Here is a 56367-nt window from a genome sequence, read left to right as displayed (position 1 = left end):
AACGCGGCGTGGGCACCGAAGGCCAGGGCAATCACGGCGGTGGTGCCGGCCTTCAAGACAGTGCGGCGGAAGTTCATGGGAGTGTCCTTTCTAGGGGGAATCAGGGGGCTAAACATCATTCGGCCAGCAGGCGCGAAATGCGCGCCGCCGCGGCCAGGGTCGCTTGCACCAGCGAGGCCTCCTGGTGCAGCACGCGCTGGTGCGGTGCCATCAGGGTGATCGCGGCCACGGCGCGGCGCGCGTTGCCGAACAACGGGGCGCTGCAGCCCCAGACGCCGGCATCCACTTCGCCGACGGTGGTGGCGTAGCCGCGCTCGCGCAGCTGCAGCAGCTCGGCCGCCGCCTGCGCCCGCGCGGGCGTGCCGGCGCCGTAGTGCCGGTCCAGCAAAGGGTCACGCTGCGCCGCCGGCAGGTAGGCGAGCACGCACTTGGCCGATGCGCCCACCGACAGCGGCACGCTGCTGCCCTTGGCGAACGAGCAGCGCAGCGACAGCGGGCTTTCCACCATGTCCAGGCACACGGCCTGGCCGTTGGCGGCCACCAGCAGGCCGACGCTTTCGCGGGTCTGGTCGGTCAGCTGCACCAGGATGGGACGGGCGACCTGCACCAGGTGCGAGCCATCGTCGAAGCCGCGCGCCAGCTGCAGGCCCAGCGGGCCGGGCGCATACAGCGCGCCGCTTTCCATCACGAAGCCAAAGCGCTTGAGCCGCGCCAGCTGCCGGTACAGGCTGCTGCGCGGCAGGCCGGTGCCCTGCATCAGCTCGCCCGCCGTCAGCGCCCGGCCCGCGCTGGCCAGGACGGCCAGCACCTGCAGCACGCGGTCGGCCGCCGAGACTTCGGCAGGGGCGCTATCGGCGGTAAAGGGATCTGGCGCGTTCATTTCATATTCCCATTTAATGGGACTAAAAATCGAATCCAAAGAGGAATCTCAACGCCACGATTCTCATTTTCCGCTCTCTGCCATTGGCTAGCGAAAACCCTAGGTGATGGCCAAATAGCAAAGCACATTCCCATCCATTGGGAATTTTCAAGGCGCAATGCCCCACGCGCCGCGCAAGCGCGGCATGGCGCCAAAGCCGGAGAAGCGGGTTTACTGGAGGGTCAAGGCGGCCAGCGCCGCCAGCGGTGCCGTCTCGGCGCGCAGCACGCGCGGGCCCAGCGTGACCGGCGCAAAGCCGCTGGCGCGAGCCAGCGCCTCCTCGGCCGGCGAGAGGCCGCCCTCGGGGCCGGAGAGAAAGACCACGGCAGGCGCCTCGCCTGCCAGCGGCCCCAGCGCCTGCGGCAGCGGCCGGGCGCCATCGGCCAGCGACAGCACCAGGCGCAGCGCGCCGGCCGGCTCGCCAGCCTGCACCCACTGGCGCAGGTCGACCGGCGCATGGATGACCGGCACGCGGTTGCGGCCGCACTGCTCGCAGGCGCTGGCGGCGATGGCCTGCCAGCGCTCCTGGCGCTTGGTGGCGCGCTCGCCCTTGAGGCGCATCACCGAGCGCTCGGCCTCGATGGGCGTGATGCTGGCCACGCCCAGCTCAGTGGCCTTTTCCACCAGCCACTCCATGCGCTCGCCAGCGGTGATGCCTGCCAGCAGGTGCACGGCCACGGCGGCCTCGCGCTCGACGGCGTCGTGGCTGTCGACGCGCACAGCCACCTGGCTGCGCCCCATGCGCGCGATGGTGGCGCCGTATTCGCCGCCCTCGCCGTTGAACAGCGTGATGGCATCGCCGGGCTGCAGCCGGAACACCTGGGCATGGCGCGCGGCCTCGGGCGGCAGGTCCAGTTCGGCGCCAATGGCCAGACTCACGGGGCAGTAGAAACGCGGCATGCGGTGCAGATACTCATGAATTGATAGCTGTCAGCGCTTGCTACATGAGCGCTGGAGGCCAATTTGACTTAAACCCGACCAAAGGCCCAGCCGGACGGGGTCTCGATGCCCTCGATCTCGTCCACCAGGCGCAGCAGGGGCTTGAGCTCGCGGTAGCGCGACGCGGTGGCGCGGATGTATTGGATGAAGCGCGGCGTGTCGGCCAGGTACTTGGGCTTGCCGTCGCGCAGCGTGAGCCGCGCGAAGATGCCCGCGACCTTCAGGTGCCGCTGCAGGCCCATCCACTCGACGGCGCGGTAGAACTCGCCGAAGTCGTCCTGCACCGGCAGGCCGGCCTTGCGGGCCTTCTCCCAGTAGCGCACGGTGATGTCGATGACGAAATCCTCGTCCCAGCTGATGAAGGCATCGCGCAGCAGGCTGGCGATGTCGTAGGTGATGGGGCCGTAGAGCGCGTCCTGGAAGTCGAGCACGCCCAAGGGCGCATGCTCCTGGGCTGGCACCATCAGGTTGCGCATCATGAAGTCGCGGTGCACGAACACCGGCGCCGCCGTCAGGTTCTGCGCCACGATGGCGTCGAAGGCCTGCGCCAGCACCGCCTGCTGCTTGTCGTTCAGCACCACGCCGCGGTGCCTGGCGATGTACCAGTCGGGAAAGAGCTGCAGCTCGCGCCGCAGCACGGCTTCGTCATAGGGCGGCAGCACCTCGGGGCGCGAGGCCTGCTGCCATTCGACCAGGATGTCCGTGGCCTGCAGGTACCAGGTCCGGGCCTGGTCCGCGCCGGCCTGCTCGGACAGCAGCTTCTCGAGCACCGTCTGCGCGCCCAGGTCGCTCAGCAGCATGAAGCCATGCGCCTCGTCCCACTCCAGGATCTGCGGCACGTTCAGCCCGGCCTCGCGCAGCAGGGCCTGCACGCGCACGAAGAGCGGGCAGTCCTCCTTGTCGGGCGGCGCGTCCATGACGATGCGGGTGGCGCCATCGCGGTCGTCGATCCGCAGGTAGCGGCGAAAACCCGCGTCGGCCGACGCGGCGCGCAGCGTCTCGGGCAGCAGCCGCTGCGGGCCGGCAATCTGCGCCAGCCACTGCGCAAACAGCGCCTGGCGCTGGGCATCGGCCCAGGCCACCGCCGTAACAGTGGGTAAAGCTTGCGCTGCGGAATTGGCGGCGGAAAGGTCGGTCATGGGGGGATTCGGATGGCTCATGGATAATGGCAGGTCACGTCCTAGATTCTACAAACCCGACCCCGCCGCTGGCGGGAACTGACGCGGGGCCGGCCCGCTTCTCCCAACGCAATGCCGCCGCCGCAGCCAGCCCTGTCCATGGATATCGATTCTTCAACCGACGCGCATCGCCCCCGCATGACCGCCATCGCCAGCCTGTGCATGGCGATGCTGTGGCTGCCCTGGAGCCCAGCGGCAGCCCAGACTGCCGACGACGGCCTGCAGCTGCAGGCCAGCCCGCGCCTGCGCGAACAGCTCACGTCCGAGGAACGCGCGCAGATGCCCGTGTTCCTCGAGGGCGACGACCTCACCGGCCAGTCAGCCGGCACCACGGTGGTCACCGGCAACGCGCAGCTGCGCCGCGCCGACACCATGATCCGCGCCGACCGGCTCGAATACCGCGAGCCCAGCGACACCGCCTTCGCCCAGGGCAACGTACACATCAACCGCGCGGGCAGCATATTCGACGGCCAGGAGCTGCAGATGCAGCTCGACTCGCACGAGGGCTATTTCAAGGACGGCAACTACCGCCTGCTGATGAACAACGCCTACGGCGTGGCCTCGCAGGTGGACTTCATCGACCGCAACCGCTCGCTGGTGCACGAAGGCACCTACACCACCTGCCAGCGCACCGACGAGGCCAGCTGGCAGCCCGACTGGATCATCCGCGCCGACAAGATCCACCTCGACACCATCGAGGACGTGGGCGTGGCCGAAAACGCCGTGCTCGAATTCAAGGGCGTGCCCATCCTGCCGGTGCCCCGCATCAGCTTCCCGCTGTCGGACAAGCGCAAGTCCGGGCTGCTGCCACCCACCTTCACGCTGGACAGCAATAGCGGCTTCAGCTACGCGCAGCCCTACTACTGGAACATCGCCCCCAACCGCGACGCCACCATCACCCCGAGCCTGATGACCAAGCGCGGCGCGGCGCTGGCCGGCGAGTTCCGCTACCTGGAGCCCAGCTACAGCGGCCTGTTCGCTGCGCTGTACATGCCCAATGACAAGCTGCGCGAGCGCGACCGCTGGTCCTACGTGCTGCAGCACAACCAGAGCCTGCAGTCGCCCATCGGCGGGCTGGGCCTGAACCTGAACCTCCGGCGCGTGAGCGACGACCAGTACTGGCGCGACTTCATGCGCAACAACTACCACCTGAACGAGCGCCTGCTGAGCAGCGAAGGTTCGGTGAGCTGGGCACGCAACGACCACAGCGTGCTGCTGCGCGCCCAGTCGTGGCAGACGCTGCAGGACCCGCTGTCGCCCATCGTGCCGCCCTACGACCGCATGCCGCAGCTGCAGTACCGCTACACGCCGCGCGACCTGGGCTATGGCCTGGAAGCCAAGCTCGAGGCCGATGTCACGCGCTTTCGCGCCGACCCGCTGCTGACCAACCAGTCGAACGCCGACCGCGCCTATGTGCAGGGCGAGATCAGCCGGCCCTTCATCGCGCCGCAGGGCTACATCACGCCCAAGCTGATGTTCAACTCGCGCCACTACCGCTTCGACGACCCGTCGATGACCGGCATCTCCGGCAAGAGCGTGACGCTGCCCACGTTCAGCCTCGACAGCGGCCTGATGTTCGAGCGCAATACGCAGCTCTTCGGCCGCAACCTGATCCAGACCCTGGAACCGCGCGCGTTCTATACCTATACGCCCTACCGCGACCAGAGCATGATCCCGGTGTACGACACGGCGCCGTACGACTTCAGCTTTGCCACGATCTACAGCGAAAACGCCTTCAGCGGCTACGACCGCATCTCCGACGCCAACATGCTGACCGTGGGCGCCACCACGCGCTTCCTCGATGCCGACAGCGGCGCCGAGGCGGCGCGCTTCAGCGTGGCGCAGCGCCTGCGCTTCAAGGACCAGCTCGTCACCATGCCGGGCGTGGCGCCCGACACCACCAACGGGCGCTGGTCCGACATCATGCTGGGCGCCGGCATCAACTGGACGCCGCGCTGGGGCTTCGACACCACGGTGCAGTACAGCCCCGAAATCAACCGCTCGGTGCGCTCCACCATGGCCGTGCGCTACAAGCCCGGGCAGTACAAGACGCTGAGCATGGCCTACCGCTACCAGCGCGACAACAGCGAGCAGGTCGACTTCGGCTGGCAATGGCCGGTCGAGTCGCTGCTGGGCGGCGGCGCCCGCAAGCCCGGCGACGGGCGTTGGTACACTGTGGGCCGCCTCAACTACAGCATGCGTGACAGCAAGTTCGTCGACTCCCTGGTCGGCCTCGAATACAGCAGCTGCTGCTGGTCCACCCGCGTGGTGCTGGAGCGGCTGCAGACCAGCCTGATCCAGGCCAACACCCGGCTGCTGTTCCAGGTCGAATTCCAGGGCCTGTCCAGGCTGGCGCTCGGTGCCGACCCATTGGTCTCACTGCGCGACAATGTGCCCGGCTACCAGCCGGTGATACGCGAGACCCCCGCGGCCAGCCGCTTCAGCAGCTACGATTGATTCCCTTCACTATGACCTATCGCTTTCTCCTCGGCAGCCTGTGCCTGGCCACAGCCGTCGCCGCCAGCGCCCAAGGCTTCAAGAATCCTCAGCAGGCGCCCTCGTCGGGCTCGGGACTGCGCGGCGCGGCCGGCATCTCCGCCCCGGTGCCGCTGGAAGGCCGCAGCAACAGCGCCTCGTCCAGTGCCTCGCCGCGTTCCGCCGACTACATCGTGGCCGTCGTGAACTCCGAGCCGGTGACGAACTTCGAGGTCCAGCAGCGCACGGACCGGGCCCTCGCCCAGCTGCAGAGCCAGGGCGGCGAGATTCCGCCGCGCGAAGCGGTGCGGCGCGAGATGCTGGAGCGGATCATCGCCGAGAAGATCCAGCTGCAGATGGCCACCGAAGCCGGCATCAAGGTCGACAATTTCGCGCTCCAGCAGGCCGAGCAATCCGTGGCCCGGCAGAACAACCTCAGCGTCGAGGAGATGGCCAGCCGCCTGTCCCGCGACGGCATCTCCCGCGACCAGTTCCGCGCCGACCTGCGCCGCCAGCTGGTCATCCAGAAGCTGCGCGAGGCCGAGGTGGACTCCAAGGTGCGCGTGAACGACCTGGACGTGGACCAGTTCATCCGCGAGCAGAAGACCAAGTCCGGCACGCCCACGGCGGCCGCGCAGATCAACCTCGGCCACATACTCATCGCCGTGCCGGAAAACGCCGGCGAGCAGCAGGTCAAGGAGTTGCAGGCCAAGGCGCAGGCGGCGGCCGACAAGGCCAAGGCCGGCGAGGACTTCCTCAGCGTGGTGCGCGAATACTCGGACGCCCCCGACGGCCGCGGCGGCGGCGCCATGGGCCTGCGCCCGGCCGACCGCTATCCGGAGCTGTTCGTGAATGCCACCAAGAGCGCGCCCGTGGGCGGCGTGGTCGGCCCCGTGCGCTCGCCCGCGGGCTTCCACGTGCTCAAGCTGATCGAGAAGTCCAGCGGCGACGTGCCGGTGATCGCCGTGCAGAGCCATGCGCGCCACATCCTGCTGCGCCCCAGCGCCAAGCTGAGCGAGGCCCAGGCCGTGGAGCGCCTGGAGGACTACCGCCGCCGCATCACCGCCAACCAGGCTGACTTCGCCGACCTGGCGCGCCGCTACTCCGAGGACGGCAGCGCCAAGGGCGGCGGCGACCTGGGCTGGGCCGGCCCGCACAAATTCGTGCCCGAATTCCAGGCCGCGCTCGACCACCTGCAGCCCGGCGAGGTCAGCGAACCCGTGGCCAGCCGCTTCGGCATCCACCTGATCCAGCTGCTGGAGCGCCGCGAGGCCAAGCTCAGCCAGCGCGAACAGCGCGACATGGTGCGCGACCAGGTGCGCGAACAGAAGCTCGAGAAAGCCTTCGGCACCTGGGCCCAGGAAGCCCGTGCCCGCGCCTACGTGGAATACCGCGAACCTCCACAATGAAGCACATCCCCCGCAAGCGCTTCGGCCAGAACTTCCTGACCGATGGCGGCATCATCGACGCCATCGTGCAGGCCATCGCACCCCAGGCCGGCGAGCCCATGGTAGAGATCGGCCCCGGCCTGATGGCCATGACCCAGCCGCTGGTGGAGCGCCTGGGTCGCCTCACGGTCATCGAGCTGGACCGCGACCTGGCCGCACGGCTGCGCCTGCACGCGCAGCTGCAGGTGGTCGAATCCGATGTGCTCAAGGTCGATTTCACGGCGCTGGCCGACCAGCTCGGCGCGCCGCGCCTGCGGGTCGTGGGCAACCTGCCCTACAACATCTCGTCGCCCATCCTGTTCCACCTGCTCCAGCACGTCGACCGCATCCAGGACCAGCATTTCATGCTGCAGAAGGAAGTGATCGACCGCATGGTGGCCGAACCCGCCACCAGCGACTACGGCCGGCTGACGGTGATGCTGCAATGGCGCTACGCGATGGAAGACGTGCTGTTCGTGCCGCCCGAGAGCTTCGACCCGCCGCCCAGGGTGAACAGCGCCGTGGTGCGCATGGTGCCCCGCGAGACGCCAGCGGCGCTGGATGCGGCCGTGCTGGAGGAGTTGGTGCAGGTCGCCTTCAGCCAGCGCCGCAAGATCCTGCGCAATACGCTGGGCCGCTGGCTCGAGGACAAGGGCTTTGCCGGCGACTTCGACCTGCAGCGCCGCGCCGAGGAGGTCCCAGTGGCCGAGTACGAGGCACTGGCCGCCGCATTTTCTCAAAAATAATAGCAGCCAGCGCAGACCCCATCTGCGTTAACTGCCATTTTTGTATATAAAATTTACAGGAAAGAGTAGAAGCAGCGGAACGGGATCTTGCGCTCTGCCCAGTATTCGGCAGCGTCGCGGAAGACGTCCAGCAGCTGCTCGCGCGCTTCCTTGTCGAATTTCATCGCGGTGGGGATCTGGTCCAGCACCACGACGAAACCCGGCTGCTTGCCGCTCTTGTGCAAGGGATCGGTCAGGCAGTCGAACAGCGCATCGAAGTTCTTGCCGTAGTGCGGCGGAAAATGGAACTGCGTGCCGATCAGCTCCAGCACATCCGCCTTGGACAGGGCATGGGCCAGATTGGCATACAGAAAATGCTGCTCCAGCGCCACGGCCGCGTCGCGCAGATCCTGCAGACGGTAGGCCCGGATCGACTGCACGATGTTGGGCCGCACGAAACGCAGCTGCGTATCCTGTTCCTGACGAAGCGGAGTTTCCATCTCCGTTGCTCTTTCCATTAGCATGTGTGACAACTCGAGTTCCACGATTCCCGGATGGGCTCCGTTGATTGTTGATCCGCTGCAGTGCAATGCGCAAGCAGTTTCTTGTGCAAATATGACAACAACGTGCGTCGGATCAGCGCTTATTTCACGATCACGCGGAAGCTGGCATAGTGATCGTTCGTGTAATAGCACGCATCGGGCTGCGTCGGCACCTGGCCGCCGCAGATGATCCGCCGGGCACCGCGATTGCGCGCCCGGGGCGTCTTCACCGTGTATTCGCGGTAATAGCCGCGCTTGTGCGGCGGCAATATGCGCTCGCGGTTGCCGAAGACCGAGCCGTCCTTGTCGTAGGGGAAGGGTCCACCCTCCAGGATCAGTGCGTAGGTGGTGCGCCCCTGCTCGGGCAGATCGGCCAGTCCCACCGCATCCGGCACCGCCGGGGTGGCGGTTTCATAGCGAGAGTCGCGCGCCTCGCCAGGTAGCGAAGCACCCAGCAATACCATCCCCAGCACACCTGCAACAACCGAACGATATCCGTGGGAGGCCAGCGCCTTCAGCATGCGTACCTTTCAAGATTACGGGTTATCCCGCAATTCAAGGGCGAAAGTGTGACGGATGCAGGCACAAAAAGCAAGAGGACTGCTCAAAATTTGAGCAGTCCTCAAGGGTACCCACCCGAAAGCAAGTATGTTTCAATTTTCGCTAAAAACCAACATCAGCGTGCAAAATTCGCATCTGCCACCGTGACGGCCGTCATGTTGACGATGCGGCGCACCGTGGTGCTGGGCGTCAGCACATGTACCGGCTGGGCGGCGCCCAGCAGGATCGGGCCGATGGCGATATTGCCGCCCGCCGCGGTCTTGAGCAGGTTGTAGCTGATGTTGGCGGCATCCAGGTTGGGCAGCACCAGCAGGTTGGCGCTGCCGGTGAGCTGGCTGTTGGGCATGATGCCGTTGCGGGCCTTCTCGTCCAGCGCGACGTCGCCATGCATCTCGCCGTCCACCTCCAGCCAGGGCGCCTGCACGCGCAGCAGCTCCAGCGTGGCGCGCATCTTGATGGCGCTGGGCTGGTTGCTGGAGCCGAAGCTGCTGTGCGACAGCAGCGCCGCCTTGGGCTTGATGCCGAAGCGCATCATTTCCTCGGCCGCCATGATGGTGATCTCGGCCAGTTGCTCGGCCGTGGGATCGTAGTTGACGTGCGTGTCCACCAGGAACACCTGGCGCTCGGGCAGCAGCAGGCCGTTCATGCAGGCGAAGGTGGCCACGCCGGCGCGCTTGCCGATCACCTGGTCGATGTACTGCAGGTGGTGGGTCGAGTGCCCCCAGGTGCCGACGATCAGCCCATCGACCTCGCCCTTGTGCAGCAGCATGGCCCCGATCAGCGAGAGGCGGCGACGCATCTCGATCTTGGCGATCGGCGCGGTGATGCCCTTGCGCTCGGTCATGCGGTGGTAGGTCTGCCAGAAATCGCGATAGCGGTCGTCATGCTCGACGTTGACCACGTCGTAGTCCACGCCTTCCTTCAGGCGCAGGCCGAACTTCTCGATGCGCTGCGCGATGACGGCCGGGCGGCCGATCAGCGTCGGGCGGGCGATGCGCTCGTCCACCACGATCTGCACGGCACGCAGGATGCGCTCTTCCTCGCCCTCGGCGTAGGCCACGCGCTTCTTGGTCGCCTTCTTGGCCGCGGTGAAGATGGGCTTCATCGCCGTGCCCGACGCGTAGACGAAGGTCTTCAGGTGCTCGCGGTAGGCGTCCAGGTCGGCGATGGGGCGCTGGGCCACGCCGCTCTCGGCTGCCGCCTGGGCCACGGCCGAGGCGATCATCATCATCAGCCGCGGGTCGAAGGGCTTGGGAATCAGGTACTCGGGGCCGAAGCTCAGCTCCTGGCCCACGTAGGCGGCCGCCACCTGCTCGCTCTGCTCGGCCTGGGCCAGCTCGGCGATGGCGTGTACGCAGGCGATCTCCATCTCGGTGGTGATGGTGGTTGCCCCGCAGTCCAGCGCGCCCCGGAAGATGTAGGGGAAGCACAGGACGTTGTTGACCTGGTTCGGGTAGTCGGAGCGGCCGGTGGCCATGATCACGTCATCGCGCACCGATTTGGCGTCTTCCGGCGTGATCTCGGGGTTGGGGTTGGCCAACGCAAAGATCACCGGACGGGCCGCCATGCGCGCCACCATGTCGGGCTTGAGCACGCCGCCCGCCGACAGGCCCAGGAACACGTCGGCGCCGTCGATCACCTGCGACAGGGTGCGCTTGTCCGTCTCGCGGGCAAACTCGGCCTTGTCGGGGTCCATCAGCTCGGTGCGACCCTGGTAGACCACGCCGGCCAGGTCGGTCACGAACACGTTCTCGCGCTTGAGGCCCAGCTTGAGCAGCAGGTTCAGGCAGGCCAGCGCTGCGGCGCCGGCGCCCGAGGCCACCAGTTGCACTTCGCCGATGTTCTTGCCGGCGACCTTCAGCGCGTTGATCATGGCCGCAGCCACCGTGATGGCCGTGCCGTGCTGGTCGTCGTGGAAGACCGGGATGTTCAGGCGCTTGCGCAGCTCGCGCTCCACATAGAAGCACTCGGGCGCCTTGATGTCCTCAAGGTTGATCGCGCCGAAGGTGGGCTCCAGCGCGGCGATCACCTCCACCAGCTTCTGCGGGTCCTTCTCGTTGATCTCGATGTCGAACACATCGACGCCGGCGAACTTCTTGAACAGCACGCCCTTGCCCTCCATCACCGGCTTGGAGGCCAGCGCGCCGATGTCGCCCAGGCCCAGCACTGCCGTGCCGTTGGAGATCACGGCCACGAGGTTGCCGCGGCTGGTGTACTTGAAGGCGGCGGAGGGGTCCTTGACGATCTCCTCGCAGGGTGCGGCCACGCCGGGCGAATAGGCCAGCGCCAGGTCGTGCTGGTTGGCCATGGGCTTGGTGGCCGCGATCGCCACCTTGCCGGGGCGCGGGAACTCGTGGTACTCCAGCGCTGCCTGGCGCAGCAGAGCACGTTTGTCGCTGGGGGAATTCGTGGAAGAAAGATCAGGCATGGCGGTCTCCGGCACTCGATGTCGCTGCCGCCCCGAGGGCCTGTTGAAAAAAACAGGCCTGGCCCGAAATCCCGGGCCGGCGGCACTGGACGGGCCATTGTAGGCCGACGCCGACGTATTCCGGCCCGCCGCCGAGCGGGGAGGTCGGAGAAAACACTTATGACCTTTTTGCACCTAGTCCGCTCAAATGCGAGCCAGTTCCATGCTTCAAAGTTCATGGTGCACTGCAATAACCGCAGCAGGCGACCCAGCGGGATACGGAAGAGGCCCCTAGAATCACCACTGTTTCAGCCCGACAACCCGCGTTGCATATGGACTTATTGCTATTCGTCGTCCTGGTCCTCGCCGCCAGCTTCCTGCTGCGCGCCAAGGCCCAGAAGCAGCGCATCCAGTTGCTGTCGCACTACCTGCGCAACTACGACATCGAAAAACTGCTGGAGCGCCTGGTGGGCGGCTACATGCGGGCGCTGGGCGAATCCGATCCGGCCCGGCAGGCGCAGATCTGGGAGCTGCAGCTGCCGGTGGAGAAAAGCCTGTGCAGCCAGTTCAGCAGCTTCGCCGACACGCTGGCCCAGGCGCCCGAGCCCGACAGCGGGACCGGCTTTCGCATGAGCAACCAGGCACTGGGCCTGCCGTTCTCGCGGCTGATCGCCAAGCTGCAGGGCAAGCCCGGCGGCTTCGACCTGCGCACCGCCATCCGCCTGCATGCCGACGGCATCAACCGCGTGGCGCAGAACGCCGAGGGCCTGCCCCCCAAGGACAAGGCCTACACCCTGCTGGCCGAGCTGTACCTGATGCAGCACACCTGCCACTGGTTCTGCAAGTCCAAAACCGTGGCCTCGGCCCGCATGCAATTGCGCAACCAGACCCGCTATGAGCAGGTGGTGCAGAGCGTGTCGCCCGAAACCCGGCAGGCGTATCTGGCGCTGATCGGCGGGCGTTGATTTATATTTTTTGATAGCTGCTTGCGCTCACTGCAAGCCGATTTCATGAATTTATCTATTTGAAATCAAATACAGATAATCGCAAACAGCTATCAAATTTAAAGCGCGTCCAGCGGAAACACGGGCCGCTGCACCCGGCTGAACGGAAAGCGCGCGTAGTCCGAGGTGGTCACGCCGGGGCTGTCGCACTCCACCAGGCCCGCGGACAGCGGCACGAACACCGGCCGGCAGTACATGCGCGACTTCAGCAGCAGGTAGCGGAAGCGCGTGGGATCGATGCCCACGCAATGGAACACGCCCAGGTCCCAGGGTTCGTGCGTCTGCTCGGTCACCACGATCTGCGCGGCGCCGGTGTCGAGCAGCGCCGTGCGGCCCATGTGGCATTCCATGCCGTTGTAGATCGGGCCTGAGACGATGTACCGCCCTTCGCTCAGCCTGCGTACCGTGCCATGCAACTGCAGCGGCTGCTTGTGCAGGCCCAGGTGCGCCAGCGAGCGCTTGTTGCCCAGCGCGATGTCGATGGCGGCGCCCTCGCCCGCGGCGAACATCTGCGCCACCACCTGCGGATCGCACAGCGGGCCGACGGCGATGCCGTCCATGCCCAGCGCGAGCGCGGTCTGCAGCACGTCCATGGTGTCGCAGGTGCCGCCCGACATGCAGTTGTCGCCGTGGTCGAGCAGCAGCACGGGCTTGCCCTGCGCCCGGCCTGCGGTGGACGCGATCTGCCGGGCCTGCTGCAGCGAGGCCTCCAGCGGCTCACTGCGATAAATGAACTCGGCGCGGCGCTGCCAGATGCTGTCTGCAAATGCGTCGATGACCGCCTGCTGCGTGCCGGCCGTGCCCTTGTCCACCGTGGCCACCACGCTCACGCACGGCGCGGGAATGTCGGCCAGCGAGAAGCCGCCGAACACCGAGACCGCGGGCAGGCCCTGCCGCACCTCCATCTCCCGGGCCTGCTCGCAGGCGTCCTTCATCGGGCCGCCCAGCGTGGTGCTGCGCAGCGTGTGGCTCATCAGCGCCAGCGGCTTCCAGATCACCTCGTACTGCGCCTGGCCGCGCCACATCGCGATCAGCAGGCGGCCGGCGTGCTCGCCGGTCTCGTACATGTCGATGTGCGGGTAGGTCTTGAAGCCCACGATCACGTCGGCATGGCGAACGATCTTTTCGGTGATGTTGCCGTGCAGATCGAGCGCCACGCCCAGCGGCACCCCGGGTGCCGCGGCACGCACGCGAGCAAGCAGGTCGCCCTCGCCATCGCTGCTGCTCTCGGCCACCATCGCGCCATGCAGGTCGAGCAGGATGGCGTCGCAGCCGGGCACGGCCTCGACGATACGGCGGGTGAGTTCATCGTAGGCGTCGGCATGCACCGGGCCGCTGGGGTTGGCCATCGCCGAGACGGGCGTGACCAGCTCCGCCCCCTCGGCTTCGGCCAGCTCGATGAACGCGGCCATGGCCGTGCGCATGCCCTTGTTGGCACGGTAGGCCTCGGCGCCATAGGTCGGGGTGAAGGCCGCCAGCGGCGTGGGAACGGGCGAGAAGGTATTCGTCTCGTGGTTCAGGCGCGCGATGAGGAATCTCGGCTTGCGGGCTGCCGTCATGCTGCGACCCCGGCGCTGTCCAGCATGGCGCGCAGCAGCACGTTGCAGCCGGCCTCCAGGTGCTCGGGCTCGGCATCCTCGATCTCGTTGTGGCTGATGCCGTCGGCGCAGGGCACGAAGATCATCGCCGCCGGCGCCAGGCGCGCCACGTAGACCGCGTCGTGGCCGGCGCCGCTCACGCAGTCCATGGCGCTGTAGCCCAGGTCGGCGGCGTTCGCGCGCACAGCCTCGACCAGCGCCGGCGTGAACGGCTGCGGCGGAAAATACACCACCTGCTCGATGCCGATCTGCAGGCCGCGCGCCTGCGCCACGCGGGCGCAGGCGGCGCGGATCGCGGCGTCCATGTCCATGAGCTGGGCATCGTCGGGCGCGCGCAGGTCCACGCTGAACTTCACCCGGCCCGGGATCACGTTGCGCGAATTGGGGAACACCTCCAGCGAGCCCACCGTGCCGCGCGCATGGGGCTGGCGCTCCAGCGCGATGCGGTTCACTTCGTGGATGAGATCGCTGGCGGCGAGCAATGCATCCTTGCGCAGCTCCATGGGCGTGGGGCCCGCATGCGCCTCCATGCCCTGTACCGTCACGTCGTACCAGCGCTGGCCCAGCGCGGCCTGCACCACGCCGATCACCTTGCCGTGGTTCTCCAGCACCGGCCCCTGCTCGATGTGGGCCTCGAAGTACGCGCCGATGGCATGCGGCGCCGCGCCCTCGCCCGCATAGCCGATGGCCTGCAGCGCCTCGCGCACGCTGGTGCCCGCGTGGTCGCGGGCGCTGAGCGCATGCTCCAGCGTGAACGCGCCGGCGAACACGCCCGAGCCCATCATCACCGGCACGAAGCGCGAGCCCTCCTCGTTGGTCCACACCGCCACCTCGAGCGGCGCGCGGGTGCGCACGCCCACATCGTTCAAGGTGCGCAGCACCTCGATGCCGGCCAGCACGCCGTAGTTGCCGTCGAACTTGCCGCCCGTGGGCTGGGTGTCGATGTGGCTGCCGGTGGTCACCGGCGGCAGGCTGTCATCGGTGCCGGCGCGGCGCGCGAAGATGTTGCCGATGGCGTCGACGCGGATCGTGCAGCCCGCCTCGCGCGCCCATTGCGAGAAAAGATCGCGGCCCTGGCGGTCCAGCTCGGTGAGGGCCAGGCGGCAGACGCCGCCCTTGTCGGTGCCGCCGATCTGCGCCAGCGCCATGAGAGATTGCCACAGGCGCGCGCCGTTCACGCGCAGCGCCTTGAGATCCTGGGATGCCGCGGGGGCAAGGGTGTTCGTGTCCATGGGAAAACTCCAGTGCTATGCCTTCTGCGCGTCAGGCCATGCCGACACCCAGGTACCGGTCCTTCACGTCCTCGTCGGCGAGGAAGTCGCTGTTCGAGCCCTGGTACACGATGGTGCCCTGCTCGATGATGTAATGCCGGTCCGCCAGCTGCGTGCAGACCTCGAGGTTCTGCTCCACCAGCAGGATGGACACGCCCGCCGCCTTGATGACTTTCAGCTGCGCGACGATCTCCTCGACGATCACCGGCGCCAGTCCTTCCACGGGCTCGTCCAGCATCAGCAGGCGCGGCGCATTCATCAGCGCCCGGCCGATCGAGAGCATCTGCTGCTCGCCGCCCGAGAGCTGGCCGCCGCCGTTGCTGCGGCGCTCCTTCAGGCGCGGAAAGATGCGGTAGATGTCGTCCAGCTGCCAGGGCGAGCGCTTGCGCAGGCCGAGCAGCAGGTTCTCCTCCACCGTCAGCAGCTTGAAGACGCCGCGGTGCTCGGGCACCAGGCAGATGCCGCGCCGCGCCACCTGGTGCGTGGCCAGCCGGCTCACCACCTCGCCGCCGAAGCGCACCTGGCCCTGCGTGGGCGGCATCGCGCCGGCGATGGCCTTGAGCGTGGTGGTCTTGCCCGCGCCGTTGCGCCCGAGCAGCGTGACCAGCTCGCCGTCGCGCACCTCGAGCGACACGCCCTGCAGCACATGGCTCTTGCCGTAGTGCGCATGGATCTGTTCTGCCTGCAGCAACGTCCCTGCCGTCATGCCTTGCCTCCGGTGATCATGTTGCCGAGGTACGCCTTGCGCACGCGCTCGTCGTTGCGGATGTCGCCCGGCAGCCCCTCGGCCAGCACCCGCCCCTGTTGCATCACGGTGATGGTGTCGGAGATGTCCATGACGATGTTCATGTTGTGCTCGATCAGCACCACGGTGTGCTCGCGCTTGAGGCCCTGGATCAGGTGCTTCATCTCCTCCAGGTCGTCGATGCCCATGCCCGAGGTCGGCTCGTCGAGGAAGATCGCCTTGGGCCGCGCCGCCAGCGCCATGCCAACCTCGAGGCGGCGCTGCTGGCCGTGCGAGAGATTGCCGGCCGGCGTGTCCGCAAAGCGCTCCAGGCCCAGCGTGGCCAGCACCTTGGCCACCATGTCGGCGCACGACAGCGCCCCCACCGGCTGGGTCCAGCAGTTCAGCGCCTTGGCCGGTGCCGTGCCCTGCGCGGCCAGGCGCAGGTTCTCGCGCACCGGCAGCGTGAGGAACAGGCTGGTGACCTGGAACGAGCGCGCCATGCCGCGGCGCACGCGCAGGTAGTCGGGCTCGCGCGTCACGTCGTGGCCGTCGAACACGATCCGCCCGCCGCTCACGCCCTTGGTGCCGGTGAGCATGTGGAACAGCGTGGTCTTGCCCGCGCCGTTCGGCCCGATCACCGAATGCACGGTGTTGGCGCGCACCTGCAGGTTCACGCCGCCCAGCGCGACGAACTTGTCATAGCGCTTCTCGACGCCGACGGCTTCGAGCAGTACCGGGGTTGGTGCCGCGGTGCTCATGCGTGGCCCTCCTTCGCGGGCGCCAGCGCCTTGCCGTCCGCCTTGTCATTGGCCTTGCCGCCGCGCGCCAGCTGCCACAGCTTCTGGCACAGGCCCCACAGGCCGCCCTGCATGCCAAGGCTCACCACCATCAGCACCACGCCGAGGATCAGCAGCCAGCGCGGCCACAGCGTGGACAGCCAGTCACCCAGCAGCACGTAGAAGGCCGCGCCCAGCAGCGAGGCCAGCAGGTTGCCGCTGCCGCCGATCACGGTCATCACCAGGATCATCTCGCTGGTGTGGTACTCGGCGTTGGACAGCGGCGCGATGCCCGTCATCAGCGCGTGCAGCGCGCCGGCCAGGCCGGTCACCGCGCCCGAGATCACGAAGGCCTGCAGCTTCAGCAGGCGCAGGTTGTAGCCCACGGCGGCGGCGCGCTCCTCGTTGTCGCGCACGGCCAGCAGCGTGCGGCCGAAGATCGAGTCGCAGACGCGGCGCAGCAGCCAGAAGACGAGCAGGAACAGCACCGCCACGAAGCCGTAGTACTGCCACGGCGAGGCCAGCGGCAGCACGGTCTGCCCCGCCACGGCGATGGAGTGGCGCGGGATGTCCATCAGCCCGTTGTCGCCGCCGGTCAGGCCCGGCAGGCTGTAGGCGATGAAGTAGAACATCTGCGCGAAGGCCAGCGTCAGCATCACGAAGTAGGTGCCGCGCTGGCGGATCGCCACCCAGCCGACGAGGGCCGCGCCCGCGGCGCCCATCAGCACCGCGCTGGCCAGCGCCACCGGCATGGGCAGCGGCAGCCGCGTGAGCAGGATGCCCAGCGTGTAGCTGCCCAGGCCGAAGAAGATGCCCTGGCCGAAGGACAGCAGCCCCGTGTAGCCCAGCAGCAGGTTGCAGCCCATGGCGGCCAGGCCGTAGATCAGCACCTCGCTGGCGAGCGAGCCCGACTGCATGAACAGCGGCATGGCGACCACGATGGCCACTGCTATCAGGAATTGAACGTGCTTGGCTTGCATGACGCCCCTCCTATACCGCGCGGCCCAGCAGGCCGTTGGGGCGCAGCAGCAGCACGGCAGCCATCGCCACGTAGATCATCAGACTCGCGCCCTCAGGCCAGACCGTGCTCATCAGGCTCTGCACGATGCCGATCAAGAGGCCGCCGACCAGCGCGCCGCTGAAGCTGCCCAGCCCGCCCACGACCACCACGACGAAGGCCACGCCCAGCGCCTCGACGCCCATGAACGGGCTCACGCCGCGGATGGGCGCGGCCAGCACGCCGGCCAGCGCCGCCAGGCCCACGCCCAGGCCGAACACCAGGCTGAAGACGCCGAACACGTTCGTGCCCAGCAGCGACACCATCTCGGTCGACTCGCTGCCTGCGCGCACCACGCTGCCCAGGCGCGTGCCTTCCAGCACCCACCAGATGACCACCGCCAGCACCGCGGTGAAGCCGATCACGAACAGCCGGTACTTGGGGTAGACGAAGCCGCCCCACATCACCACGCCGTTCAGCAGCTCGGGCACGGCCACGCTGTCGCCCAGCGGGCCCCACAGCAGGATCACCACCTCCTGCACGACGAGCGCGAAGCCCACGGTGACGAGGATGTGGAACTCGTGCGGCTTGGCGTACACGTGGCGCAGCACCAGCTTCTCGGTGAGCCAGCCGATGGCGCCGACGGCCAGCGGCACCGCCACCAGCGACAGCCAGAAGCTCACGCCCCACTGCGCCATCTGGTAGCAGAAGTACGCGCCCAGCAGGTAGAAGGTGCCGTGCGCGAAGTTCACGAAACGCAGCAGGCCGAACACGATCGACAAGCCCACGGCCAGCAGGAAATACAGCATGCCGATGCCGATCCCGTTGATGGTCTGAAGCAGATAGATGCTCATGGCGGTGGCGGCTTGCCGGGGTTCAGGCCAGCTTGCAGCCGGTCTGGTCGACCGGCAGGAAGGACTTGCCGGAGCTGACGATGTCGGCGTAGTCGTCCTTGTTCTTCATCTTCGCCTTGGCCTTTCCCTTGAGCAGGTAGTAGTTCTTGAGCACCTGGTGGTCGGCCTTGCGCACCTCCTCCTCGCCGGTCAGGCCCTGGTATTTCAGGCCTTCCAGCGCGGCCACCACGGCCTTCTGGTCCACGCTGCCGGCCTTGACGATGGCGTCGATCAGCAGCTTGGTGCAGATGTACGAACCCGCCAGGCTGTAATTGGGGTTGGCCTTGAACTTGTCGTTCGTGCGCTTGACCAGGTCGAGGTTCAGCGGCGTGTCCACCGTATGCCAGTACTGCGCGCCGAAGTACACGCCATCGCACAGGTCGGCGCCCAGCGACTCGAACTGCTCCAGGCCCGAGGCCCAGGCGATCAGGATGGTCATGCTCTTGTTCATGCCGAAGCTCACCGCCTGGCGCAGCGTGTCGGACGACTGCTGGCCGAAGTTCAGGATCAGCAGCACGTCGGGCTTGGCCGCGATGGCGTTGGTCAGGTAGCCGCTGAACTCCTTCTCGGTCAGCGAGTGGTAGCTATTGCCCACATGCTCGATGCCGCGTTCCTTGAAGATGTTCTTGGCTGCGGTGAGCAGGCCGTCGCCGAACACGTACTGCGGCGTGATGGTGTACACGCGCTTGGCCTTGGGGAGTGCGTCCAGCAGCGGGCGCACCGTCTGCTCAATGGCGCCGAAGGTGGGCACGGACCAGCGGAAGGTCGCGCTGTTGCAGTCCTTGCCGGTGATCTCGTCGGCGCCGGCGGTGGTGATGAAGATGCCGCCGGCCTTCTCGGCCTCCTTGCCCATGGCCAGCGCCTCGGACGACAGGATGCCGCCGGCGAAGAACTTCGCGCCCTGCTGCGAGGCGTCCTGCACCTTGCGGATCGCGGTCGCGGGCTTGCCCTCGGTGTCGAGCAGCGTGTAGGCCAGCGGGCGGTCCAGCGCCTTGCCGTACTGCTCGATCGCCAGCTTCATGCCCAGGTCGGCGAACTTGCCGTTGGCCGCGAAGGCGCCCGACATGGGCACCGGGCAGCCGAACTGGATGGGACCCTTGGCCTGCGCGAAGGCAGGGTGGACCAGGCCCAGCGAGGCCGGCAGCGCGCCGAGCGCGGACAGTTGCAGGAAGTTGCGACGATGCATGGTGTGGTGACTCCTTGGTGGATCGAGGCCGTGGGTGGCCTTCTTTTCAGAGCACGATGCATGCCAGGTTGCAACCGGGTGGTTTCTGCGCGCACAGGCTCCTTATTCATATTTATAGTGATAAATAGAACAAATATGACGCGGACAAACCCTAGACGCGCGGGCGACTGCACGATCGCGGTGCATACTGCACAAAAAGCGCGAAGGGCTCGCACGGACCTGGGCTCTCGCCGCACACACTACCGACATGGCAACCAAGAAGTCTTCCCCCCTGGCGATCAAGCAGCTCAAGCGCTCGGACCTGGTCGCGCAGGAGATCAAGCGCATGGTCACCGAGCGCAACCTCAGCCCCGGCGATCGCCTGCCGCGCGAGAGCGAGCTGCAGGAGCAGTTCCAGGTCAGCAAGGGCACGGTGCGCGAGGCGCTCAAGTCGCTGGAGGTGCAGGGGCTGATCACGATCTCGACCGGCCCCTCGGGCGGCGGCACCATCGTCGAGGTGCCGCTGGACCGCACGCTGCAGTTCATGCAGAACTACCTGTTCTTCAAGGAAGTGACCATCGACGACATCTACGCGGTGCGCCTGACGCTGGAGCCCGAGCTGGCGGCCGGCGCGGTGCCGCACCTGACCGAGGCGGACTTCGAGGCGCTGGAGCACAGCATCACTTGCTGCGATCCGTCGTCGAGCGACAGCGACCTGCTGGTGCAGCGCCGCGAGGACGTGAACTTCCACGACATCCTCGCCGCGGCCAACCCCAATCCCTTCCTGCGCTTCACCTGCGAGCTGATCAACGAAATGATCCGCCAGCTCATCGTCTTCGGCAACCGCACGCCCAAGACCGAACACCGCCGCTTCGGCGAGGAGAACGCCAACTACCACCGCGAGATCGTGCAGGCCGCGCGCGAGCGCGACGCCGAGCGCGTGCGCGCGCTGATGCTCAGGCACATGCAGGACGCCACGCACGCCGTCAAGCGCATGAAGGGCCGCATCCAGGGCCGGCTGATCCTCGACGCCGAGACGCTGCGCAGCCCGCGGCCCGCCGTGGCGCGCAAGGCACGGGATTGAAGCTCCTTCATTTTTGATAGCTGCTTGCGTTCACCATCAGCCAAGCTCAGGTATTTTTCTATCTGAATACCAATAAGGACAAGCGCCAGCAGCTATCAAAAATAAAAAAAGCCCAGGCGGATGCCTGGGCAAGTTGGGTATGCAGGGAACCGGCCTCGCGGCCGGTGCCGGCGCTCAGCGGCTGCTCGGGAAGCTGAACACCGCGCCTTCGCGCACGCCGGCCGAGGGCCAGCGCTGGGTGATGGTCTTGCGCTTGGTGTAGAAGCGCACGGCATCGGGGCCGTAGGCGTGCAGGTCGCCGAACAGCGAACGCTTCCAACCACCGAAGGAGTGGTAAGCCACCGGCACCGGCAGCGGCACGTTCACGCCCACCATGCCGACCTGGATGTGGTCGCTGAAGTAGCGCGCGGCCTCGCCGTCGCGGGTGAAGATGCAGGTGCCGTTGCCGTATTCGTGGTCGTCGATGAGCTTCATCGCTTCCTGCAGCGTCTTCACGCGCACGATGCCGAGCACGGGGCCGAAGATCTCTTCCTGGTAGATCTGCATGCCGGGCTTGACCTTGTCGAACAGGCAGGGGCCGAGGAAGTAGCCTTCCTCGTGGCCGGCCACCTTCAGGCCGCGGCCGTCGACCAGCAGCTCGGCGCCTTCGGCCACGCCGCTGTCCACGAAGGCCTTCACCTTCTCGAAGTGCGGCTTGGTGACCAGCGGGCCCATGTCGTTGGCGTTGTCGGTGCCGGGGCCGACCTTCATCTTGGCGATCTCGGCCTTCAGGCCGGCGATCATCGCGTCGGCGGTGTCGTCGCCCACGGCCACGATCAGCGGCACGGCCATGCAGCGCTCGCCGCAGGAGCCGAAGGCCGCGCCCATCATGGCGTTGACGGCGTTGCCGATGTCGGCGTCGGGCATGACCACGGCGTGGTTCTTGGCGCCGCCCAGGGCCTGCACGCGCTTGCCGTGCTTGCAGCCTTCGGCGTAGATGTATTCGGCGATGGGCGTGGAGCCCACGAAGCTCACGGCCTTGACGCGCGGATCGGTCAGCAGCGTGTCCACGGCTTCCTTGTCGCCGTTGACCACGTTCAGCACGCCGGGCGGCAGGCCGGCTTCCAGCGCCAGCTGGGCCACGAACAGCGCGCTGGTCGGGTCGCGCTCGGAGGGCTTCAGGATGAAGCAGTTGCCGCAGGCCACGGCCATGGGCCACATCCACAGCGGCACCATGGCCGGGAAGTTGAACGGCGTGATGCCGGTCACCACGCCCAGCGCCTGGAACTCGCTCCAGCTGTCGATGCTGGGGCCGACGTTGCGGCTGATCTCGCCCTTGAGCAGCTCGGTCACGTAGCTGGCGTATTCCACGTTCTCGATGCCGCGCTGCAGCTCGCCGTGCGCATCGGCCAGCACCTTGCCGTGCTCGGCGGTGATCATCGCGGCGATCTGGTCGGCGTGCTCTTCGAGCAGCACCTTGAGCTTGCTCATCACACGGGCACGCTTGAGCGGCGGCGTGTTGCGCCACGCGGGGAAGGCCTTCTCGGCCGAGGCGATGGCCGCCTCGACGGTGGCCTTGCTGGCCAGCTCGACGCTGGTGGACGACTGGCCGGTGGCGGGGTTGAACACCGGCTGCGAGCGGCCGTTGTCGTAGACGATCTGGCCGTCGATCAGGTGGCCAACGGTGGCGGTGACGTTCTTGTCGTGATTCATGGAAGTCTCGGATTTATACAAAAATCAGCCGCAGCGCCCGTTCATCAAGCGCCAGCAGCTATTAAAAATATAGTTTATGCAGTCTCGGCCAGTGCATCGCCCAGCGCGCTGACCAGGCGGTCGATCTCGGCCTTTTCGCTGATGAAGGGCGGTGCGAGCTGGATGGTGTCGCCGCCGTAGCGCACGTAGAAGCCCTTTTCCCAGCACTTCATCGCGATCTCGTAGGGGCGCTTGGCCGGCTCGCCCGCCAACGGGGCGATGGTGAAGCCGGCGGCCAGGCCGTAGTTGCGGATGTCCAGCACGTGCTTGGTGCCCTTGAGGCTGTGCACCGCCTGCTCGAAGTAGGGGGCCAGTGCCTTCACACGGCCGGGCATGTCTTCCTTCTCGAGGATGTCCAGCACCGCCAGGCCGGCCGCGCAGGCCACCGGGTGGGCCGAGTAGGTGTAGCCGTGCGGAAACTCCAGCATGTAGTCCGGGCCGCCCTGCGCCATGAAGGTGCCGTAGATCTCCTTCGTGGCGATCACGCCGCCCAGCGGCTGCGCGCCGTTGGTCACCTGCTTGGCGAAGTTCATGATGTCGGGCACCACGCCGAAGGCGTCGGAGCCGGTCCAGGCGCCGCAGCGGCCAAAGCCGGTGATGACCTCGTCGAAGATCAGCAGGATGTTGTTCTGCGTGCAGATCTCGCGCAGGCGCTGCAGGTAGCCCTGCGGCGGGATCACCACGCCGGCCGAGCCGGAGAAGGGCTCGACGATGACCGCGGCGATGTTGCTCGCGTCATGCAGCGCGATCACGTCCAGCAGCTTGTCGGCCAGCTCGCGGCCGCCCTGCTCGGGCATGCCCTTGCAGAACGAGCCCAGCGCCGGCTGGGTGTGGGGCAGGTGGTCGGCCTCGACGCCCTGGCCGAAGGTCTTGCGGTTGCCCACCATGCCGCCGACGGAGATGCCGCCGAAGTTCACGCCGTGGTAGCCCTTCTCGCGGCCGATCAGGCGCGTCTTCGTGCCCTGGCCCTTGGCGCGCCAGTAGGCGCGGGCCATCTTGAGCGCGGTGTCGGCAGCCTCGGAGCCCGAGCCGGTGAAGAACACGTAGTCGAGGCCGGCGGGCGTCAGGTCCTTGATTTTGTTGGCCAGCGCGAACGACGCGGGGTGGCCGAACTGGAAGGCCGGCGCGTAGTCGAGCGTGGCGATGGCCTTGCTCACCGCCTCGGTCACCTCGCGGCGGCCGTGGCCGATGCCCGAGCACCACAGGCCCGACAGGCCGTCGAAGATCTTGCGGCCTTCGCCATCGGTGTAGTAGGCGCCCTGGCCGCCGACGATCATGCGCGGGTTGGCCTTGAAGTCGCGGTTGCCGGTGAACGGCATCCAGTGGGCGTCCAGCCACGCGGCATCCTGGCGCACGGCGGCGGTGGAATCGTCGATCTGCACAAAGCTCATGGTGATCTCCTTGGAAGAGGACCGCACGGCAAGGGCCGCACGGCAACATGGACGGATTGTGGGCGCGAATCTTTCTTCGTCAAATAGTGAAATATCAATGTTTACTTGCTGAATTCAGAAAGTAATCGACGGCAGTCGCCGACGCTGCAGCCGTTTCGGCCCGGTGGGCCCGAAACGTGGTAGCTTCCGCGCCTTCCCCATTCACCGGAGACATCCCATGAAGACTTTTTCCAGGCACCTGCTGGCACTGGCCGTGGCCACCGCTGCCGCCGGCGCGGCCCAGGCGGCGCCCGTGCTGGTCGAGGCCGTGAACGGCTACACGCTGCAGAACAACCAGCTCGCGCAGTTCAGCGGCCTGGTGTTCGATGAAGGCAAGGTGCTGGCCACCGGCGACGCCAAGGCCCTAGCCCAGAAGTACCCGCAGGCCCAGCGCGTGGACGGCGGCGGCCGCACCCTGCTGCCCGGCCTGATCGACGTGCACGGCCATGTGTTCCGCCTGGGCTTCAAGACCTCGGAGATCTCGCTGTCGGGCACCAAGACCCTGGCCGAGGCGCAGGCCAGCATCCGCGCCTACGCCGAGAAGAACCCGCAGCGCGCCTGGCTGCTGGGCCATGGCTGGAACCAGGTGAATTGGAAGCTGGGGCGCTTTCCCACCGCCGCCGAGCTGGACGCCGCCGTGGCCGACCGCCCGGTGCGCCTGATCCGCGTGGACGGCCACGCCGCCTGGCTCAACACCAAGGCGCTGCAGCTGGCCGGCATCACCAAGGACACCAAGGACCCCGCGGGCGGCCGCATCGAGCGCGACGCCGATGGCAACCCCACCGGCGTGCTGGTGGACAAGGCCCAGGCCCTGGCCAATGCCGTGGTGCCGCCCTACAACGACGACGACCGCCGCCGCGCGCTGGCCGCCGCCGTCTCGCACCTGAGCGCGCTGGGCCTGACCGGCGCGGGCGATGCCGGCGTGGTGGTGGACGACGACCGCATCTACCGCGAGTTCGCCGACCAGGGCAAGCTCAAGGTGCGCATCTACGGCATGATCAAGGACATGGCCGAGGACTACGACAAGCTCTCGGCCAAGGGCCCGCTGGTGGGCTACGGCAACGACCGCTACTCGCTGCGCGCCGTCAAGATGTACGGCGACGGCGCGCTGGGCAGCCGCGGCGCGGCGCTGATGTCACCCTACTCGGACGACCACAGCCACAGCGGCCTGCTGTTCATGAGCGACGCCGTGTTCCAGGCCAATGCCACCAAGGCGCTGAAGGCCGGCTACCAGGTGAACGTGCACGCCATCGGCGACGCCGCCAACCACCAGGTGCTGGACGGCATGGAGGCCGCGTTCAAGGCCGTGGACGGCGGCCGCAAGCTGCGCAACCGCGTCGAGCACGCGCAGGTCATCGCGCTGCCGGACATCCCGCGCTTCAAGCAACTGGACCTGATCGCGTCGATGCAGCCCACGCACGCCACCAGCGACATGAACATGGCCGAGGACCGCGTCGGCAAGGAGCGCATCAAGGGCGCCTACGCCTGGCAGACCCTGCTCAAGCAGGGCACGGTGATCGCCGGCGGCTCGGACTTCCCGGTGGAATCGGCCAACCCCTTCTTCGGCCTGCACTCGGCCGTGACCCGCACCGACCACGAGGGCAAGCCCATCAACGGCTGGCACCCCGAGGAGGCCATGACCCTGCTGCAGGCCTTCCGCGCCTTCACGCTGGACGCCGCCTACTCGCAGCACCAGGAGAAGACCCTGGGCTCGCTGGAGGCCGGCAAGTGGGCCGACTTCGTCGTGGTCGACCGCGACATCTTCAAGATCCCCGCGGCCGATCTGTGGAAGACCCAGGTGCTGCAGACCTGGGTGGGCGGCGAGCGCGTCTACGAAGCCAAGCCCTGATCCTGCACACGCCACGCCAGGCCCGCATCCGCCCGGATGCGGGCCTTTTTCGTTGTGCCCGGGGCCGCCTCATGCAGGCATGGCCGCGCCTGGATGGGCCCGGGCCAGCGCCACGGCATCCGCCCCCGCCGCAAAGCGCAGCCGCGGCGAGGCATCGTGCGCGGCCTGCCATACCGCCTCGGCCACGTCGCCCTCGGTCGTCACCGCCGCCGGCCTGGCAAATGCTTCGAAGATGGGCTGCGCGAAAGGCCGGTAAGCCTCGGGGATCAGGCCCTGCATGCGGGCGCCGCCGTTCTCGGTGAAGCGGGTGGTGGGCGCGTAGCCGGGCTCGACCAGCTTGACGCGGATGCCGAAGGCCGCCAGCTCGAAGGCCACCGAGCCCGTGAGCCCCTCGACGGCCGTCTTGCTGGCCGTGTACACGCCGGCCAGCGGCATGGCGGCGAGCGCCACGCTGGAGGTCACGTTCACGATCACGCCGGCCCTGCGCTCGCGGAAGCGGGGAATCACCGCCTGCATCATCGCCATGACGCCAAAGGTGTTGGTGTCGAACACCTCGCGGGCCGTGGCCAGGGGCGTGGCCTCGAAGGCCCCGACGACGCCGATGCCGGCGTTGTTGACCAGCACGTCGATGGCGCCCGCGGCCTCGACGGCGGCGGCGATGCTCGCGGGCTGGGTGACGTCCAGCGCCAGCAGTCGCATCCGGTCCGAGGCGGGCAGCAGTCCTTCGCGCGGCTGGCGCATGGTGGCGATGACGTTCCAGCCTTGCGCGTGGAAATGGCGTGCGGTTTCGAGGCCGTAGCCGGACGAGCAGCCGGTGATGAGGACGGTCTTCATGGGTTCACTCCTGAGGGGGTTGGTTGCGATGGAGTGAACGATATGGCACGATGGCCGGATGATCTACGCTGAATCGTCCTTTAGATTTTTGAAATCGTCCAGATTGGCGCCATGAGCGATCCCCTCACCGAAGTCGTCGCGCTGCTGCAGCCGCGCGCCGTCCTGGCCAACGTCATCAGCGGCAAGGGCGACTGGGCCGTGCGCTATGCCGAGTACGGCCACCCCGGCTTCTGCATCCTGCTGGAGGGCAGCTGCCTGCTTGCCGTCGACGGGCACGCGCCGATCACCCTCGGCGAGGGCGACTTCGTCCTGCTGCCGGCCACGCCGCCCTTCACGCTCTCCAGCTTCGCGCCTGCGCCGCCCGTCTTCATCGATCCGAAGCAGGTGCCCGGCGGCCAGGGCGAGCGGCGCCACGGCGACCCGACGGGCGCGCCGGACATGCGCTCGCTGGGCGGCGCCTTCATGTTCGACCACGCCGACCCCGGCCTCCTCGTGTCCTTGCTGCCGCCGGTGGTCCACGTGCGGGGTTCGGCACGCCTGGCACAGCTGGTGCAGATGGTCGGCGACGAGTACGCCGGCCAGCTGCCCGGCTGCGACTACATGCTTTCGCGGCTGGCCGGCATGCTGCTCATCGAGGCGCTGCGCTCCACGACGGCCGGCAGCGCGCCCCCGGGCCTGCTGCGCGGCCTGGGCGATGCCCGGCTGGCGGCGGCGCTCCAGCAGATGCATGCGCACGTGGACCGGGCCTGGACCGTGGCGGAACTGGCGGATGCGGCCGCGCTGTCCCGCTCGGCCTTCTACGACCGCTTCACCCGCACGGTCGGCGTGGCGCCCATGGAGTACCTGCTGGCCTGGCGCATGGAGATCGCCAAGCGGCTCCTGCGCCACGGCCAGCGGCCCGTGGCCGAGGTCGCCGAGCGCGTGGGCTACGGCTCCGCCAGCACCTTCAGCGTGGCCTTCAGCCGGCGCGTGGGGCAGACGCCCAGCCGGTATGCGCGGCAAGGCTAGGGCCGGTCCCGGTCCATTCACGGTGCTGTCATCCGCGCGGGCTAGCCTTGCGGATTCGTTCCGTCTCGCACCCCACCACACCATGTCTCTGCTCCTCCGCCGCCGCTTCCTGCTCTCTTCCACCGCCGTGGCCGGCGCCGGCCTGCTGCCCGCCGTGCTGCGCGCGCAGGCCGCGCCCGCCGCCATCACCCGCGACGCCGCCCGCCCGCTGCTGCCCTCGGGCGTGCAGAGCGGCGACGTGCTGGCCGACCGCGCCATCGTCTGGGCCCGCGCCAGCCGCGATGCGCGCCTGTGGCTGGAATGGTCCACCACGGCCAGCTTCGCCAACGCCACGAAGCTGCGCGGCCCCGACCTGCTCACGTCCAGCGACGGCACCGGCCGCATCGACCTGCAGGGCCTGCCCGCCGGGCAGGAGATCTTCTACCGGGTGGTGCTCGAAGACCTGGCCAGCGCCAATGTGCGCTCGCCCGCGGCGCAGGGCCACTTCCGCACGCCCGAGGCCAGCGGCGGCCCCGCCACGCGCCCGTTGCGCCTGGTGTGGAGCGGCGACACCGCCGGCCAGGGCTTCGGCATCAACGAGGCCTTCGGCGGCATGCGCATCTATGAGGCCATGCGCAAGACCAATCCGGACGTCTTCCTGCACAGCGGCGACACCGTCTATGCCGACGGCCCCATCCCCGCCGAGCTCAAGCTCAAGGACGGCACGCTGTGGAAGAACCTGGTCACGCCCGAGGTCGCCAAGGTGGCCGAGACGCTGGACGAGTTCCGCGGCCGCCACCGCTACAACCTGATGGACGCCAACGTGCGCGCGCTGGGCAGCGAAGTGGCGCAGATCTGGCAGTGGGACGACCACGAGGTCAGCAACAACTACTCCGACAGCAAGAGCGTGGCCGCCGACGCGCGCTACACCGAGAAGAACGTGCAGCTGCTGGCCGCGCGCGGCCAGCGCGCCTTCATGGACTATGCGCCGATGCGCCCCTTCGGCGCCGCCGAGTCGCAGCGCGTCTACCGCCATCTGCCGCAGGGCCCGCTGGCCGATGTCTTCGTGCTTGACATGCGCAGCTACCGCGGCCCCAACACCCACAACCTGCAGACCAGCGAGGGCCCGGACACCGAATTCCTCGGCCGCCCGCAGGTGGACTGGCTGCTCGCCGGCCTGAAGCAAAGCCGCGCCACCTGGAAGCTCATCGCCGCCGACATGCCGATCAGCCTCTTCGTGCCCGACGGCAAGGACGCCGAGGGCCGTGCCCGCTGGGAGGCCGTGGCCAACGGCGACCACGGCGCGCCCAAGGGCCGCGAGATGGAGATGGCGCGCCTGCTCAAGGGCATCAAGGACGCGGGCATCAAGAACGTGGTCTGGCTCACCGCCGACGTGCACTACACGGCGGCCCACCACTTCAGCCCCGAGCGCGCGCAGTTCCAGGACTTCGACCCGTTCTGGGAATTCGTCTCCGGCCCGCTGAACGCCGGCGGCTTCGGCCCGAACGAGATGGACAAGACCTTCGGCGGCGAGGTCGTCTACCAGAAGGGCGCGGGCTACGACAACTCGGCGCCCACCGAGGGCTACCAGTTCTTCGGCCAGGTGGACATCGACCACCGCAGCCAGGCCCTGACCGTCACGCTCAAGGATCTGGACGGCAAATCGCTGTTCACCAAAGTGCTGGAAGCGCAGCGCGCCTGAGCCTGCCGCGACTCAAGGCATCGCCCGCCGGAAGTAGTCCTGCAGGAACTCCACGCAGGCCCGCACCTTGGCCGAGCGGTCGAGCCGCGTGGGGTAGACGGCCCAGACATTGGCCTCCTGGCGCCACTCGGGCAGCACCTGCACCAGCTGCCCGGACTGCAGCAGCGCGGCCACGTCCCAGACCGAGCGCAGCACGATGCCGTGGCCGTCCACCGCCCACTGCACCGCGATCTCGCCGTGGTTGGCCGACAGCGGCCCGGTCACCTTCACCGTGCGCTCCTCGGCGCCGGCGCGCAGCTTCCAGACGCCGAACGGGTGGTCGCGCTCCTTGATGACCAGGCAGTCGTGCGCCGAGAGCTCGGCGATACCGCGCGGCGGGCCCTTGCGCTGCAGGTAGGCGGGCGCCGCGCACAGCACGCGGTGGTTGTCGGCCAGCTTGCGGGCGATCAGGTGCGGCGCGATCTCGTCGCCCACGCGCACATCCAGGTCGATGCCCTCTGCCGCCACGTCGACCAGGCGGTCGAACACCTCCAGCCGCACTTGCAGGCCCGGGTGCCGCGCCACCAGCTGCGACACGGCCGGCGCCACCACGTTGCGGCCGAAGCCGAAGCTGCTGCTCATGCGCAGCAGGCCGCGCGGCTCGCCAGCGGCGGTGCTCACGTCCTGCACCAGGTGGTCGATGTCGTCGAGGATGCGCTGCGCCCAGCCGAACACGCGCTCGCCGTCCTCGGTAACTGCCACGCGCCGCGTGGTGCGGTGCAGCAGCTTCACGCCCAGCTCGGCCTCCAGCAGGCGTATGCGCTTGCTCACATAGGCGGGCGAGGCGCCCAGCTCCTGCGCCGCCGCGGCAAAGCTGGCGCGGCGCACCACCGAGAGGAAGACGCGCAGGTCGTCGGGCAGCAGGTTTTTGAACACGATCCGTAAACAATCAGACTACAAATACGGGATTGTCTTCATAAACGCAGGGTATGAGAATACGGCCCAGCACTTTCAACGACGGAAACCGCCCATGTCCACCACCTACAAAATCGCAGTCCTCGCCGGCGACGGCATCGGCAAGGAAGTCATGCCCGAGGGCCTGCGCGCACTGCAGGCCGCCAGCCAGCGCTTCGGCCTGGCGCTCGAATTCCACCATTTCGAATGGGCCAGTTGCGACTACTACGCCGCACACGGCCAGATGATGCCCGACGACTGGAAGGCGCAGCTCTCGGGCATGGACGCGATCTTCTTCGGTGCCGTGGGCTGGCCGGCCACCGTGCCCGACCACGTCTCGCTGTGGGGCTCGCTGCTCAAGTTCCGCCGCGAGTTCGACCAGTACATCAACCTGCGCCCGGTGCGCCTGTTCGAGGGCGTGCCCTGCCCGCTGGCCGGCCGCAAGCCCGGCGACATCGACTACTACGTGGTGCGCGAGAACACCGAGGGCGAGTACACGTCGCTGGGCGGCATCATGTACGAGGGCACGGACCGCGAGATCGTGATCCAGGAATCGGTCTACTCGCGCCACGGCGCCAACCGCCTGCTGAAGTACGCCTTCGACCTGGCCCAGAGCCGCGCCAAGAAGCACGTGACCCTGGCCACCAAGAGCAACGGCATCGCCATCAGCATGCCCTGGTGGGACCAGCGCGCCGAAGAGGTCGCCAAGCAGTACCCCGAGGTGACGCTGGACAAGCAGCACATCGACATCCTGACCGCGCGCTTCGTGCTGCAGCCGGGCCGCTTCGACGTGGTGGCCGCCACCAACCTGTTCGGCGACATCCTCTCCGACCTGGGCCCGGCCACCACCGGCACCATCGGCCTGGCGCCGTCGGCCAACCTGAACCCCGACCGCACCTTCCCCAGCCTGTTCGAGCCGGTGCACGGCTCGGCGCCCGACATCTACGGAAAGAACATCGCCAACCCGATTGCGATGGTCTGGTCGGGCGCGCTGCTGCTGGACTTCCTGACCCAGGGCCAGGGCGCCGGCCGCGCCGCGCACGACGCCATCGTGGCTGCGATCGAGGAAGTCCTCAAGAGCGGCCCGCGCACGCCGGACCTGGGCGGCACGGCCAATACCACGCAGGTGGGCGAGGCGGTGGCGGCGCTGATCGCCCAGGGCTGAGGCGGCGGTCGCTTTGGTTTTGATAGCTGCTAGCGCTTGTCATTATTGGATTTCAGATGCATAAATATCTGAAATCCATGCATATCAAGCGCCAACAGCTCCCTTTTTCATAGCCCAACCAGCGGACCGCACCCGGCCTATGCCCGCCCTTCGTGCGGGTGGTTGAAGGCCAGGAAGTGCCGCACCACCGGCCGCTGCCCGCCCTGGTGGTAGCGCAGCACCTCGTCCTGCACATCGGCATCGGCCTTGGAGACGCGCTGGTGCTGGCGCAGGTGCTCGGCCCAGGACTCGACCTGGAACCATTCGAGCATCAGCCCCGGGTCGGAGGAATCCTCCGCCACGCCCCAGGCGTAGGCACCGTCGCGCCGCCGCTCGGACGAGAGCCGGGCCAGCGCCTTCAGGAAGTCGGCCCGGCTCTCGGGCGCGATGCGGTACTCGATCTGGATCAGCACCGGGCCGCGGTCGTGCTCCACGGGCGCGGCCGTCAGCGGCTCGGGCCAGTGGTTGGACGGCACCAGGTCGGCATCGCCCGTGGGCAGCTTGATGCGGTGCGCCACCAGGCCGACCAGCACCAGCCCGGCGGCACCGATCAGCAGCGCAGCCGGCACCGAGGTCCATTGCGCCACGGCGCCCCAGCTCAGGCTGCCCACCGTCATCGCGCCGTTGAAGACCGTGAGGTACACCGCCAGCGAGCGCCCCCGCACCCAGTTCGGCAAGATCGCCTGGGCCACGCCGTTGAGCGTGGTCAGCGCCGTGATCCAGGCCATGCCCAGCACCAGCAGCGCAGCCACCGCCGCCCACTGCGGCGGCGCCCACGAGAGAAAGGCCATCACCGCCGCCGTCAGCAGCGCGGCCAGCAGCAGCAGGCCGTCGGCGTCCAGGCGCGCGCGCAGGCGCGGCATGACGACGGCACCGCCGATCGCCCCCACGCCGACCGCGCCCAGCAGGATGCCGTAGAAGCTGGCGCCGCCGCTCAGCAGCTGGCGCGCCACCAGAGGCAGCAGCGCCCAGACCGAGCTGGCCAGCAGGAAGAACAGGAAGGCCCGCAGCAGCACCACATGCAGCTCGCGGCTGGCGCGCGCATAGCGCAGCCCGGCGCGGAAGGCGCCGGAGAAGCGCTCGGACAGCGCATCCTGCGTGGCCTGGGGACGCGGCCACCACAGCAGCGCCGCGACCACGAAGGCGTAGCTGATCACGTCCACGCCATAGGTGAAGGCCGCGCCCATGGCCGCCAGCACCAGGCCGCCCAGGGCCGGGCCCACGGCGCGCGCGATGTTGATGCCCAGCGAGTTCAGCGCCACCGCGCTCTTGAGGTCCTGCCGGGGCACCAGCTCGGGCACGATGGCCTGCCAGGTCGGCCCCATCAGCGCCGCGCCCACGCCGCCGAGGAAGGTCAGCGCCACGAGGGACGCCACCGACTGCAGCCCCAGCGCCGACAGCAGCATCAGCCCGGCGCTGGTGCCGGCGAGCAGGAACTGGATGGCCAACAGGAATTTGCGCCGGTCGAGGATGTCGGACAGCACGCCGGCGGGAATGGCCAGCAGGAACACCGGCAGCGTGGCCGCGGCCTGCACCATGGCCACGGCGGCCGGCGACGGGGACAGGTCGGTCATCAGCCAGGAACTGGCCACGTCGCGCACGAAGCTGCCGGTGTTGCCGATCACGGTCGCCGTCCAGAGCACCAGGAACAGGCGCTGGCGCAGCGGCGCGAAGCTGCCCGATGCGGGCGCCTGCGCGGGGGTGGAAGTGGTCGTCATGCCGTGGGCTCCTGCAGGTCCAGCCAGGCCACGAGCAGGAATCCGCCGACCAGGCCCAGGTGTTCAAAAAAGGAATTGGCCGCCATGAAGCGCTCCTGCCCCGCGGGCAGCTCCCAGAAGCGCAGCGCCAGAAAGGTGGCCAACAGGGTGAAGCCGCCCAGCGCCAGCGCGCCCAGCCAGCGCAGCCGGCCGAAGAGGACCAGCGCCGAGGCGCCCAGCTCCAGCGCGATCACCAGCACCGCGAACAGCGGCGCCGGCGCCAGGCCGAAGTGCTGCATCTCGGCCAGGGCGCCGGGAAAGTCGGTGAGCTTGACCAGCCCGCCCTGCAGGTAGGCCGCGCACAGGCCCAGGCAGGCCAGCCAGCGCAGCGCGGCGCTGCCGAAGACGGGGCGTGCCAGCGCGGCCAGGCGGTTTTCCAGGTGGGTGCTTGTCATGGCGGCCTCCTGCTTCATGCCATCCAGCACGAGCAGCCCAGCGCGCCGAAAAAGCTTTTCGGATCGGAGGACGGCACGCTGGACGCCCAGGCGCTGGCGTGGCTGTGGCCGTGCAGGCCGCAGCTGGTGCCGCAGCCGCAGGCAGCAGCCAGGCTGCGGTAGCGCGCGGGGTTCAGCGAGTGCTTGCCCGCGCCCTCGGGCTCGCCCCAGGCGCCGTAGCCGCCGAATCGGCGCACGGGCGACCAGTCGGGCATGGCCGGCGGCAGCGGGTTGTCGTCGTGCTGCTGGAACGGGCCCGCGCCATAGACCACGCGGCCGCCGACCACGGTGAGCTCGGATGTGAGGAAGGAGATCTCGTCCTCGGGCACAGTGAAGTAGTCCTTGCTCGGCACCAGCATGTCGGCGAACTGGCCGACCTCGATGCGGCCGCGCCGGCCTTCCTCGTTGCTGAACCAGGCGACGTTCTCGGTCCACATGCGCAGCGCGGTCTCGCGGTCGAGCAGGTTGCGCTCGGGGTACATCTGCAGGCCACCCACGGTCTTGCCGGTGACCATCCACGACAGCGACACCCAGGGGTTGTACGAGGCGACGCGCGTGGCGTCGGTGCCGGCTGAGGTCTTCACGCCGCGCTCGAGGATTTTCTTGACGGGCGGCGTGGCCTCGGTGGCGCGCGCGCCGTAGCGCTCGGCGAAGTACTCGCCCTGGTAGGCCATGCGGTGCTGCACGGCAACACCGCCGCCCAGCGCGGCGATGCGGTCGATGGACCGGTCGGAGATGGTCTCGGCGTGGTCGAAGAACCAGTTCAGGCCGGTGAGCGGCGTGTCGCGGTGCACCTTCTCGAACACGTCGAGCGCGCGGCTGATGGTCTCGTCGTACGTGGCGTGCAGGCGCCAGGGCCAGCGGTTCTGCACCAGCACGCGCACCACTTCTTCCAGGTCGCCCTCCATGCTGGGCGGCATGTCGGGGCGCGGCTGGCGGAAGTCCTCGAAGTCGGCGGCCGAGTACACCAGCATCTCGCCGGCGCCGTTGTGGCGGAAGTAGTCGTTGCCCTGCTTGTACTTGACCGAGGACGTCCACTTCAGGAAGTCGGCCTTCTCTTCCTGGGGCTTTTGCGTGAACAGGTTGTAGGCCAGGCGCACGGTGATCTGGCCCGCATCGGCCAGCTGCTGGATCACCTCGTAGTCCTCGGGGTAGTTCTGGAAGCCGCCGCCCGCATCGATCACGCCGGTCACGCCCAGGCGGTTGAGCTCGCGCATGAAGTGGCGCGTGGAGTTGACCTGGTAGTCCAGCGGCAGCTTGGGCCCCTTGGCCAGCGTGGCGTAGAGGATGGTGGCATTGGGCTTGGCCAGCAGCAGGCCCGTGGGGTTGCCGTTGGCGTCGCGCACGATCTCGCCGCCGGGCGGTGCGGGCGTGTCCTTGGTGTAGCCGACGGCGCGCAGCGCGGCCGCGTTGAGCAGGGCGCGGTCGTACAGGTGCAGCAAGAAGACCGGCGTGTCGGGCGCGATGGCGTTGATCTCGTCGAGGGTGGGCAGGCGCTTCTCGACGAACTGGTGCTCGGTGAAGCCGCCGACCACGCGCACCCATTGCGGCGCCGGGGTCACGGCCACCTGGCGCCTGAGCATGTCGAGCGCATCGGCCAGCGAGCGCACGCCGTCCCAGCGCAGCTCAAGGTTGAAGTTCAGGCCGCCGCGGATCACGTGCGTGTGGTTGTCGAACAGGCCGGGCAGCACGCTGCGGCGCTGCAGGTCGATCCGGCGCGTGCCGCTGCCAGCCAGGGCCAGCACCTCGGCGTCGGAGCCGACGGCGATGAACCGGCCGTCCTTGACGGCCACGGCCGTGGCCGTGGGCTGGGCCCGGTTCAGCGTGGTGAACCGGCCGTTGTGGAAGACGGCGTCGGGCGTGGGGTCGGTCATGGAGGCTCCTTGGCGTGAGGGGGTGCTGCAGCCCAGCAGGCCACCCATGGCGAGGGTAGCGGCGGAGCCCAGGACTTTTCTGCGCGTGCTCATGGGACAGTTTCCTTGAAGATGGGGCCGGTGTCAGCCCTGGTGCTGGTCCGCGCCGGGGTTGTGGCGGCCGGGCAGCTGTCCCAGCACATGCTCGGTGGCCTGGGTCTGCTCGCAAGCCGAGCTGAAGGCCGTGCCCTGCAATAGCTGCTTGCCGACAGGGATGATCTGTTCGCCCACCAGGATGCCCAGCAGCCCCACCAGGGCCACCAGCGGCGGCGCGGGCGAGCGCACCTGCAGCAGGCTGTAGACCACGCCGACCAGCAGGCCGGCACCCAGGGACAGTGCGTAGAGCTTCATGGTGTCACTCCTGTGGCGGGGCCGGCGGCGCGGGGGCTCAGGCCTGGGCGGGGTTGGGGCCGACGGTCTCGCCGTGCTGCACGCGCTCGGGCGCCTTGTGCACCATGGTGTAGGCATAGTCCACGCCCATGCCGTAGGCGCCGGAGTGCTCGCGCACGATGTCCATCACCGCGTCGTAGGTGCCGCGGCGCGCCCAGTCGCGCTGCCACTCCAGCAGCACCTGCTGCCAGGTCACGGGCACCACGCCGGCCTGCACCATGCGGTCCATGGCGTAGTCGTGCGCGGCGAGCGAGGTGCCGCCCGAGGCGTCGGCCACCATGTAGATCTCGTAGTCGGTGTCGTGCAGGCACGAGAGCGCGAAGGTGGTGTTGCAGACCTCGGTCCACAGGCCCGAGACCACGACCTTCTTGCGGCCCTGGGCGGCGCCCGCGGCCAGTGCGTCGCGCACGTTCTGGTCGTCCCACGAGTTCATCGAGCTGCGCTCCAGCAGCTTGTGCTCGGGAAAGACGGCCAGCAGCTCCGGATAGGTATGGCCCGAGAAGCTTTCGGTCTCGACCGTGGTGATGGTGGCGGGGATGCCGAAGGCCTTGGCAGCCTTGGCCAGGCCGACGACGTTGTTCTTGAGCACCTGGCGGTCGATGGACTGCACGCCAAAGGCCATCTGCGGCTGCTGGTCGATGAAGATGATCTGGCTGTTCTGCGGCGTCAGTACTTCGAGGTAGTTGCGGTTGGGCATGGTGGTCTCCTGGGGTGGGTGGTTAGCGGTGAAGGAAAGGAAAACGGGCTCAGTGCACTGCGGGGGCGTCGACCAGCACGATCTCGGCGTCTTCGCTGGCGGTGATGCGGATGCTGGCTTCGGCATGCACGGCGGCGCCGTCGCGGGCCTCCAGCGGCACGCCGTTGACCTCAGCGCGGCCCTTGGCCAGCACCAGGTAGCCGTAGCGGTCGCCGGGGGCGAAGCGGTATTCGGCGCTCTCGCCGGCCTGCAGCGCGGCGCCCAGCACGCGGGCATCGGCGCGGATCGGCAGCGCGTCCTCGTCGCCGGCGATGCCGCTGGCCAGCGTCACGAAATGCCCGGCGCGGTCATGCCTGGGGAAGGGCTTGGTGCCCCAGGCGGGGCGCTCGCCGCGCTGCTCGGGCAGGATCCAGATCTGGAAGATGCGCGTGACGCCGGGCTCGAGGTTGTATTCGGAGTGGCGCACACCGGTGCCGGCGCTCATCACCTGCACGTCGCCGGCCACCGTGCGGCCCTGGTTGCCCAGGTTGTCGCGGTGGGTGATGGCGCCTTCGCGCACATAGGTGATGATTTCCATGTCGGCATGCGGGTGGGGCGGAAAGCCCGAGCCGGGGGCGATGGTGTCGTCGTTCCACACCCGCAGCGCACCCCAGTGCACGCGCTCGGGATCGTGGTACTCGGCAAAGGAGAAGTGGTGCCTGGCGTCGAGCCAGCCGTGGTGGGCGGCGCCCAGGCTTTCCAGGGAACGGCGTTCGATCATGGTCTGCTCCTGCGACTGCGTTGATGTCGATGGCGCCAGTCTAGGAACCGCGGATCATGCTGAGAAGCCCAGGAATGGAATTCCATCCTTTCCGTTTTTGACATGCCCGGAGGGCCGCGGCGCTGGCATATTGCGGGGGTGTCCCACACCTGCGCCCAGCGATCCCCACCATGAACAAACTACCCGACCTGGAAGCCTGGGCGATCTTCGCCAAGGTCGCGGAAACCGGCTCGTTCGCGCGCACCGCGGCCGAGTTCTCGCTGTCGCAAGCCACGGTATCCAAGGCCATCTCGCGGCTGGAGGCGCGCATGAAGACCGTGCTGTTCCACCGCACCTCGCGCCGCATCTCGCTGACCGCCAACGGCCATGCGGCGCTGGAGCGCGCCGCGCGCATCCTCGAGGAGGGCCAGGCCGTCGAGGCCGAGGTGGCCGAGCAGTCCACCAGCCTGCGCGGCACGATACGCCTGTCCGCGCCCATGTCCTTCGGCATCGCGCGGCTGGCGCCGGTACTGCCCGGCTTTCTGCAGGCCCACCCCGACGTGGAGCTGGACGTGCAGTTCAACGACCGGCAGGTGGACCTGGTGGGCGACCGGTTCGACCTGGCGCTGCGCATCGCCAACCTGGTGGATTCCAGCCTGCTGGCGCGCCAGCTGTGCAAGGTGCGCATCCTGCTCGTGGGGTCGCCGGAATACTTCGAGCGCCACGGCCGGCCCCGCCACCCCAGCGACCTGGCGCACCACAAGGCGCTGCAGTACAGCTACCAGAGCAGCGGCACGCACTGGCGCTTCAAGCATGCGCGGCATGGCGAGTTCACGCAGTCGATGGCGGTGCAGATGCAGGCCAACAATGCCGATGCGCTGACGCCCGCGCTGCTGGCCGGCCTGGGCGTGGCGCTGCAGCCGGCCTTCCTGGCCTGGCCGGCCCTGCAGACCGGCGCGCTGGAGGCCGTGATGGAGGACTGGCAGGTGGACCCCATCGCGCTGCACATCCTGACGCCCCCGGGCCGCAACCGCCCGGCACGCGTGCAGGCCCTGATCGAGCACCTGGCCCAGGCCTTCGCCAGCGAGCCCTGGGCCGGCGTGGCGGACCTGGTGCGGCCGCTCTGAGCCGGACTACTTCGCCCGCGCCGGCCGGCGCACGGCCCGGAGCCTGCCGCTGGCCCCGCCGCCGCAGAAGAAGCGCTCGCCGCCGTCAGACTCCAGCCCCGACACGCCGGTGCCGGCCGGCATCTCCAGCCGCTCCAGCACCGCGCCGCTGTCCGGGTCCACGCGCCGCAGCTCGCTCTGGTCTTCCTCCCAGGTGCCGTGCCACAGCTCGCCGTCGACCCAGGTGACGCCGGTCACGAAGCGGTTCGAGGCTATGGTGCGCAGCACCGCCCCGGTCTCGGGATCGATCTGGTGGATCTTGCGCTCCTGGTACTGCCCCACCCACAGCGAGCCCTCGGCCCAGGCCAGGCCCGAATCGCCGCCGCCGCCGGGCGCTGGGATCGTGGCCAGCACGCGGCTGGTCGCGGGGTCGATCTTCTGGATGCGGTTCTCGGCGATCTGGAACAGGTGCTTGCCGTCGAAGGCCGTGCCGGCGTGCCCCTGCACATCGAGGCTGCGCACGATCTGGCCGCTGTCGGGATCGAGGGCCTGGACGTGGTCGCCGGTGGCGAACCAGACCTGCCGGCCGTCATAGGACACGCCATGCACTTGCGTGATGCCATCGAACGGCCCGTACTCGCGGATGATTTCTGCGGTGGCTGCTTTCATGCTGGACTCCTGAAGGTTTCGGTCAGTCCATGCTAGCCCCCTGGCAGCGCAGCGGGGAGTAACAAAGTCGTCGTGAATCCCGGCGCGGGCTGGCTCATCCAGCGGCGCGCACGGCCGCGCCCCACGGGCTGCACCAGGCCGTCGGCCGCCAATGCGTCCAACGCTCTCTGCACGCTGCGCTGGCTGGCATCCAGCGCCAGCGCCAGGGCCGAGCTGGCCCAGGCCTCGCCATCGGACAGCAGCGCCAGCACCGCGCCATGCGCCGTCTCCACGGGCCGCGCCAGCACGGCCACGGGCTGGCGATGGGGCACGAGCACAAAGCCCTGCGCCGTGGCGCGCACGCCGGCCAGCGGCCGCAGCAGCCGGCGCAACCGTCCCAGCTCGACCCGCAGGCGCGCGCGGTACGACTCGTCGGCCTCGCGGGCGCGAAACACCCGCGCCGCCAGCGCATCGCGCGACACATCGGCCGGCCAAGCCTCGCCCAGCACGCGCGCCAGCGCAAACAGCACCGGCCGGCCGGCCAGCGGCACCACCACATCGCCCGCCCGCACGGCATGGCGGCAGGCATCGACCACCAGCGTGCCCGAGGCGAGCAAGGCCTCGACCTCGTCCAGCGCCAGCAGTTGCTCCGCCTGCCCGGGCACCAGCAGGCGGGCCGCCGGTGCGTTCAAGGCGGCCGCGGCCCGTTCCACCTCGGCCACCAGCGCGGCAATGCCCGCGCCCTGGGCCGCCTGCGCGGCATCGGCCAGCGCGGTGCGCGCCGCGCGGGTATCGAGCCGCCGCATGGCAATGCCTGCCACGGCCAGGCCGTGGATCGCCCTCAGCGCGGGCGGCAGCAAGGCCGGCTGCAGCCCGTCCAGCAGGCGCGCCGCCTCGCCCAGCCGCCCCACCAGCAGGCAGTGCCGGATTTCGAGATAACGTGCATGGGCGGCGTTCACGCCATCGCCATGCGCCTCCAGCGTGGCACGCGCCGCGTCCAGCCGGCGGGCCGGCCAGCCCAGGTCGCGCTGGGCCAGGGCGATCTCGGCCTCGGCCACCACGCAGCGGGCGCGGGCCACGGCCTCGCGGGCACCAAAGGCGCGCGCCGCGCTGCGCACCAGGGCCTTGGCGCGCACCAGGTCGCCCAGCTGCGCCATGGCGATGCCGCGCAGCGCGAGCGCGGGGGCGTCGCTGCGCAGCGCCACCCGGTTCAGCGCGCCAAAGGGGTCGCCGGCGGCCAGCGCGCGGGCCGCCGCCGTGATCAGAGAGTCCATGCCCATCCCGCCATCCCTGTCGCTCCTGGCCTGCCAGACATGCCGTTGATCTTAGGACACGCCGCGAAAGCAGCCGCCAGGGTGCGCATCACTTGAGCGCCCGGGCCTGCTCCCGCAGGCATTCCACCAGCAGCCCCGTCACCGGCGTCATCGGCTGGCCGCGCAGCGTGATCAGGCCCACGGGCGGCAGCTCCACCGGCACCGCCAGCCGGAGCACGGCCAGCAGCCCCTGCTGCGCGAAGTGCTGCGCCACCGTGCGCGCCATGAAGGCCACGGCGCCGCGCTGGTGCAGGAAGCTGATCTGCGACAGGAACGAGGCCGACTCCACGATGTCGGCCGGTGGATGCAGGTCGTGGGCGAAGAACTGCTGCTCGAGCTTGACGCGCAGCGACGCCCAGGGCGGCGGCAGCACGCAGGGCTGGCCGGCGATATCGGCCCAGCGCACCTGGCGCTTGCGCGCCAGCGGGTGGCCGGCCCGCACCACGGCCACCATGGGGTCGCGGTACAGCGCCTCGGTTTCCAGGTCGGGCGCGGCATAGCCGGGCTCCAGCCGGCCCACGAACAGGTCCAGCTCGCCCAGGCGCAGCTTGGGCAGCAGGCGCGTCAGGTCGCCCTCCTCGACCAGCACCGTGGTCTGGGCCGAGCGCGCCTTGAGCCGCTCCACCGCCTGGGCCAGCAGCACCGGCGTGGCCACGACCATGGCGCCCACGCTGGTGCGCCCGCGCGCGCCGCTGGCCTCGGCGGCGATCTCGTCGCGCGTGCGCTCGAAGCCCGCCAGCACCGAGCGCGCAAAGCGCACCAGACTCACGCCGGCGGCCGTGGGCACGGTGCCGCGCGGGCCGCGCTCGAACAGCGGCGTTTCCAGCATGCGTTCCAGCTCGGCCAGGGTCTTGGAGACGGCAGGCTGCGTGACCGACAGGAACTCCGCCGCCCGGCCCACGTGGCGGAACTGGTCCAGCGCCACCAGCAGCTGCAGGTGGCGCAGCTTGAGGTTGCTGCGCAGCACGCGATCGATCTTGCTCATCATTACTCTCTGGTTATGAAGATAGTCCGCATCTTCATTGGATTGTCATGGCGCATTTTTGAACAATCGCAGCACTACGACAAGATGCAGGAGACCTACGCATGCCATCCCTCCGGCCCAGCCGCCGCGACTTTCTGTACACCGCTGCCGCCTTGGCGGTAGCCCGGCCGCTGATGGCCCAGCAATGGCCCGAGCGCCCCATCACCTTCATCTGCCCCTGGCCCGCCGGCGGCACGGCCGACCAGTCGATGCGCGCGCTGTGCACCGTAGCCGCGCGCGTGCTGGGCCAGAGCATCGTGGTGGAGAACCGCGCGGGCGCCTCGGGCATGATCGGCGCCAAGGCGCTGGCCGCCGCCAAGGCCGACGGCTACACCATCGGCCAGATCCCGATCTCGGTCACGCGCTTTGCGCAGCTGGGCATGCTGCAGGCCGATCCGCGCAAGGACTACAGCTACATCGCCCGCACCTCGGGCCAGACCTTCGGCATCGCCGTGCCGGCCAACTCCCCCTTCAAGACGCTGAAGGACCTGGTCGATGCGGCCAAGGCCCGCCCGGGCCAGGTGAGCTACGCCCACGCCGGCGTGGGCGGCGCCACGCACGTGGGCATGGAGGAGTTCGCCGGCGTGGCCGGCATCCAGTTCAACGCCGTGCCCTACAAGGGTGGCGCCGAGGCGCTGGCAGGCGTGCTGGGCGGGCATGTGGATGCGCTGGCCGATTCCAGCTCGTGGGCGCCGCATGTCGAGGCCGGCAAGCTGCGCCTGCTGGCCACCTGGGGCGAGCAGCGGCCGCCGCGCTTCAAGGACACGCCCACGCTCAAGGAACTGGGCTACCACGTGGTCGTCGATGCGCCCAACGGCATCGGCGCGCCCAAGGGCGTGGACCCGGCCGTCCTGGCCAAACTGCGTGCGGCCTTCAGGCAGGCCGTGGCCAGCCCCGAGTTCAAGGCCGTGACCGACAAGATCGACGCCCCGGTGATGTACCTGGACGGCCCCGACTACGAAAAATACGTGAACACGGTCTACCAGAAGGAGACCATGCTGATCGACAAGCTGAAACTCCGCGAATTGATGAAGGGTTGACCATGACCACCAGCCCCCTGCTGCACCTGCACCCCAACGACAACGTCTTCGTCGCCAAGACCGGGCTGGCGCTGGGCCAGGAGATTCCCGGCCTGGGCGTGCGCACGCGCGCCCAGGTGCCTGCCGGCCACAAGATCGCCGCGCGCCGCATCGCCGCGGGCGAGCAGGTGAAGAAGTACGACACCGTGATCGGCGTGGCCACGCGCGAGCTGGAGCCCGGCGACTACGTGCACAGCCACAACCTGCAGCTGGTGGACTACTACCGCGACCCGGCCTTTGGCGCCGACGTGCGCCCCGTGGACTACGTGCCCGAGGACCAGCGCGCCAGCTTCCAGGGCTTCGTGCGCGCCGACGGCCGCGTGGGCACGCGCAACTTCATCGGCATCCTGTCGTCGGTGAACTGCTCGGCCACGGTGATCAAGAACATCGCCGCGCACTTCACGCCCGAGCGGCTGGCGGCCTTCCCCAACGTGGACGGCGTGGCCGCCTTCGCGCAGACCAGCGGCTGCGGCATGTCGTCGCCCAGCGAGCATTTCGACGTGCTGCGCCGCACGCTGGCCGGCTATGCGCGCCATCCCAACCTGGCGGGCGTGCTCATCGTCGGCCTGGGCTGCGAGCGCAACCAGGTCGATGGCCTGATGGAGTCGCAGGGCCTGCACGAAAGCCAACTGCTGCGCAGCTTCGTGATGCAGGACGTGGGCGGCACGCGCGCCACCATCGCGGCCGGCATTGCCGCCATCGAGGAAATGCTGCCCATCGCCAACCAGGCGCAGCGCAGCACGGCGAGTGCCAGCCACCTCAAGATCGGCCTGGAATGCGGCGGCTCGGACGGCTTCTCGGGCATCACGGCCAACCCGGCCCTGGGCGCGGCCATGGACATCCTGGTGCGCCACGGCGGCACGGCCATCCTCAGCGAGACGCCCGAGATCCATGGCGTGGAGTTCATGCTCACGCGCCGCGCCATCAGCCCCGAGGTCGGCCAGAAGCTGCTTGACCGCCTGGCCTGGTGGGAGCGGTACACCGCCGGCCAGAACGCCCAATTCAACGGCGTGGTGGGCCATGGCAACCAGGCCGGCGGCCTGGCCAACATCTTCGAGAAGTCGCTGGGCTCGGCCATGAAGGGCGGCACCACGCCGCTGCGCGCGGTCTACGAATACGCCGAGCCCATCACCGAAAGCGGCTTCGTCTTCATGGACTCGCCGGGCTACGACCCCGTGGCCTCCACCGGCCAGATCGCCAGCGGCGCCAACCTGATCTGCTTCACCACCGGGCGCGGCTCCATGTTCGGCAGCAAGCCCGCGCCCACCATCAAGCTGGCCAGCAACACGCCCATGTACCAGCGCCTGTCGGAAGACATGGACATCAACTGCGGCCTGATCGTGGACGGCGAATGCACCGTGCCCGAGATGGGCCGGCGCATCTTCGAGCAGATCCTGCGCCACGCCAGCGGCGAAGCCACCAAGAGCGAGCTGCTCGGCCTGGGCGACCACGAGTTCGTGCCCTGGCACCTGGGCATCGTGAGCTGAACTATCAAAATAATAGCTGCTAGCGCTTACCACATAAGCCCTGGATGCCAATTTCATTCAAAACCATGCCCCTGACCCTCACCCGCCCCGACCTGATCCGCAGCGCCAACTTCATCGCCGGCGAATGGCGCGATGCGCCCGCCGCGCCGGCTCCCCGTTTGGCCGTGACCGATCCGGCCACCGGCGCCCTCATCACCGAAGTGCCGGACTCGGGCGCCGCCGAGGCCCACGCAGCGCTCGATGCCGCGCATGCCGCCTTTCCCGCATGGCGCAAGCTGCCAGCCAAGCAGCGCGCCTCCATCATCAAGCGCTGGAACGACCTGGTCATCGCCCACCAGGACGACCTGGGCACGCTGATCTCGCTGGAGCAGGGCAAGCCCCTGGCCGAGGGCAAGGGCGAGGTGGCCTATGCCGCCAGCTACATCGAATGGTTTGGCGAGGAGGCCACGCGCATGAACGGCGAGGTGATTCCCGCGCCCGTGCCGGGCCGGCGCATGTTCGCGCTGCGCGAGCCCGTGGGCGTGGTGGCCGCCATCACGCCCTGGAACTTTCCCGCCGCGATGATCGCGCGCAAGATCGCGCCCGCGCTGGCCGCCGGCTGCACCGTGGTCTGCAAGCCCGCCGAGGACACACCGCTGACCTCGCTGGCCCTGGTGTTGCTGGCACACGAAGCCGGTGTGCCGGCCGGCGTGCTCAATATCGTCACCGCCTCGCGCGAGCAGACGCCCGAGGTCGTGGATGTGTGGCTGGGCGATGCGCGCGTACGCAAGATCACCTTCACAGGCTCCACGCCGGTGGGCAAGCACCTGGCGCGCCGCAGCGCCGATACGCTGAAGAAGCTCTCGCTGGAGCTCGGCGGCAACGCGCCCTTCATCGTGTTCGACGACGCCGATGTGGATGCGGCTGTCGACGGCTTCATGGCCGCCAAGTTCCGCAACGGCGGCCAGACCTGTGTCTGCCCCAACCGCGTATTCGTGCAGCGCGGCGTGTTCGATGCCTTTGCGCAAAAGCTCGCCGCGCGCGTGGCCGCACTGCAGGTGGGCCCGGCCAGCGATCCGGCCTCGCAGATCGGCCCCATGATCAACGCCCGCGCCGTCGAGAAGATCGAGCGCCATGTGCAGGACGCCGTGGCCAAGGGCGCCCGTGTGCTCGCCGGCGGCAGGCGCCTGGCCGAGCTCGGCCCCCGCTACTACGCGCCCACGGTGCTCGCCGGCGCCGATGCCAGCATGGCCTGCGCCTGCGAGGAAACCTTCGGCCCCGTGGCGCCACTGACCGCCTTCAACGACGAAGCCGAGGTGCTGGCCGCCGCCAACGACACGCCCTTCGGCCTGGCCGCCTACTTCTACAGCCAGGACGTGCGCCGCATCTGGCGCGTGGCCGATGCACTGGAGACCGGCATCGTCGGCATCAACGAAGGCGCCATCTCGGCCGAGGCCGCGCCCTTTGGCGGCGTCAAGGAATCGGGCTACGGCCGCGAAGGCTCCACGCACGGACTCGACGACTACCTGCACACCAAATACGTCTGCCAGGGACAACTGGATTGACGCCCGTCGGTCGCTAGCACCCAATCACAACAGGAGACAAACCATGAGCCATTCCCAATACCCCACCCGCAGGCCCCTGCTGGGCGCGCTGGCGGCATTCGCCCTGGCCGGCGTCCTGCCGCTGGCGCAGGCGCAAGGCCCCTTCCCCAGCAAGCCCATCACCTTTATCGTGCCCTACCCCGCAGGCGGCGCCAACGACATGCTGGGCCGCCTGGTGGGCCAGAAGATGGGCGAGGCGCTGGGCGCCTCCACCATCGTGGACAACCGGCCGGGCGCCGGCGCGCTGCTGGGCGCGGGCATCGTGGCGCGAGCGCCGGCCGACGGCTACACGCTGCTGGTCGGCGGCCTGGCCACGCACGCCGCCAGCCCGCACCTGATCAAGGCCGAGTACGACCCGGTCAAGGACTTCGAGCCCATAGGCATGATCGGCAGCGCGCCCATCATCGCCATCACGGCCAACGACTCGCCCTACAAGACGCTGCAGGACGTGGTGGACGCCGCGCGCAAGGACCCGCAGGCCGTGATGTACGGCTCGTCGGGCAATGGCTCGCCGCTGCACCTGGCCGGCGAGCTGTTCGTGTCCATCGCCAAGGTCCAGATGACGCACGTGCCCTACAAGGGCGGCAACGCCCATATCGTGGACCTGATCGGCGGCCGCGTGCCGGTGATCTTCGACACCGCCACCAACTCCATGCCGCTGCTGCGCGGCGGCAAGGTGCGCGCGCTGGCCGTGGGTGCGGCCGCGCGCCTGCCCGAGCTGCCCAACGTGCCGACCTTTGCCGAGGCCGGCTACCCGCAGTTCGAGTTCTCGGCCTGGTATGCGCTGTTTGCGCCGGCGAAGACGCCCGCCGATGTCAGCGCCAAGCTCTCGGCCGCGCTGGCCAAATCCCTGAAGCAGCCCGACGTGGCCACCAAGCTGCGCGACCTGGGCGTGACGCCCGGCACCGGCGATGCGAACGAGCTGCGCGCCTTTGTGCCCGGCGAGTACCAGCGCATCGGCGGACTGATCAAGACCGCCAAAATCAAAGCCGACTGAGGAGAAGCCCATGCCCGATGGATTGCTGCGCCCGCACCCCGAAGACCCGGCCCGCCAGGTGGCCGACCTGCCCTCGCCCTGCGTGCAGGCCCATGCCGCCAACCTGATGCTGCTGGACGACGGCACCCTCGCCTGCGTGTGGTTCGGCGGCTCGATGGAGGGCCGCTCCGACATCTCGGTCTTCATGTCGCGCCTGGCACCCGGCGCCGTGCAGTGGTCCGCGCCCGTTCAGCTGTCGCACGATGCCGAGCGCTCGGAGCAGAACCCGGTGCTGTTCCCGGCGCCGAGCGGTGCGCTGTGGCTGCTGCACACGGCCCAGCATTCGGGCCACCAGGACACCTCGGTGGTGCGCCGCCGCCTGTCACGCGACCATGGCCTGAGCTGGGAGCCCACCGAGACGCTGGCCGATGCCCCGGCCGGCACCTTTGTGCGCCAGCCCATCCACGTCCACACCGATGGCAGCTGGCTGCTGCCGGTGTTCCACTGCCGCAGCCAGCCCGGCCAAGCCTGGGACGGCAGCCATGACGACAGCGGCGTGCTGCGCTCCACCGACCAGGGCCTCAGCTGGCAGCGTATCGCCGTGCCCGGCAGCCTGGGCTGCGTGCACATGAATATCGTGGCGGCCTCGGACGGCAGCCTGCTGGCGTTCTTCCGCAGCCGCTGGGCCGACCACGTCTACCGCAGCCGCAGCGACGACGGCGGCCTGAGCTGGCAGGCGCCCGAGCCCACGGCCCTGCCCAACAACAACTCGTCCATCCAGGCCCTGCGCCTGGCCGACGGCCGCCTGGCAATGATCTTCAACGCCAGCAGCGCCGCCGATGCCACCGAACGGCGCGAATCGCTGTACGACGAGCTGGACGATGCCTCGGCAACGCCGGCACAGGCTTCGGCCGGCGAGCGCCGCTCGTTCTGGGGAGCGCCCCGCGCACCGATGACGCTGGCCCTGTCGGCGGACGACGGCCTGAGCTGGCCCTGGCAGCGCAACCTGGAGGTGGGCGACGGCTGGTGCATGAGCAACGACTCCGAACGCGGCCGCAACCGCGAGTACTCCTATCCCTCCATCCGCCAGGGCGCCGATGGCGCGCTGCACCTGGCCTATACCGTGTTCCGCCAGCACATCCGCCATGTGCGCGTGCAGCCGGACTGGGTGACGGGAGCAGCATGACCACTACCTTCAACGTTCTCGTCACCGCCGAGCACTGGGCGCCCGAGGCCCAGGCCCTGGTGCAGGCCGCTGGCGGGCAGATCCATTGCATGGCCGAACCCATCACCGAGGCCAGCCTGGCCGAGCGGCTGGCGCAGACCGGCGCCCAGGCGCTGGTGCTGCGCGGCTCCAAGCCCGTGACGGCCGCGGTGCTGCGCGCCGCGCCCGCCTTGCGCATCGTGGCCAAGAATGGCGCCGGCGTGGACAGCGTGGACCTCGAAGCCGCCCGCGCGCAAGGCGTAGCCGTGGCCGTGGCGCTGGCCGCCAATGCCCCAGCCGTGGCCGAGCATGCGCTGGCGCTGATGCTGGCCCTGGTGCGCCAGCTGCCGCAGCTGGACCAGCAGGTGCGCTCCGGCGGCTGGGCCGGCAGCAACTGGCAGGGGCGCGACTTTCGCGGCTCCACCGTGGGCATCGTGGGCTACGGCGCCATAGGCCGCGCCACCGCGCAGCTGGCCGCGGCCCTGGGCGCCAGGGTGCTGGTGCTGCGCCCCGCGGGCCAGGCCGACGGCTTGGACTGCGAACCCGAGCTGCACCGGCTGCTGCCCCAGGTGGACATCCTGAGCCTGCACTGCCCGCTGACCGAGCGCACGCGCGGCCTGATCGGTGCACCGGAGTTGGCGCTGCTGCGCCCCGGCAGCCTGCTGGTCAATACCGCGCGCGGCCCGGTCGTCGATGAAGCCGCGCTGCTGGCGGCACTGCAAAGCGGCCACCTGGCCGGCGCCGGCCTCGACACCTTCGACACCGAGCCGCTGCCGCAGGACCACCCGCTCACCCGCCTGCCCCAGGTGCTGCTGACCCCGCATGTGGCCGGCGTCACGCGCCAGGCCGCGCTGCGCGTGGCCACCCTCACCGCCGCCAACATCGTCGACCACCTTGCGGGCCGGCCCTTGCCCGCCGGCCATCTGCTCTGACCCTTCCTCCGTATTCCATGCCCGCCCACAATCCCTTCAAGACCGCCCTGGCCGCAGGCCAGCCCCGCATCGGCCTGTGGCTGTCCATGGCCGACCCCTACCTGGCCGAGGCCGCCGCCACCTGCGGCTATGACTGGCTGCTGATCGATGGCGAACACGCACCCAACGACCTGCACAGCACGCTGGCCGCGCTGCAGGCCGTGGCGCCCCACCCCGGCCAGCCCGTGGTGCGCGTGGTGGAAGGCAGCACGGCCCTCATCAAGCAGATGCTGGACATAGGCGCCAAGACCCTGCTCGTGCCCATGGTCGACACGCCCGAGCAGGCGCGCGCCATCGTGGCCGCCACGCAATACCCGCCCCGGGGTGTGCGCGGTGTGGGCAGTGCCGTGGGGCGCGCCTCGCAGTGGAGCAGCCGCGGCGACTACCTGCAAGTCGCCGACGACGAAATCTGCCTGCTGGTGCAGGCCGAGACCACCACCGCACTGGCCAACCTCGAGGCCATCTGCGCCGTCGACGGCGTGCACGGCGTCTTCATCGGCCCGGCCGATCTGGCCGCCTCGATGGGCCACCGCGGCAACCCCGGCCACCCCGAGGTGCAGGCCGCCATCGAAGGCGCGATGAAGACCATCGTCGCCAGCGGCAAGGCCGCCGGCACGCTGACCTCCGACCCGGCCCTCGCACAACGCTACCTGGATCTGGGCTGCACCTTTGTCGCCGTGGGTGTGGACTTGCTGATGTTCGTGAACGCGGCGCGCAAGCTGCGCGGCCAGTTCGCGGGCGGCAGCCCGGCCGCGGTGGCACGGCCGGGCGCCGGGTACTAGACGGCGGACGGCGCCGGCCCTACAGCTTGATGCCGTTGTCTTCGATGATCTTGCGCCAGGCCAGCATGTCGCGCTGCATGAGCTGGCGGGTTTCGGGCGGTGTCGAATGCCGGGGCACCATGTTCTGCTCCTGCATGGACTGGGCGATATCGGGCTTGGCCACTACCCTGCCCACGGCGGCGGCCACCTTGCTGGCCGCCGCATCGGACATGCCGGGCGGGCCGGCCAGCACGACCCAGGGCACGGCAGAGACTTCCTTGAAGCCCTGCTCGGCCACCGTAGGCACGTCGGCAAAGCCCGGCACGCGCACCGGGTAGTTGACGGCCAGCGCGCGCACCTTGCCCGACTTGACGTGGGGAGCGATGAGGGTCGAGTCTGCAAAGACAATGCCGACATGCCCGCCCAGCACATCGGTCACCGCCGGCGCCCCGCCCTTGTAGGGCACGTGCTGCATCTTGACGCCCGCCAGGCTGCATACCCATTCCATGGCCAGGTGCCCGGTGCTGCCCACGCCCGAACTGGTATAGGTCAGCGCGCCGGCCTTCGCCCTGGCGACCTGCAGCAGGTCCTGCAACGTGCGCACGTTCTCAAGGCCAGCCACCTGCGGGTTGATGGCCAGCACCGCGAACTGCTCGTACAGCAGCGAGATCGGCGTGATCCGGTCGAGCGCGGGCTGCTGGCCGTTCAGCAGAAAGCCCAGCAGCGCCAGCGTGGGGTAGAGCACAAAGCTGTTGCTGGATGGCGCACTGGCCTCCACGGCCTTGATGGCCAGCGCGCTCGATGCCCCCGGCCGGTTCTCCACGATGAAGCTCTGGCCCAGCTCGGCCGACAGCGCCGGCGCCAGCATGCGCGCCGCCAAGTCGGTCACGCCGCCGGCGGCGAAGCCCACGTAGATGCGGGCGACCTCCTGGCTCCAGGCAGGCATTGCGAGCCCGCCCAGCAGCGCGCTGCCGCCCAGCAACACGGAGCGGCGGCGAAGGGGCACGGTGGGACAAAACGGATGGGACATGGCATTCATCTCCTGAAGAACACGAACGTGAGAAGCCGAAGGCTACTCAGCCAGCAGCCTGAACTGCGGCAGCGCCAGCTCGCCTCCCACGCGCTCGAAGACCACCTCGACGCGCTTACCTATGGCCATGTCGCCGGGCTGCACATCCAGCACATTGGCCATCAGGCGCGGGCCCTCGTCGAGCTCGACCATCGCCACCACATAAGGCAGGCGCGCCTTCATGAACGGGTTGGGCGCGCGGTGGTTCACGGTGTAGGTGTAGACCTTGCCGGTGCCGGCCACGCGACGCCACTGCGGAGCGTCGGCCTCGCAGTGCACGCAGAAGGGGCGCGGGTAGAACTGCCAGCGGCCGCAGGCGCCGCAGTGCTGCATGTGCAGCTCGCCGCGCGCGGCGGCCTCCCAGTAGGGTCGGGTCAGGTCGGTGGCCTGGGGCAAAGGGCGCAATACATCGCTCATTTCATACTCCCAAAATCAGGGTGGTATTGCAGGAAAAAACCAGCCCCGGCGCATGGCACAGCGCCAGCTCGGCCCGGGGCAGCTGCCGCTCGCCGCATTCGCCGCGCAGCTGGCGCACGGCCTCGATGGCGACGAACATGCCGAACATGCCCGGATGTCCGTACGACAGGCCGCCGCCCGAGGTGTTGATGGGGAAGCGCCCGCCCGGGCCCAGCGCACCGTCGGCCACGAAGGCGCCGCCCTCGCCGCGCGGGCAGAAGCCCAGTTCCTCCAGCGACTGGATCACACCGATGGTGAAGTGATCGTAGATCTGCACCACGTCGATGTCTTCGCGCGCCACACCGGCCATGCGCAGGGCCTCGTCGGCCGTGGCCGCCACGCCCGTGTCCAGCCAGTCGCCGGTGTTGAAGGGCGTGTAGTGGTGGGCATGGGTTTCGGCCGCGCCCAGCACGTAGACCGGCTTGCTGCGCAGATCGCGGGCGCGCGCGGCGGACACCACCACCAGCGCGCCACCGCCATCGGTCACCAGGCAGCAGTCGCGCTGGCGCAGGGGCTCGGCCACCACGGGCGAGGCCATCACCTCGTCGAGACTGGTGGGTTCGCGCCGGTAAGCCTTGGGGTTGAGCTGGGCCCAGCGCCGCGCGGCCACCGCCACCTCGGCCAGGTCTTTCGGCGTGGTGCCGTAGCGGTGCATGTGCAGCTGGGCCACCATGGCGTAGTAGCCGATGGGGCTCAGGTGGCCGTAGGGCAGGATGAACTGGCCGCGCGGCGTGTGCGGCGCATCGGCCGCCACGGCACCGCCCTTGCGCGAGCCGTCGGACAGCTGCGTGCTGCCATAGGTGATCAACGCCACCTCGCACAGGCCCGCGGCAATCGCGGCCATGGCGCGCCGGATGTGCAGCAGGTTGGACATGCCCCCCACATTGGTCGAGTCCACATAGCGCGGGCGTATGCCCAGGAACTCCGACACCTGCAGGCTGGAGAAGCGGTCGTCCGTGTGCGCGAAAACCGCGTCCACATCGCGCAGCGCGAGGCCCGCATCGGCCAGCGCCAGCCGCGCGGCCTGGGCCTGCAGCTCCAGCGCCGACTTGCCGGGCACCTTGCCCAGATCGGATTCGGCCACGCCGGCGATGGCGACGGACCGGGACAGCGATTGGCTCATACGCCCCACTCCTTTTTCATTACAAAGCCCGCGCGATCACTTCGCGCATGATTTCCGACGACCCGCCATAGATCCGGTTCGGCCGCACGTCGGTGTAGGCCCGCGCGATCGGGTACTCGCGCATGTAGCCATAGCCGCCGAAGAACTGCATCAGGTCGTCGATGGAACGCGTGGCCTCGCTGGCCCAGAGCTTGGCCATGGCCGCGCCGTCGGGCGTGAGCTCGCCCTGCAGGTACTGCTGCAGGCAGCTGTCCACCAGCGCCCGCGTAGCCCAGGTCTGGGCCTTGATGTCCGCCAGCCGGAAACGAATGAACTGGTTCTCGACCAGCGCGTGGCCAAAAGCCTGGCGCTGCTTCACATAGTCCACCGTCCACTGCAGCGCCACTTCCAGCGCCACCGCGCAGCGCAGCGCGATCAGCAGGCGCTCGCGCACCAGGCCGCTCATGCCGTAGGCAAAGCCGCGGTTCAGCTCGCCCACCAGCATGTCGCCGGGCACGAACACGTTGTCGAAGAACAGCTCGGCCGTGTCCTGCGCCTTCTGGCCGAGCTTGTCGAGCAGGCGCCCGCGGCTGAAGCCCTCGCTGCGCGTGTCCACCCACAGCAGGCTGATGCCCTTGGCCCCGGCGGCCGGATCGGTCTTGGCGAACACCAGCACCCTGTCGGCGTGGTAGCCGTTGGTGATGAAGGTCTTCTGGCCGCTGAGCCGAAAGCCCCCATCCACCGGCACGGCCGTGGTGCGGATGGCCTTCAGGTCGCTGCCGGCGCCGGGCTCGGTCATCGCCACCGAGCCCACGATGTCGCCGCGGGCCATGCCGGGCAGGAACTGGCGCTTGAGCGCCTCACTGCCGAACTCCAGCAGGTAGGGCGCCACGTTCTCGGAGTGCGTGGTGAAGCCGGTGACGCCGGTGGCCAGCGCGCGGGCGATTTCCTCGACCACGATGGCGCTGTGCAGGAAGTCGCCGCCACCGCCGCCGTAGTCCTCGGGGGTGCCCGGCAGCAGCAGGCCGGCCGCGCCCGCCGCGCGCCACAGCTCGCGCGGCACCAGGCCCTGGGCCTCCCAGTCCTGGTGGTGCGGGGTGATCTTGTCCGCGATGAACCGGGCCACGCTGGCACGGTACAGCTCGTGGTCCGCCGAGAACGCGGTGCGCTTCATCGCCTGGTCCTGGGAATGGCTCATAGGACTTTCCTTCAATGGGCTATCTGGCTTTGCTCGGGCCAGTACCGGGCCTTCACCAGGCGCTTGAGCAGCTTGCCCGACTCGGCCCGCGGCAGCTCCGTGACGAAATCCACCGAGCGCGGGCACTTGAGGGCCGAGATCTGGCTGCGGCAGTGCGCGATCAGCTCGGCCGCGAGCGCATCGCTGGCGGCGGCCGCATCCTGCAGCTGCACCACGGCCTTGACCTCCTCGCCGAACTCGGCGTTGGGCACGCCGACGACGGCCACGTCGGCCACGGCCGGGTGGGCGGCCAGCACGTTCTCGGCCTCCTGCGGGTAGATGTTCACGCCGCCCGAGACGATGGTGTTGGCCAGCCGGTCGGTCAGGTACAGATAGCCCTCGCCGTCCAGGTAGCCGATGTCGCCATAGGTGGCCCAGCCCCGATCGTTGTAGGCCTGGCGGGTCTTGTCCGGGTCGTTGTGGTACTCGAAGCGGCCGCCGCCCGAGAAATACACCACGCCGGGCGTGCCCGCCGGCTGCTCTTGGCCCTGGTCGCCCACGATGTGCACCTGGCCGAACTCGGCCCGGCCGACCGAGCCCGGGTGGCTCAGCCATTCGTGCGAGTCGAGCGAGGTGCGCCCCACCAGTTCGGTGCCGCTGTAGAACTCGTACAGGATCGGGCCCCACCAGTCGATCATCTGCTGCTTGACCGCCGGCGGGCACGGCGCCGCCGCGTGGACGGCATAGCGCAGGCTTGCCAGGCTGAAGCGCGCCCGCTCTTCCTCGGGCAAGCGCAGCAGGCGGATGAACATGGTGGGCACCCACTGCGCATGGGTCACGCGGTAGTGGTCTATGGCCTCGAGCGCGACCAAAGGATCGAACTTCTCCATCATCACGCAGCTGCCGCCCACCTTCATCACGTTCATGTTCCAGCGCACCGGGGCCGTGTGGTAGAAGGGCGCGGTCGACAGGTAGACCGTGCCGGCGTCGAAGTCCTTCCAGCGCATGCGCGGGTCGTCCTTGGCGGCAAAGAACTTGTTCGCATCGGCCAGCGGCCGCTTGATGCCCTTGGGCAGGCCGGTGGTGCCGGACGAGTAGCAGAAATCCATGCCCGGCAAGGTCTCGGGCAGCGCCACGGTGGGCGGCTGCGAGGCGATGAAGGCCTCGTAGTTCGTGAAGCCGGGCCGCGTGCCGTCGAGCAGGATGCGCTCTACCGACAGTCCAGGCAGTGCATCCAACGCGCCGGCCTCCACATCCTGCAGCGTGCGCGCCGAGCAGAACACCGCCTTGGCGCCGCAGTCCTGCAGGATGTAGCGCACCTCATCGGTCTTCAGGTGGCGGCTGATCGTGGTGTAGTACAGGCCGATGCGGAAGGCCGCCCAGAGGATCTCGAAGTAGCGGACATGGTTCTCCAGAAAGATGGCGACGACGTCGCCCTGCTGCAGCCCGGCCGCCCGCAGCGCCGCCGCGCACTGGCGCGAACGCTGCTCCAGCTCCCGCCAGGTCACCACCTGCTCGGACGGCACCATGCGGTAGGCCACGCCATCGGGCTTGTCGCGGGCAAAGGTCTCGATAGTCGACATGCGTTCTCCTTTCAAGCCACGGCCACCGTAGTGACGGCCACCGTGGCGACGCCGTGACTCAGCACCTTCAGGCCGCGCTCCTTCGCGTGCACCTCGAAATGCACGCGGGCACCGTCGCGCCACTGGCTCAGCACCAGGGTCTCGCCCGGGTATACCGGCGCGGAGAAACGCGCCGCCAGGCTCTGCAGCCGCGCGGGGTCATTGCCGCAGGCCAGCTTCACCAGCCCGCGCGCCGCCATGCCATAGCTGCACAGGCCGTGCAGGATGGGCTGGTCGAATCCCGCCTGGCGCCAGGCCGCGGGCACGGCATGCACGGGGTTTCGGTCGCCGTTGAGGCGGTACAGCAGCGCCGCATTGCGCTGCGTGGGCATCGACAGCTGCACATCCGGCGTGCGCGCCGGCGCGGCGGGCAGGGGCTCCAGCGGCGCATCGCTGGGCGCGCCGGCCGCCGAGTAGCCGCCATCGGCCCGGCAGAACGACACATGCTCGACCTGGGCCAGCAACCGGCCGGAGTCGGCATCGGAGACCTCGCGCACCGTGGTCACCAGCGCACCCTTGCCCGCGCCCTTGTCGACGATGCCGCCCACGCGGGTCTGGCTGCGCACCCGGGCGCTGGCCGGCAGCGCGCCGAAGAAGCGCATGCGGTGCTCGCCGTGCAATATCTGCAGCCAGTCTATGCCGGTCGCCGGGTTGGACGCCCAGGCGCCCGGCGCGCCCACCGTGGCCAGCAAGGTGGGCAGCACGCGAATGTCGTCCTCAAGCACGAAGGGCAGCTCGTCCTCGTCGAGCGGATCGGCGGCCAGCCCCAAGCTCAGCGCGTAGCGGATGCAGTCGTCCACGCCGTAGGCGGTGATATCGTCGCCGAAGGGCCACTGCTTGACGGTGTCGTAGTGGATCATGCGTGCCTCACACCGGGTCCCAGCAGAACACCTCGGGCGAGCGCTCCAGCGGCGTGAAGGCGCGCTTCAAGGCCGGCAGCGCATGCGACTGCAGGCTGTCCTGGTCCCAGCCCGTGGCGCTATGCACCGAGGCAACCGGCCGGGGCTGGCTCATCACCATCACCTCGTTGCCGCGCACCGCCAGGATCTGGCCATTGATCTCGCGCGCTCCGTCGCCGACCAGGAAGGCCGCCACCGCCGCCACCTGCTCCGGCTTCATGGACTGCATGCGCGCCAGGCGCTGCTTCTCCGCCTCGGTCTCGCTGGGCAGGGTGCCGATCAGGCGGCTCCAGGCAAAGGGCGCGATACAGTTGGAGCGCACATTGAAGCGCGCCATGTCGAGCGCGATCGACTTGGACAGCGCCGCGATCCCGAGCTTGGCCGCCGCATAGTTGGCTTGGCCGAAGTTGCCGATCAGCCCCGAGGTGGAGGTCATGTGCACCAAGGCGCCACCCTGCTGGTCCTTGAAGAAAGGCGCCGCCGCGCGGCTCACGTAGAACGAGCCGTTCAGGTGCACGTCCAGCACCGCGCGCCACTCGTCCTCGTTCATCTTGTGGAAGATGCGGTCGCGCAGGATGCCGGCGTTGTTCACCACGCCGTCG

General features: G+C 68.9%; 51 protein-coding genes (2 of these 51 running past the window's edge). 17 read left to right on the top strand and 34 right to left on the bottom strand.

Going from position 1 to position 56367, the window contains the following annotated elements; genetic code table 11:
- From ACYVKR_RS16450 to ACYVKR_RS16435, 4 genes are all read right to left on the bottom strand, one after another.
- Positions 1–77: the start of a type 2 periplasmic-binding domain-containing protein gene (locus ACYVKR_RS16450; RefSeq protein ID WP_460482018.1), read on the bottom strand. The gene continues 670 nt to the left of window position 1, outside the view; the window shows 77 of its 747 coding nt (coding positions 1–77); it begins with the start codon at positions 75–77; the stop codon falls past the left edge of the window.
- A gap of 38 nt (positions 78–115) precedes the next feature.
- The gene (locus ACYVKR_RS16445) at positions 116–880 is read right to left on the bottom strand and encodes an IclR family transcriptional regulator (protein ID WP_460482017.1); all 765 of its coding nucleotides are present in this window, start codon (positions 878–880) and stop codon (positions 116–118) included.
- Between the two features lie 210 nt (positions 881–1090).
- Entirely contained in the window at positions 1091–1819 is a 729-nt protein-coding gene (locus tag ACYVKR_RS16440) for an RsmE family RNA methyltransferase (protein ID WP_460482016.1), read from the bottom strand.
- A gap of 68 nt (positions 1820–1887) precedes the next feature.
- A complete protein-coding gene (locus tag ACYVKR_RS16435; protein ID WP_460482015.1) occupies positions 1888–3018 on the bottom strand; it encodes an aminoglycoside phosphotransferase family protein in 1131 nt (376 codons plus the stop codon).
- 156 nt (positions 3019–3174) lie between these two features.
- On the opposite strand from ACYVKR_RS16435, the gene ACYVKR_RS16430 reads away from it, so the two are divergent.
- The 3 genes from ACYVKR_RS16430 to rsmA are packed head-to-tail and all read left to right on the top strand — an operon-like array spanning position 3175 to position 7684.
- Positions 3175–5493, top strand: a complete 2319-nt coding sequence (locus tag ACYVKR_RS16430) for an LPS-assembly protein LptD (RefSeq protein ID WP_460482014.1) — start codon at positions 3175–3177, stop codon at positions 5491–5493.
- Between the two features lie 11 nt (positions 5494–5504).
- Positions 5505–6920 (top strand): peptidylprolyl isomerase, encoded by a 1416-nt coding sequence (locus tag ACYVKR_RS16425; RefSeq protein WP_460482217.1) that lies wholly within the window; start codon positions 5505–5507, stop codon positions 6918–6920.
- Positions 6917–7684 (top strand): ribosomal RNA small subunit methyltransferase A, encoded by a 768-nt coding sequence (rsmA, locus tag ACYVKR_RS16420; RefSeq protein ID WP_460482013.1) that lies wholly within the window; start codon positions 6917–6919, stop codon positions 7682–7684. Before ACYVKR_RS16425 ends, rsmA begins: the two co-directional genes overlap by 4 nt.
- A 53-nt stretch (positions 7685–7737) precedes the next feature.
- Here the strand turns inward: rsmA and ACYVKR_RS16415 are convergent, their stop codons facing one another.
- The 3 genes from ACYVKR_RS16415 to ACYVKR_RS16405 form a co-directional block, all read right to left on the bottom strand.
- Positions 7738–8163 (bottom strand): barstar family protein, encoded by a 426-nt coding sequence (locus ACYVKR_RS16415; protein ID WP_460482012.1) that lies wholly within the window; start codon positions 8161–8163, stop codon positions 7738–7740.
- 143 nt (positions 8164–8306) lie between these two features.
- Entirely contained in the window at positions 8307–8726 is a 420-nt protein-coding gene (locus tag ACYVKR_RS16410; protein ID WP_460482011.1) for a guanyl-specific ribonuclease, read from the bottom strand.
- 155 nt (positions 8727–8881) lie between these two features.
- Positions 8882–11194 carry an NADP-dependent malic enzyme gene (locus ACYVKR_RS16405; RefSeq protein WP_460482010.1) on the bottom strand — a complete coding sequence of 771 codons (2313 nt, stop codon included), beginning with the start codon at positions 11192–11194 and terminating at the stop codon, positions 8882–8884.
- A 311-nt stretch (positions 11195–11505) separates the two neighbouring features.
- On the opposite strand from ACYVKR_RS16405, the gene ACYVKR_RS16400 reads away from it, so the two are divergent.
- The gene (locus ACYVKR_RS16400) at positions 11506–12138 is read left to right on the top strand and encodes a hypothetical protein (protein ID WP_460482009.1); all 633 of its coding nucleotides are present in this window, start codon (positions 11506–11508) and stop codon (positions 12136–12138) included.
- Positions 12139–12236: 98 nt separating this feature from the next.
- On the opposite strand, the gene ACYVKR_RS16395 is transcribed toward ACYVKR_RS16400, so the two are convergent.
- From ACYVKR_RS16395 to ACYVKR_RS16365, 7 genes are read right to left on the bottom strand one after another with little or no spacing between them, the layout of a single operon-like run.
- Positions 12237–13736, bottom strand: coding sequence for a M81 family metallopeptidase (locus tag ACYVKR_RS16395; RefSeq protein WP_460482008.1), 1500 nt, complete (start codon positions 13734–13736; stop codon positions 12237–12239).
- Positions 13733–15007 (bottom strand): Zn-dependent hydrolase, encoded by a 1275-nt coding sequence (locus ACYVKR_RS16390; RefSeq protein WP_460482007.1) that lies wholly within the window; start codon positions 15005–15007, stop codon positions 13733–13735. The genes ACYVKR_RS16395 and ACYVKR_RS16390 overlap by 4 nt, the downstream gene beginning before the upstream one ends.
- Positions 15008–15038: 31 nt before the next feature.
- Positions 15039–15752, bottom strand: coding sequence for an ABC transporter ATP-binding protein (locus ACYVKR_RS16385; protein WP_460482006.1), 714 nt, complete (start codon positions 15750–15752; stop codon positions 15039–15041).
- Positions 15749–16531 (bottom strand): ABC transporter ATP-binding protein, encoded by a 783-nt coding sequence (locus ACYVKR_RS16380; protein ID WP_460482005.1) that lies wholly within the window; start codon positions 16529–16531, stop codon positions 15749–15751. Before ACYVKR_RS16380 ends, ACYVKR_RS16385 begins: the two co-directional genes overlap by 4 nt.
- On the bottom strand, positions 16528–17529 hold the full coding sequence (locus ACYVKR_RS16375) for a branched-chain amino acid ABC transporter permease (protein ID WP_460482004.1): 1002 nt from the start codon (positions 17527–17529) through the stop codon (positions 16528–16530). Before ACYVKR_RS16375 ends, ACYVKR_RS16380 begins: the two co-directional genes overlap by 4 nt.
- A 10-nt stretch (positions 17530–17539) precedes the next feature.
- The gene (locus ACYVKR_RS16370; protein ID WP_460482003.1) at positions 17540–18400 is read right to left on the bottom strand and encodes a branched-chain amino acid ABC transporter permease; all 861 of its coding nucleotides are present in this window, start codon (positions 18398–18400) and stop codon (positions 17540–17542) included.
- Positions 18401–18422: 22 nt separating this feature from the next.
- Positions 18423–19625 carry an ABC transporter substrate-binding protein gene (locus ACYVKR_RS16365; RefSeq protein ID WP_460482002.1) on the bottom strand — a complete coding sequence of 401 codons (1203 nt, stop codon included), beginning with the start codon at positions 19623–19625 and terminating at the stop codon, positions 18423–18425.
- A gap of 247 nt (positions 19626–19872) precedes the next feature.
- Here ACYVKR_RS16365 and ACYVKR_RS16360 point away from each other — a divergent pair, with 247 nt between their 5' ends.
- Complete coding sequence (locus ACYVKR_RS16360; RefSeq protein ID WP_460482001.1) at positions 19873–20688, top strand: FadR/GntR family transcriptional regulator; 816 nt, start codon at positions 19873–19875, stop codon at positions 20686–20688.
- Positions 20689–20862: 174 nt separating this feature from the next.
- Here the strand turns inward: ACYVKR_RS16360 and ACYVKR_RS16355 are convergent, their stop codons facing one another.
- Positions 20863–22380: a CoA-acylating methylmalonate-semialdehyde dehydrogenase gene (locus tag ACYVKR_RS16355; RefSeq protein ID WP_460482000.1), complete on the bottom strand. Its 1518-nt coding sequence runs from the start codon at positions 22378–22380 to the stop codon at positions 20863–20865.
- Between the two features lie 74 nt (positions 22381–22454).
- On the bottom strand, positions 22455–23810 hold the full coding sequence (gene aptA / locus ACYVKR_RS16350; protein WP_460481999.1) for an aspartate aminotransferase family protein: 1356 nt from the start codon (positions 23808–23810) through the stop codon (positions 22455–22457).
- Between the two features lie 217 nt (positions 23811–24027).
- Between aptA and ACYVKR_RS16345 the strand changes: the two genes are divergently transcribed.
- Positions 24028–25698, top strand: a complete 1671-nt coding sequence (locus ACYVKR_RS16345; protein ID WP_460481998.1) for an amidohydrolase — start codon at positions 24028–24030, stop codon at positions 25696–25698.
- Positions 25699–25767: 69 nt separating this feature from the next.
- Here ACYVKR_RS16345 and ACYVKR_RS16340 read toward each other — a convergent pair whose 3' ends face one another.
- Positions 25768–26532 (bottom strand): SDR family oxidoreductase, encoded by a 765-nt coding sequence (locus ACYVKR_RS16340; RefSeq protein WP_460481997.1) that lies wholly within the window; start codon positions 26530–26532, stop codon positions 25768–25770.
- Between the two features lie 111 nt (positions 26533–26643).
- Here ACYVKR_RS16340 and ACYVKR_RS16335 point away from each other — a divergent pair, with 111 nt between their 5' ends.
- Together ACYVKR_RS16335 and ACYVKR_RS16330 are read left to right on the top strand one after the other, a co-directional pair.
- Positions 26644–27540 carry an AraC family transcriptional regulator gene (locus ACYVKR_RS16335; protein ID WP_460481996.1) on the top strand — a complete coding sequence of 299 codons (897 nt, stop codon included), beginning with the start codon at positions 26644–26646 and terminating at the stop codon, positions 27538–27540.
- Between the two features lie 82 nt (positions 27541–27622).
- On the top strand, positions 27623–29221 hold the full coding sequence (locus ACYVKR_RS16330; protein ID WP_460481995.1) for an alkaline phosphatase D family protein: 1599 nt from the start codon (positions 27623–27625) through the stop codon (positions 29219–29221).
- A 12-nt stretch (positions 29222–29233) separates the two neighbouring features.
- On the opposite strand, the gene ACYVKR_RS16325 is transcribed toward ACYVKR_RS16330, so the two are convergent.
- Positions 29234–30136, bottom strand: coding sequence for a LysR substrate-binding domain-containing protein (locus ACYVKR_RS16325; RefSeq protein ID WP_460481994.1), 903 nt, complete (start codon positions 30134–30136; stop codon positions 29234–29236).
- A gap of 94 nt (positions 30137–30230) precedes the next feature.
- On the opposite strand from ACYVKR_RS16325, the gene ACYVKR_RS16320 reads away from it, so the two are divergent.
- Positions 30231–31319, top strand: coding sequence for an isocitrate/isopropylmalate dehydrogenase family protein (locus ACYVKR_RS16320; RefSeq protein ID WP_460481993.1), 1089 nt, complete (start codon positions 30231–30233; stop codon positions 31317–31319).
- 137 nt (positions 31320–31456) lie between these two features.
- Here the strand turns inward: ACYVKR_RS16320 and ACYVKR_RS16315 are convergent, their stop codons facing one another.
- The 6 genes from ACYVKR_RS16315 to ACYVKR_RS16290 all read right to left on the bottom strand — a co-directional run bounded on the left by ACYVKR_RS16315 (position 31457) and on the right by ACYVKR_RS16290 (position 37309).
- Positions 31457–33076, bottom strand: coding sequence for an MFS transporter (locus ACYVKR_RS16315; protein ID WP_460481992.1), 1620 nt, complete (start codon positions 33074–33076; stop codon positions 31457–31459).
- On the bottom strand, positions 33073–33510 hold the full coding sequence (locus tag ACYVKR_RS16310) for a DoxX family protein (protein ID WP_460481991.1): 438 nt from the start codon (positions 33508–33510) through the stop codon (positions 33073–33075). The genes ACYVKR_RS16315 and ACYVKR_RS16310 overlap by 4 nt, the downstream gene beginning before the upstream one ends.
- A gap of 14 nt (positions 33511–33524) precedes the next feature.
- Positions 33525–35423: an amidohydrolase gene (locus ACYVKR_RS16305; RefSeq protein WP_460482216.1), complete on the bottom strand. Its 1899-nt coding sequence runs from the start codon at positions 35421–35423 to the stop codon at positions 33525–33527.
- A 123-nt stretch (positions 35424–35546) separates the two neighbouring features.
- Positions 35547–35813: a XapX domain-containing protein gene (locus ACYVKR_RS16300; protein WP_460481990.1), complete on the bottom strand. Its 267-nt coding sequence runs from the start codon at positions 35811–35813 to the stop codon at positions 35547–35549.
- A gap of 37 nt (positions 35814–35850) precedes the next feature.
- Positions 35851–36549: a hydrolase gene (locus tag ACYVKR_RS16295; RefSeq protein WP_460481989.1), complete on the bottom strand. Its 699-nt coding sequence runs from the start codon at positions 36547–36549 to the stop codon at positions 35851–35853.
- A 49-nt stretch (positions 36550–36598) separates the two neighbouring features.
- Positions 36599–37309 carry a pirin family protein gene (locus tag ACYVKR_RS16290; protein ID WP_460481988.1) on the bottom strand — a complete coding sequence of 237 codons (711 nt, stop codon included), beginning with the start codon at positions 37307–37309 and terminating at the stop codon, positions 36599–36601.
- 170 nt (positions 37310–37479) lie between these two features.
- On the opposite strand from ACYVKR_RS16290, the gene ACYVKR_RS16285 reads away from it, so the two are divergent.
- Positions 37480–38415 carry a LysR family transcriptional regulator gene (locus ACYVKR_RS16285; protein ID WP_460481987.1) on the top strand — a complete coding sequence of 312 codons (936 nt, stop codon included), beginning with the start codon at positions 37480–37482 and terminating at the stop codon, positions 38413–38415.
- Positions 38416–38421: 6 nt separating this feature from the next.
- On the opposite strand, the gene ACYVKR_RS16280 is transcribed toward ACYVKR_RS16285, so the two are convergent.
- From ACYVKR_RS16280 to ACYVKR_RS16270, 3 genes are all read right to left on the bottom strand, one after another.
- Complete coding sequence (locus ACYVKR_RS16280) at positions 38422–39063, bottom strand: Vgb family protein (protein WP_460481986.1); 642 nt, start codon at positions 39061–39063, stop codon at positions 38422–38424.
- Positions 39064–39095: 32 nt separating this feature from the next.
- Complete coding sequence (locus ACYVKR_RS16275; protein ID WP_460481985.1) at positions 39096–40316, bottom strand: helix-turn-helix domain-containing protein; 1221 nt, start codon at positions 40314–40316, stop codon at positions 39096–39098.
- Positions 40317–40404: 88 nt separating this feature from the next.
- Complete coding sequence (locus ACYVKR_RS16270; RefSeq protein ID WP_460481984.1) at positions 40405–41340, bottom strand: LysR substrate-binding domain-containing protein; 936 nt, start codon at positions 41338–41340, stop codon at positions 40405–40407.
- A gap of 101 nt (positions 41341–41441) precedes the next feature.
- On the opposite strand from ACYVKR_RS16270, the gene ACYVKR_RS16265 reads away from it, so the two are divergent.
- From ACYVKR_RS16265 to hpaI, 7 genes are all read left to right on the top strand, one after another.
- The gene (locus ACYVKR_RS16265) at positions 41442–42419 is read left to right on the top strand and encodes a Bug family tripartite tricarboxylate transporter substrate binding protein (protein WP_460481983.1); all 978 of its coding nucleotides are present in this window, start codon (positions 41442–41444) and stop codon (positions 42417–42419) included.
- A 2-nt stretch (positions 42420–42421) separates the two neighbouring features.
- Complete coding sequence (locus ACYVKR_RS16260) at positions 42422–43945, top strand: UxaA family hydrolase (protein WP_460481982.1); 1524 nt, start codon at positions 42422–42424, stop codon at positions 43943–43945.
- Between the two features lie 65 nt (positions 43946–44010).
- Positions 44011–45489: an NAD-dependent succinate-semialdehyde dehydrogenase gene (locus ACYVKR_RS16255; RefSeq protein ID WP_460481981.1), complete on the top strand. Its 1479-nt coding sequence runs from the start codon at positions 44011–44013 to the stop codon at positions 45487–45489.
- Between the two features lie 43 nt (positions 45490–45532).
- Complete coding sequence (locus tag ACYVKR_RS16250) at positions 45533–46525, top strand: Bug family tripartite tricarboxylate transporter substrate binding protein (RefSeq protein WP_460481980.1); 993 nt, start codon at positions 45533–45535, stop codon at positions 46523–46525.
- 10 nt (positions 46526–46535) lie between these two features.
- Positions 46536–47690, top strand: a complete 1155-nt coding sequence (locus ACYVKR_RS16245) for a sialidase family protein (protein WP_460481979.1) — start codon at positions 46536–46538, stop codon at positions 47688–47690.
- Positions 47687–48640, top strand: a complete 954-nt coding sequence (locus tag ACYVKR_RS16240) for an NAD(P)-dependent oxidoreductase (protein ID WP_460481978.1) — start codon at positions 47687–47689, stop codon at positions 48638–48640. Before ACYVKR_RS16245 ends, ACYVKR_RS16240 begins: the two co-directional genes overlap by 4 nt.
- Before the next feature lie 17 nt (positions 48641–48657).
- Complete coding sequence (gene hpaI, locus ACYVKR_RS16235; RefSeq protein WP_460481977.1) at positions 48658–49461, top strand: aldolase/citrate lyase/malate synthase family protein; 804 nt, start codon at positions 48658–48660, stop codon at positions 49459–49461.
- 19 nt (positions 49462–49480) lie between these two features.
- On the opposite strand, the gene ACYVKR_RS16230 is transcribed toward hpaI, so the two are convergent.
- The 7 genes in view from ACYVKR_RS16230 to ACYVKR_RS16200 are tightly spaced (at most 42 nt apart) and all read right to left on the bottom strand, a layout consistent with a single transcriptional unit that may run on beyond the window.
- Positions 49481–50470 carry a Bug family tripartite tricarboxylate transporter substrate binding protein gene (locus ACYVKR_RS16230; RefSeq protein ID WP_460481976.1) on the bottom strand — a complete coding sequence of 330 codons (990 nt, stop codon included), beginning with the start codon at positions 50468–50470 and terminating at the stop codon, positions 49481–49483.
- Positions 50471–50512: 42 nt separating this feature from the next.
- Positions 50513–50926: a Zn-ribbon domain-containing OB-fold protein gene (locus ACYVKR_RS16225; RefSeq protein WP_460481975.1), complete on the bottom strand. Its 414-nt coding sequence runs from the start codon at positions 50924–50926 to the stop codon at positions 50513–50515.
- A gap of 1 nt (position 50927) precedes the next feature.
- Entirely contained in the window at positions 50928–52088 is a 1161-nt protein-coding gene (locus tag ACYVKR_RS16220; protein ID WP_460481974.1) for an acetyl-CoA acetyltransferase, read from the bottom strand.
- A gap of 19 nt (positions 52089–52107) precedes the next feature.
- A complete protein-coding gene (locus tag ACYVKR_RS16215) occupies positions 52108–53265 on the bottom strand; it encodes an acyl-CoA dehydrogenase family protein (RefSeq protein WP_460481973.1) in 1158 nt (385 codons plus the stop codon).
- An 11-nt stretch (positions 53266–53276) separates the two neighbouring features.
- A complete protein-coding gene (locus ACYVKR_RS16210) occupies positions 53277–54827 on the bottom strand; it encodes an AMP-binding protein (RefSeq protein WP_460481972.1) in 1551 nt (516 codons plus the stop codon).
- 11 nt (positions 54828–54838) lie between these two features.
- Positions 54839–55726, bottom strand: a complete 888-nt coding sequence (locus ACYVKR_RS16205) for a MaoC family protein (RefSeq protein WP_460481971.1) — start codon at positions 55724–55726, stop codon at positions 54839–54841.
- A 7-nt stretch (positions 55727–55733) separates the two neighbouring features.
- Positions 55734–56367, bottom strand: partial view of a Rossmann-fold NAD(P)-binding domain-containing protein gene (locus ACYVKR_RS16200; protein WP_460481970.1) — the 3' portion only. Its footprint extends 269 nt past the window's final position; the window shows 634 of its 903 coding nt (coding positions 270–903); the start codon falls outside the window, past its right edge — the gene reads right to left on this strand; the stop codon is at positions 55734–55736.

It is taken from the genome of Comamonas humi (assembly GCF_054782535.1).
Note: the sequence above shows the minus strand (reverse complement) of the source record. Positions and strands in the feature narration are given on the sequence as shown.

Coding starts and splice junctions, on each gene's coding strand:
- ACYVKR_RS16445 (WP_460482017.1), bottom strand. CDS start 880: ATGAACGCGCCAGATCCCTTTACCGCCGATAGCGCCCCTGCCGAAGTC.
- ACYVKR_RS16440 (WP_460482016.1), bottom strand. CDS start 1,819: ATGCCGCGTTTCTACTGCCCCGTGAGTCTGGCCATTGGCGCCGAACTG.
- ACYVKR_RS16435 (WP_460482015.1), bottom strand. CDS start 3,018: ATGAGCCATCCGAATCCCCCCATGACCGACCTTTCCGCCGCCAATTCC.
- ACYVKR_RS16430 (WP_460482014.1), top strand. CDS start 3,175: ATGACCGCCATCGCCAGCCTGTGCATGGCGATGCTGTGGCTGCCCTGG.
- ACYVKR_RS16425 (WP_460482217.1), top strand. CDS start 5,505: ATGACCTATCGCTTTCTCCTCGGCAGCCTGTGCCTGGCCACAGCCGTC.
- rsmA (WP_460482013.1), top strand. CDS start 6,917: ATGAAGCACATCCCCCGCAAGCGCTTCGGCCAGAACTTCCTGACCGAT.
- ACYVKR_RS16415 (WP_460482012.1), bottom strand. CDS start 8,163: ATGGAAACTCCGCTTCGTCAGGAACAGGATACGCAGCTGCGTTTCGTG.
- ACYVKR_RS16410 (WP_460482011.1), bottom strand. CDS start 8,726: ATGCTGAAGGCGCTGGCCTCCCACGGATATCGTTCGGTTGTTGCAGGT.
- ACYVKR_RS16405 (WP_460482010.1), bottom strand. CDS start 11,194: ATGCCTGATCTTTCTTCCACGAATTCCCCCAGCGACAAACGTGCTCTG.
- ACYVKR_RS16400 (WP_460482009.1), top strand. CDS start 11,506: ATGGACTTATTGCTATTCGTCGTCCTGGTCCTCGCCGCCAGCTTCCTG.
- ACYVKR_RS16395 (WP_460482008.1), bottom strand. CDS start 13,736: ATGACGGCAGCCCGCAAGCCGAGATTCCTCATCGCGCGCCTGAACCAC.
- ACYVKR_RS16390 (WP_460482007.1), bottom strand. CDS start 15,007: ATGGACACGAACACCCTTGCCCCCGCGGCATCCCAGGATCTCAAGGCG.
- ACYVKR_RS16385 (WP_460482006.1), bottom strand. CDS start 15,752: ATGACGGCAGGGACGTTGCTGCAGGCAGAACAGATCCATGCGCACTAC.
- ACYVKR_RS16380 (WP_460482005.1), bottom strand. CDS start 16,531: ATGAGCACCGCGGCACCAACCCCGGTACTGCTCGAAGCCGTCGGCGTC.
- ACYVKR_RS16375 (WP_460482004.1), bottom strand. CDS start 17,529: ATGCAAGCCAAGCACGTTCAATTCCTGATAGCAGTGGCCATCGTGGTC.
- ACYVKR_RS16370 (WP_460482003.1), bottom strand. CDS start 18,400: ATGAGCATCTATCTGCTTCAGACCATCAACGGGATCGGCATCGGCATG.
- ACYVKR_RS16365 (WP_460482002.1), bottom strand. CDS start 19,625: ATGCATCGTCGCAACTTCCTGCAACTGTCCGCGCTCGGCGCGCTGCCG.
- ACYVKR_RS16360 (WP_460482001.1), top strand. CDS start 19,873: ATGGCAACCAAGAAGTCTTCCCCCCTGGCGATCAAGCAGCTCAAGCGC.
- ACYVKR_RS16355 (WP_460482000.1), bottom strand. CDS start 22,380: ATGAATCACGACAAGAACGTCACCGCCACCGTTGGCCACCTGATCGAC.
- aptA (WP_460481999.1), bottom strand. CDS start 23,810: ATGAGCTTTGTGCAGATCGACGATTCCACCGCCGCCGTGCGCCAGGAT.
- ACYVKR_RS16345 (WP_460481998.1), top strand. CDS start 24,028: ATGAAGACTTTTTCCAGGCACCTGCTGGCACTGGCCGTGGCCACCGCT.
- ACYVKR_RS16340 (WP_460481997.1), bottom strand. CDS start 26,532: ATGAAGACCGTCCTCATCACCGGCTGCTCGTCCGGCTACGGCCTCGAA.
- ACYVKR_RS16335 (WP_460481996.1), top strand. CDS start 26,644: ATGAGCGATCCCCTCACCGAAGTCGTCGCGCTGCTGCAGCCGCGCGCC.
- ACYVKR_RS16330 (WP_460481995.1), top strand. CDS start 27,623: ATGTCTCTGCTCCTCCGCCGCCGCTTCCTGCTCTCTTCCACCGCCGTG.
- ACYVKR_RS16320 (WP_460481993.1), top strand. CDS start 30,231: ATGTCCACCACCTACAAAATCGCAGTCCTCGCCGGCGACGGCATCGGC.
- ACYVKR_RS16315 (WP_460481992.1), bottom strand. CDS start 33,076: ATGACGACCACTTCCACCCCCGCGCAGGCGCCCGCATCGGGCAGCTTC.
- ACYVKR_RS16310 (WP_460481991.1), bottom strand. CDS start 33,510: ATGACAAGCACCCACCTGGAAAACCGCCTGGCCGCGCTGGCACGCCCC.
- ACYVKR_RS16305 (WP_460482216.1), bottom strand. CDS start 35,423: ATGACCGACCCCACGCCCGACGCCGTCTTCCACAACGGCCGGTTCACC.
- ACYVKR_RS16300 (WP_460481990.1), bottom strand. CDS start 35,813: ATGAAGCTCTACGCACTGTCCCTGGGTGCCGGCCTGCTGGTCGGCGTG.
- ACYVKR_RS16295 (WP_460481989.1), bottom strand. CDS start 36,549: ATGCCCAACCGCAACTACCTCGAAGTACTGACGCCGCAGAACAGCCAG.
- ACYVKR_RS16290 (WP_460481988.1), bottom strand. CDS start 37,309: ATGATCGAACGCCGTTCCCTGGAAAGCCTGGGCGCCGCCCACCACGGC.
- ACYVKR_RS16285 (WP_460481987.1), top strand. CDS start 37,480: ATGAACAAACTACCCGACCTGGAAGCCTGGGCGATCTTCGCCAAGGTC.
- ACYVKR_RS16280 (WP_460481986.1), bottom strand. CDS start 39,063: ATGAAAGCAGCCACCGCAGAAATCATCCGCGAGTACGGGCCGTTCGAT.
- ACYVKR_RS16275 (WP_460481985.1), bottom strand. CDS start 40,316: ATGGACTCTCTGATCACGGCGGCGGCCCGCGCGCTGGCCGCCGGCGAC.
- ACYVKR_RS16270 (WP_460481984.1), bottom strand. CDS start 41,340: ATGAGCAAGATCGATCGCGTGCTGCGCAGCAACCTCAAGCTGCGCCAC.
- ACYVKR_RS16265 (WP_460481983.1), top strand. CDS start 41,442: ATGCCATCCCTCCGGCCCAGCCGCCGCGACTTTCTGTACACCGCTGCC.
- ACYVKR_RS16260 (WP_460481982.1), top strand. CDS start 42,422: ATGACCACCAGCCCCCTGCTGCACCTGCACCCCAACGACAACGTCTTC.
- ACYVKR_RS16255 (WP_460481981.1), top strand. CDS start 44,011: ATGCCCCTGACCCTCACCCGCCCCGACCTGATCCGCAGCGCCAACTTC.
- ACYVKR_RS16250 (WP_460481980.1), top strand. CDS start 45,533: ATGAGCCATTCCCAATACCCCACCCGCAGGCCCCTGCTGGGCGCGCTG.
- ACYVKR_RS16245 (WP_460481979.1), top strand. CDS start 46,536: ATGCCCGATGGATTGCTGCGCCCGCACCCCGAAGACCCGGCCCGCCAG.
- ACYVKR_RS16240 (WP_460481978.1), top strand. CDS start 47,687: ATGACCACTACCTTCAACGTTCTCGTCACCGCCGAGCACTGGGCGCCC.
- hpaI (WP_460481977.1), top strand. CDS start 48,658: ATGCCCGCCCACAATCCCTTCAAGACCGCCCTGGCCGCAGGCCAGCCC.
- ACYVKR_RS16230 (WP_460481976.1), bottom strand. CDS start 50,470: ATGTCCCATCCGTTTTGTCCCACCGTGCCCCTTCGCCGCCGCTCCGTG.
- ACYVKR_RS16225 (WP_460481975.1), bottom strand. CDS start 50,926: ATGAGCGATGTATTGCGCCCTTTGCCCCAGGCCACCGACCTGACCCGA.
- ACYVKR_RS16220 (WP_460481974.1), bottom strand. CDS start 52,088: ATGAGCCAATCGCTGTCCCGGTCCGTCGCCATCGCCGGCGTGGCCGAA.
- ACYVKR_RS16215 (WP_460481973.1), bottom strand. CDS start 53,265: ATGAGCCATTCCCAGGACCAGGCGATGAAGCGCACCGCGTTCTCGGCG.
- ACYVKR_RS16210 (WP_460481972.1), bottom strand. CDS start 54,827: ATGTCGACTATCGAGACCTTTGCCCGCGACAAGCCCGATGGCGTGGCC.
- ACYVKR_RS16205 (WP_460481971.1), bottom strand. CDS start 55,726: ATGATCCACTACGACACCGTCAAGCAGTGGCCCTTCGGCGACGATATC.